This window comes from Geitlerinema sp. CS-897, assembly GCF_028368005.1.
Taxonomy (GTDB): Bacteria; Cyanobacteriota; Cyanobacteriia; order Cyanobacteriales; family Geitlerinemataceae; genus Baaleninema; species Baaleninema simplex.
This window is the reverse complement of record NZ_JAQNCQ010000095.1, coordinates 1-55,948: the sequence shown is the minus strand read 5'-3', so window position 1 is coordinate 55,948 and position 55,948 is coordinate 1. Positions and strand designations below refer to the sequence as shown.

General features: G+C 53.0%; 57 protein-coding genes (1 of these 57 cut by a window edge). 27 read left to right on the top strand and 30 right to left on the bottom strand.

Annotated features, from left to right (window positions below; translation table 11 throughout):
• On the top strand, positions 1-283 hold the 3' portion of the coding sequence (locus POG22_RS05780) for a carbon-nitrogen hydrolase family protein (RefSeq protein WP_498904106.1). 530 nt of this gene lie to the left of the window's left edge; 283 of the gene's 813 nt are visible here — the last part of the coding sequence; its start codon lies beyond the left edge, outside the window; its stop codon occupies positions 281-283.
• A 124-nt stretch (positions 284-407) separates the two neighbouring features.
• Here POG22_RS05780 and POG22_RS05775 read toward each other — a convergent pair whose 3' ends face one another.
• The 8 genes from POG22_RS05775 to POG22_RS05740 form a co-directional block, all read right to left on the bottom strand.
• Complete coding sequence (locus POG22_RS05775) at positions 408-1,037, bottom strand: L,D-transpeptidase (protein ID WP_498904105.1); 630 nt, start codon at positions 1,035-1,037, stop codon at positions 408-410.
• Between the two features lie 94 nt (positions 1,038-1,131).
• A complete protein-coding gene (locus tag POG22_RS05770; RefSeq protein ID WP_498904104.1) occupies positions 1,132-1,470 on the bottom strand; it encodes a hypothetical protein in 339 nt (112 codons plus the stop codon).
• 222 nt (positions 1,471-1,692) lie between these two features.
• The gene (locus tag POG22_RS05765) at positions 1,693-2,979 is read right to left on the bottom strand and encodes an aminopeptidase P N-terminal domain-containing protein (protein ID WP_498904103.1); all 1,287 of its coding nucleotides are present in this window, start codon (positions 2,977-2,979) and stop codon (positions 1,693-1,695) included.
• Positions 2,927-3,781 carry an MBL fold metallo-hydrolase gene (locus POG22_RS05760; protein ID WP_498904101.1) on the bottom strand — a complete coding sequence of 285 codons (855 nt, stop codon included), beginning with the start codon at positions 3,779-3,781 and terminating at the stop codon, positions 2,927-2,929. Before POG22_RS05760 ends, POG22_RS05765 begins: the two co-directional genes overlap by 53 nt.
• A complete protein-coding gene (locus tag POG22_RS05755) occupies positions 3,781-4,395 on the bottom strand; it encodes an anthranilate synthase component II (RefSeq protein ID WP_017658865.1) in 615 nt (204 codons plus the stop codon). Before POG22_RS05755 ends, POG22_RS05760 begins: the two co-directional genes overlap by 1 nt.
• Positions 4,396-4,553: 158 nt before the next feature.
• On the bottom strand, positions 4,554-5,009 hold the full coding sequence (locus POG22_RS05750) for a diacylglycerol kinase family protein (RefSeq protein ID WP_017658864.1): 456 nt from the start codon (positions 5,007-5,009) through the stop codon (positions 4,554-4,556).
• A gap of 70 nt (positions 5,010-5,079) precedes the next feature.
• Positions 5,080-5,601 (bottom strand): rRNA maturation RNase YbeY, encoded by a 522-nt coding sequence (ybeY, locus tag POG22_RS05745; RefSeq protein ID WP_498904100.1) that lies wholly within the window; start codon positions 5,599-5,601, stop codon positions 5,080-5,082.
• Positions 5,602-5,608: 7 nt separating this feature from the next.
• Entirely contained in the window at positions 5,609-5,785 is a 177-nt protein-coding gene (locus POG22_RS05740; protein ID WP_017658862.1) for a DUF3285 domain-containing protein, read from the bottom strand.
• A gap of 14 nt (positions 5,786-5,799) precedes the next feature.
• Between POG22_RS05740 and POG22_RS05735 the strand changes: the two genes are divergently transcribed.
• Complete coding sequence (locus POG22_RS05735) at positions 5,800-5,925, top strand: hypothetical protein (RefSeq protein WP_498904098.1); 126 nt, start codon at positions 5,800-5,802, stop codon at positions 5,923-5,925.
• Positions 5,926-6,169: 244 nt separating this feature from the next.
• Here POG22_RS05735 and POG22_RS05730 read toward each other — a convergent pair whose 3' ends face one another.
• Positions 6,170-7,579 carry a carotenoid oxygenase family protein gene (locus POG22_RS05730; protein ID WP_498904096.1) on the bottom strand — a complete coding sequence of 470 codons (1,410 nt, stop codon included), beginning with the start codon at positions 7,577-7,579 and terminating at the stop codon, positions 6,170-6,172.
• A gap of 173 nt (positions 7,580-7,752) precedes the next feature.
• On the opposite strand from POG22_RS05730, the gene rppA reads away from it, so the two are divergent.
• The gene (gene rppA, locus POG22_RS05725) at positions 7,753-8,445 is read left to right on the top strand and encodes a two-component system response regulator RppA (RefSeq protein WP_063715849.1); all 693 of its coding nucleotides are present in this window, start codon (positions 7,753-7,755) and stop codon (positions 8,443-8,445) included.
• Positions 8,446-8,504: 59 nt separating this feature from the next.
• Here the strand turns inward: rppA and POG22_RS05720 are convergent, their stop codons facing one another.
• Positions 8,505-9,197, bottom strand: a complete 693-nt coding sequence (locus POG22_RS05720; protein WP_498904094.1) for a hypothetical protein — start codon at positions 9,195-9,197, stop codon at positions 8,505-8,507.
• Between the two features lie 209 nt (positions 9,198-9,406).
• Between POG22_RS05720 and rppB the strand changes: the two genes are divergently transcribed.
• Positions 9,407-10,744: a two-component system sensor histidine kinase RppB gene (gene rppB / locus POG22_RS05715; RefSeq protein WP_063715850.1), complete on the top strand. Its 1,338-nt coding sequence runs from the start codon at positions 9,407-9,409 to the stop codon at positions 10,742-10,744.
• Positions 10,745-10,811: 67 nt separating this feature from the next.
• Positions 10,812-12,809, top strand: a complete 1,998-nt coding sequence (locus POG22_RS05710) for a right-handed parallel beta-helix repeat-containing protein (RefSeq protein ID WP_498904092.1) — start codon at positions 10,812-10,814, stop codon at positions 12,807-12,809.
• Between the two features lie 676 nt (positions 12,810-13,485).
• Here the strand turns inward: POG22_RS05710 and trxB are convergent.
• The 5 genes from trxB to POG22_RS05685 form a co-directional block, all read right to left on the bottom strand.
• A complete protein-coding gene (trxB, locus tag POG22_RS05705; protein WP_063715852.1) occupies positions 13,486-14,871 on the bottom strand; it encodes a thioredoxin-disulfide reductase in 1,386 nt (461 codons plus the stop codon).
• Positions 14,872-15,027: 156 nt separating this feature from the next.
• Complete coding sequence (sigC, locus tag POG22_RS05700) at positions 15,028-16,284, bottom strand: RNA polymerase sigma factor SigC (protein WP_063715853.1); 1,257 nt, start codon at positions 16,282-16,284, stop codon at positions 15,028-15,030.
• Positions 16,285-16,623: 339 nt separating this feature from the next.
• A complete protein-coding gene (locus tag POG22_RS05695; protein ID WP_498904090.1) occupies positions 16,624-16,923 on the bottom strand; it encodes a hypothetical protein in 300 nt (99 codons plus the stop codon).
• Complete coding sequence (locus POG22_RS05690) at positions 16,920-19,646, bottom strand: alkaline phosphatase D family protein (RefSeq protein WP_498904088.1); 2,727 nt, start codon at positions 19,644-19,646, stop codon at positions 16,920-16,922. The genes POG22_RS05695 and POG22_RS05690 overlap by 4 nt, the downstream gene beginning before the upstream one ends.
• Positions 19,647-19,931: 285 nt before the next feature.
• Positions 19,932-21,170: a glycosyltransferase 87 family protein gene (locus tag POG22_RS05685; RefSeq protein ID WP_498904114.1), complete on the bottom strand. Its 1,239-nt coding sequence runs from the start codon at positions 21,168-21,170 to the stop codon at positions 19,932-19,934.
• Positions 21,171-21,237: 67 nt separating this feature from the next.
• On the opposite strand from POG22_RS05685, the gene POG22_RS05680 reads away from it, so the two are divergent.
• The 6 genes from POG22_RS05680 to rfbD all read left to right on the top strand — a co-directional run bounded on the left by POG22_RS05680 (position 21,238) and on the right by rfbD (position 27,289).
• Positions 21,238-22,476 carry a glycosyltransferase family 2 protein gene (locus POG22_RS05680; RefSeq protein ID WP_498904087.1) on the top strand — a complete coding sequence of 413 codons (1,239 nt, stop codon included), beginning with the start codon at positions 21,238-21,240 and terminating at the stop codon, positions 22,474-22,476.
• A gap of 86 nt (positions 22,477-22,562) precedes the next feature.
• Positions 22,563-23,144: a class I SAM-dependent methyltransferase gene (locus POG22_RS05675; protein ID WP_223307418.1), complete on the top strand. Its 582-nt coding sequence runs from the start codon at positions 22,563-22,565 to the stop codon at positions 23,142-23,144.
• A 409-nt stretch (positions 23,145-23,553) separates the two neighbouring features.
• Positions 23,554-25,134, top strand: coding sequence for a DUF2142 domain-containing protein (locus POG22_RS05670; protein WP_074170826.1), 1,581 nt, complete (start codon positions 23,554-23,556; stop codon positions 25,132-25,134).
• A gap of 29 nt (positions 25,135-25,163) precedes the next feature.
• Positions 25,164-25,862 carry a class I SAM-dependent methyltransferase gene (locus POG22_RS05665; RefSeq protein WP_498904084.1) on the top strand — a complete coding sequence of 233 codons (699 nt, stop codon included), beginning with the start codon at positions 25,164-25,166 and terminating at the stop codon, positions 25,860-25,862.
• Positions 25,863-26,411, top strand: coding sequence for a dTDP-4-dehydrorhamnose 3,5-epimerase (rfbC, locus tag POG22_RS05660; protein WP_498904082.1), 549 nt, complete (start codon positions 25,863-25,865; stop codon positions 26,409-26,411).
• Positions 26,411-27,289, top strand: a complete 879-nt coding sequence (gene rfbD / locus POG22_RS05655; protein WP_063715860.1) for a dTDP-4-dehydrorhamnose reductase — start codon at positions 26,411-26,413, stop codon at positions 27,287-27,289. The genes rfbC and rfbD overlap by 1 nt, the downstream gene beginning before the upstream one ends.
• 55 nt (positions 27,290-27,344) lie before the next feature.
• On the opposite strand, the gene POG22_RS05650 is transcribed toward rfbD, so the two are convergent.
• The 5 genes from POG22_RS05650 to POG22_RS05630 form a co-directional block, all read right to left on the bottom strand.
• Positions 27,345-27,923: a tetratricopeptide repeat protein gene (locus POG22_RS05650; protein ID WP_498904080.1), complete on the bottom strand. Its 579-nt coding sequence runs from the start codon at positions 27,921-27,923 to the stop codon at positions 27,345-27,347.
• 18 nt (positions 27,924-27,941) lie between these two features.
• Positions 27,942-28,562 (bottom strand): dephospho-CoA kinase, encoded by a 621-nt coding sequence (gene coaE / locus POG22_RS05645; RefSeq protein WP_498904078.1) that lies wholly within the window; start codon positions 28,560-28,562, stop codon positions 27,942-27,944.
• On the bottom strand, positions 28,562-29,350 hold the full coding sequence (locus tag POG22_RS05640) for an SAM hydrolase/SAM-dependent halogenase family protein (protein WP_063715863.1): 789 nt from the start codon (positions 29,348-29,350) through the stop codon (positions 28,562-28,564). The genes coaE and POG22_RS05640 overlap by 1 nt, the downstream gene beginning before the upstream one ends.
• 114 nt (positions 29,351-29,464) lie before the next feature.
• Positions 29,465-31,063, bottom strand: coding sequence for a serine/threonine-protein kinase (locus POG22_RS05635; RefSeq protein WP_498904075.1), 1,599 nt, complete (start codon positions 31,061-31,063; stop codon positions 29,465-29,467).
• Positions 31,064-31,199: 136 nt separating this feature from the next.
• Positions 31,200-31,967, bottom strand: a complete 768-nt coding sequence (locus POG22_RS05630; RefSeq protein WP_498904073.1) for a pentapeptide repeat-containing protein — start codon at positions 31,965-31,967, stop codon at positions 31,200-31,202.
• Positions 31,968-32,269: 302 nt separating this feature from the next.
• Between POG22_RS05630 and POG22_RS05625 the strand changes: the two genes are divergently transcribed.
• The 5 genes from POG22_RS05625 (at position 32,270) to POG22_RS05605 (ending at position 37,341) form a co-directional block, all read left to right on the top strand.
• Entirely contained in the window at positions 32,270-33,382 is a 1,113-nt protein-coding gene (locus POG22_RS05625; RefSeq protein ID WP_498904072.1) for a YdcF family protein, read from the top strand.
• 145 nt (positions 33,383-33,527) lie between these two features.
• Positions 33,528-34,514: an RNA-guided endonuclease InsQ/TnpB family protein gene (locus tag POG22_RS05620; RefSeq protein WP_498904071.1), complete on the top strand. Its 987-nt coding sequence runs from the start codon at positions 33,528-33,530 to the stop codon at positions 34,512-34,514.
• A 386-nt stretch (positions 34,515-34,900) separates the two neighbouring features.
• Positions 34,901-35,605 carry a peptidoglycan-binding domain-containing protein gene (locus POG22_RS05615; protein ID WP_498904069.1) on the top strand — a complete coding sequence of 235 codons (705 nt, stop codon included), beginning with the start codon at positions 34,901-34,903 and terminating at the stop codon, positions 35,603-35,605.
• A gap of 289 nt (positions 35,606-35,894) precedes the next feature.
• Entirely contained in the window at positions 35,895-36,116 is a 222-nt protein-coding gene (locus POG22_RS05610) for a hypothetical protein (protein WP_498904068.1), read from the top strand.
• An 802-nt stretch (positions 36,117-36,918) separates the two neighbouring features.
• Positions 36,919-37,341 carry a hypothetical protein gene (locus POG22_RS05605; protein ID WP_498904066.1) on the top strand — a complete coding sequence of 141 codons (423 nt, stop codon included), beginning with the start codon at positions 36,919-36,921 and terminating at the stop codon, positions 37,339-37,341.
• Between the two features lie 89 nt (positions 37,342-37,430).
• Here the strand turns inward: POG22_RS05605 and POG22_RS05600 are convergent, their stop codons facing one another.
• From POG22_RS05600 to POG22_RS05585, 4 genes are all read right to left on the bottom strand, one after another.
• On the bottom strand, positions 37,431-38,069 hold the full coding sequence (locus POG22_RS05600) for an ABC transporter ATP-binding protein (protein WP_063719219.1): 639 nt from the start codon (positions 38,067-38,069) through the stop codon (positions 37,431-37,433).
• Positions 38,070-38,587: 518 nt separating this feature from the next.
• Positions 38,588-39,037, bottom strand: coding sequence for an SRPBCC family protein (locus tag POG22_RS05595; protein WP_017660851.1), 450 nt, complete (start codon positions 39,035-39,037; stop codon positions 38,588-38,590).
• A gap of 279 nt (positions 39,038-39,316) precedes the next feature.
• Complete coding sequence (locus POG22_RS05590; RefSeq protein WP_063719218.1) at positions 39,317-40,234, bottom strand: NAD(+) kinase; 918 nt, start codon at positions 40,232-40,234, stop codon at positions 39,317-39,319.
• A gap of 64 nt (positions 40,235-40,298) precedes the next feature.
• Positions 40,299-41,285 carry an SDR family oxidoreductase gene (locus POG22_RS05585; RefSeq protein WP_017660105.1) on the bottom strand — a complete coding sequence of 329 codons (987 nt, stop codon included), beginning with the start codon at positions 41,283-41,285 and terminating at the stop codon, positions 40,299-40,301.
• A 331-nt stretch (positions 41,286-41,616) separates the two neighbouring features.
• On the opposite strand from POG22_RS05585, the gene POG22_RS05580 reads away from it, so the two are divergent.
• Positions 41,617-42,039, top strand: a complete 423-nt coding sequence (locus tag POG22_RS05580; protein ID WP_063719217.1) for an ArsR/SmtB family transcription factor — start codon at positions 41,617-41,619, stop codon at positions 42,037-42,039.
• 63 nt (positions 42,040-42,102) lie between these two features.
• On the opposite strand, the gene petM is transcribed toward POG22_RS05580, so the two are convergent.
• A complete protein-coding gene (gene petM, locus POG22_RS05575; RefSeq protein ID WP_017660103.1) occupies positions 42,103-42,213 on the bottom strand; it encodes a cytochrome b6-f complex subunit PetM in 111 nt (36 codons plus the stop codon).
• A gap of 222 nt (positions 42,214-42,435) precedes the next feature.
• Here petM and pdxA point away from each other — a divergent pair, with 222 nt between their 5' ends.
• The 9 genes from pdxA to sixA all read left to right on the top strand — a co-directional run bounded on the left by pdxA (position 42,436) and on the right by sixA (position 50,019).
• Positions 42,436-43,458 carry a 4-hydroxythreonine-4-phosphate dehydrogenase PdxA gene (pdxA, locus tag POG22_RS05570; RefSeq protein ID WP_498904062.1) on the top strand — a complete coding sequence of 341 codons (1,023 nt, stop codon included), beginning with the start codon at positions 42,436-42,438 and terminating at the stop codon, positions 43,456-43,458.
• A 24-nt stretch (positions 43,459-43,482) separates the two neighbouring features.
• Positions 43,483-43,989 carry a DUF4112 domain-containing protein gene (locus POG22_RS05565; protein ID WP_063719215.1) on the top strand — a complete coding sequence of 169 codons (507 nt, stop codon included), beginning with the start codon at positions 43,483-43,485 and terminating at the stop codon, positions 43,987-43,989.
• The gene (locus tag POG22_RS05560) at positions 43,986-44,111 is read left to right on the top strand and encodes a hypothetical protein (protein ID WP_498904061.1); all 126 of its coding nucleotides are present in this window, start codon (positions 43,986-43,988) and stop codon (positions 44,109-44,111) included. The genes POG22_RS05565 and POG22_RS05560 overlap by 4 nt, the downstream gene beginning before the upstream one ends.
• A 28-nt stretch (positions 44,112-44,139) precedes the next feature.
• Positions 44,140-44,961 (top strand): hypothetical protein, encoded by an 822-nt coding sequence (locus POG22_RS05555; protein WP_498904060.1) that lies wholly within the window; start codon positions 44,140-44,142, stop codon positions 44,959-44,961.
• 409 nt (positions 44,962-45,370) lie between these two features.
• Positions 45,371-46,810 carry an NAD(P)/FAD-dependent oxidoreductase gene (locus POG22_RS05550; protein WP_063719213.1) on the top strand — a complete coding sequence of 480 codons (1,440 nt, stop codon included), beginning with the start codon at positions 45,371-45,373 and terminating at the stop codon, positions 46,808-46,810.
• Positions 46,804-48,069, top strand: coding sequence for an NAD(P)/FAD-dependent oxidoreductase (locus POG22_RS05545; protein ID WP_063719212.1), 1,266 nt, complete (start codon positions 46,804-46,806; stop codon positions 48,067-48,069). The genes POG22_RS05550 and POG22_RS05545 overlap by 7 nt, the downstream gene beginning before the upstream one ends.
• 122 nt (positions 48,070-48,191) lie before the next feature.
• Positions 48,192-48,593: a DUF1667 domain-containing protein gene (locus POG22_RS05540; RefSeq protein WP_017660096.1), complete on the top strand. Its 402-nt coding sequence runs from the start codon at positions 48,192-48,194 to the stop codon at positions 48,591-48,593.
• A 424-nt stretch (positions 48,594-49,017) separates the two neighbouring features.
• The gene (locus POG22_RS05535; protein ID WP_498904059.1) at positions 49,018-49,404 is read left to right on the top strand and encodes a hypothetical protein; all 387 of its coding nucleotides are present in this window, start codon (positions 49,018-49,020) and stop codon (positions 49,402-49,404) included.
• A 114-nt stretch (positions 49,405-49,518) separates the two neighbouring features.
• Positions 49,519-50,019 (top strand): SixA phosphatase family protein, encoded by a 501-nt coding sequence (gene sixA, locus POG22_RS05530; protein WP_498904058.1) that lies wholly within the window; start codon positions 49,519-49,521, stop codon positions 50,017-50,019.
• A gap of 4 nt (positions 50,020-50,023) precedes the next feature.
• Here sixA and POG22_RS05525 read toward each other — a convergent pair whose 3' ends face one another.
• Complete coding sequence (locus tag POG22_RS05525) at positions 50,024-50,254, bottom strand: hypothetical protein (protein ID WP_498904057.1); 231 nt, start codon at positions 50,252-50,254, stop codon at positions 50,024-50,026.
• Between the two features lie 204 nt (positions 50,255-50,458).
• Between POG22_RS05525 and POG22_RS05520 the strand changes: the two genes are divergently transcribed.
• The gene (locus POG22_RS05520; protein WP_498904056.1) at positions 50,459-53,155 is read left to right on the top strand and encodes an efflux RND transporter permease subunit; all 2,697 of its coding nucleotides are present in this window, start codon (positions 50,459-50,461) and stop codon (positions 53,153-53,155) included.
• A 34-nt stretch (positions 53,156-53,189) separates the two neighbouring features.
• Here the strand turns inward: POG22_RS05520 and ahr are convergent, their stop codons facing one another.
• The 4 genes from ahr to POG22_RS05500 form a co-directional block, all read right to left on the bottom strand.
• Positions 53,190-54,200 (bottom strand): NAD(P)-dependent alcohol dehydrogenase, encoded by a 1,011-nt coding sequence (gene ahr / locus POG22_RS05515; protein WP_498904055.1) that lies wholly within the window; start codon positions 54,198-54,200, stop codon positions 53,190-53,192.
• 75 nt (positions 54,201-54,275) lie between these two features.
• Entirely contained in the window at positions 54,276-55,064 is a 789-nt protein-coding gene (locus POG22_RS05510) for an SDR family NAD(P)-dependent oxidoreductase (RefSeq protein ID WP_498904054.1), read from the bottom strand.
• A gap of 31 nt (positions 55,065-55,095) precedes the next feature.
• Positions 55,096-55,521, bottom strand: a complete 426-nt coding sequence (locus POG22_RS05505; protein WP_498904053.1) for a tetratricopeptide repeat protein — start codon at positions 55,519-55,521, stop codon at positions 55,096-55,098.
• 39 nt (positions 55,522-55,560) lie between these two features.
• A complete protein-coding gene (locus POG22_RS05500; RefSeq protein WP_063717178.1) occupies positions 55,561-55,776 on the bottom strand; it encodes a hypothetical protein in 216 nt (71 codons plus the stop codon).
• Positions 55,777-55,948: the final 172 nt, after the last annotated feature.

The window sequence follows — 55,948 nt, the reverse complement described above, 5'->3', positions numbered from 1 at the left end:
CGTTCCGGCAGCCTTTACCGCCTACACGGGGAAAGATCACTGGCAAGTGTTATTACAGGCGCGGGCGATCGAAAACACCTGTTACGTCCTAGCACCCGCTCAAACCGGCCGTCATTACGGATTGCGCCATTCCCACGGTCACGCAGCCATTATCGACCCTTGGGGAACCGTTCTCTCCGATGCGGGAACGAAAATCGGCGTGGCGATCGCAGAAATCAACCCCCAACGCCTCGAACAAGTCCGCAGTCAAATGCCCTCGTTGAAACATCGGGTGTTTGCCTAATTTTGGAGCAGGGGAGCTTCTTCAGGGAAGAGGAAAGAGGGAAGAGACTGCTACCTGTTCACTGTTGTTACGGGTAACTGGTGACTGTTAACTGGTAACTGTTCTCTCACCTCCTCACCTGCAATTACGGAACGACCACGACGGGCGTACCGGGATTGACTTTTTCGTACATCGCCAAAATGTCTTCGTTCCGCATCCGAACGCAGCCGTGAGAGACGGCCTGGCCGATCAGTTCTTCGTTGGGGGTTCCGTGGAACGCCACCCAATCATCGCCGAGTTCGTGGAATACGATGACCGCACGTCCGATCGGACTGCTCGGGCCGGGGGGAATGAGTTCTCCCGTCCAGGGATTTTCCCACGTCGGATCGACGGCCATGTGCATCACCTGGAATTCGCCGACCGGCGTTTCCCAACCTGGCTTACCTATAGCAACCGGATAGCTGGTTTCGACTTTGTCGTCGAGATAAACATAGACTCGGCGTTCGCTGAGATTCAATTCGATACGAGCGACGGGTTTGTTTTGAGGTGCAGTCGGCTGCTCGAGTTCGCCTTCGGGAATGACCTCTTCAGGAGGTAAAAATTCTTCCGGCGTGCCAAGGGGAGGTAGCTGTAAGCTGGGGTCTTGCATTCGATATGCCATCGAGTCTTGAGACGCCATCGCTGCTCCCTGGCTGACGGCGAACAAAACGGCGACACTCGATCCGATCGTGCCTAGGCTGCGAGATAGCCAGGTGCGGTTACGCCCTACCGTCATATTTCCAAATCTCCTCACTGTGAACGAGCTTCGTCGAGATATCTACTTATTTTTCTACACATTTTATACGACGATTTCCGTAGCGTGGTTTTTATTACTGGCAGTAGCGCAGAGTTGAGAGGTCGGTGGCGGGGTCGAAAGCGAGGATATAGCCGCGATTTCCGATACTATCGACGATTTCGTGCCAGGTGCGATCGTCGCCGTCTACGCCGGGAACGTTCGCCCGAACGAGATGGATTTGCTCGGTGTCGAATACGGGGGCGATCGCGGTGTCGTTGTCGGCGTAAGAAATCGGACGTGGATAGAGGTACAGAGTACTCTCTGGTGTGAGGGCGATCGTCCGACAGGTTTCTCCGGCTCCGTCGCCGATGCGTTGCGCGAGTTCTGTGGTTGGGGAAATGGTGAGGCTTAAACTGGCTAAAATTGATAACATGAAAACTTATTTTTCATGAAAAAGAGTAGGTCTTAAGAAGATAGAACAACAAATAAGTTAATAGATTTTTGGGTTGAATTGAATTTACGAAACTCGACAGCAACAAAAATCAAAAATAAATTATTTTTTGTGTTAGATTTTCTCGAGATGAGCTTATAAATTCACCACAGAGACACAGAGGACACAGAGAAATAAGAAGGTGGGCGATGCCCACCCTACAAACTACTTGGAAACTCCTTCAGTTAAAATTTCACAGCCCTCTTCTGTCACTAATACGTCGTCTTCAATCCGAACCCCGATTCCGTGCCATTTCGCATCGACTTCGGGCTGTCCTTCAACGGGTTTAATGTAGGGAGAAATATAAATTCCCGGTTCCACTGTCAACACGTTCCCCGGTTGCAAAATCTGCCAGCTTTCTTCACCCTGTTTGTACGTTCCGACATCGTGAACGTCTAAGCCCAACCAATGCCCAGTTTTGTGCATATAAAAAGGCTTGTATTTTTCTTCTTCGATAATCTCGTCGATGTCTCCCGACAATAAGCCGAGATCGAGCAAGCCTTCGACGATAACCCGTACCGCTACATCGTGGTATTCGTTGTACGGAACGCCCGGTAACACGCAGGCGATCGCCTGTTTTTGGGCTTCTAAAACAATGTCGTAAATGGCTTGCTGTTCCGGTGTAAATTCGCCGCCGACGGAAAACGTCCGGGTAATATCCGAGTTGTAATAACTGTAAGAACAACCCGCATCGATCAGTAACAAATCGCCTTCTTCCATCTGGCGGCGGTTTTCCACGTAATGCAAAATACAGGCGTTTCCCCCCGAGGCGACAATGGACGGATACGCCGGAGAACCGCCGTGAAGGGCAAAAACTCGCTCCATTTCCGCCTGCACTTCGTACTCGTACCGCCCCGGTTTCGCCACGTCCATCGCTAGATTGTGGGCGTCAACGGCAATTTTCGCCGCTTTTCGCATCAAATCTAACTCTTCCGGGGTTTTCACTAACCGCATCGAATGAAGGAGTGGGCTAGGATCTTCCAACGCCACAGGGCCAGTTCCCCGTTTGGGATAAGTGGCTAACAGCTTACGCCAATGTTGGATGACGCAGTTGTTGAATTCTTCGTCTCGTCCGAGGCGATAGTAAATTCGGTCTGCGTTTTGCAGGTATTCCGGTAGTTTTTCGTCTAATTCATCGATGGAAAACGCTTCGTCTGCCCCGTATTTCTCCTTGGCTGCATCGACGCCAGTACGATAGCCCGTCCAGATTTCTTTTTCTAAATCCTTGGGTTCGACGAACAAGACGAATTGATGTTCTTCGTGGTGGGGGGCGAATACTGCGACGGCGTTCGGCTCGTTAAACCCCGTTAAATAAAAGAAATCGCTATCTTGTCGAAACGCATATTCAACGTCGTTGTGCATTACCGCCATCGGTGCGCTGCGGAAGATAGCCGTTCCGCTATTTAGTTTTTCGAGCAGGGCGTTGCGGCGTTGGACGTACAGGTGCTGCATCGGCTTGGGATTGTGAGAATGGCGTGTTAATGGGAGGAGTCAAGACGCGGATAACGGGGCGATCGCTGGGCAAATCCCTCGCACTCAAGGCGATACGGTTGCTCTCGGCGACGCGAATTTCCGTGCCTTCCATTAAGTTTAAGAAATTTTCTAACGGTGCGATGTCACAGGCGTTGTCGTCCGCCGCCGCCGTTCGGTAGTGGGTGGGAATCACCAATCGCGGGTTGAGAACGGACACGGCTTGCTTGGCTTCTTCGGCCGTGTAGGCTTTCTCGCTTCCGCCGACGGGAATTAAGGCGATGTCGGGGCGTCCGATGAGGATGCGCTGTTCGACATCGATGGGGGCGGCTGCACCGCCGAGGTGGGCGATTTTGAGTCCCCCTTGCTGCCAGGTCCAAATGACGTTGGTGCCGAAACGGTTTCCACCGATGCGATCGTGGGGAATGGGAATGCCTTCAAAGGTCATGCCCTGCACCTCGAAAATCCCCGACTCGAAGAGAAGTTTGGATTCGGGGACGGTATCGACGGCTCCTTCGTCGAGGAGAAAGCTGCTGACTAAGACTAAGTCGGCGTCGTCGATGTTGGGTTCTGGGTAGCCTGCGGTACAGCCGAGGGTACGGAAGGGATTGGCGAGGATTCGGCGATCGCTTCCGGTAAAGCGAAAGCAGGTATGACCGAGATATTCGATTTCTAAACTTGCCGCAGATTGCGCGACGCTGGAGGATTTCGATCCCCACCATCCCGTTGTCGCTGTTGCGATCGCTCCTAATTGTAGGTAGCGAATCAGTTCTCGCCGTTTCATTATGCGTGTACAGTCGCCTTTAAACTCGTTAGACTCGTTAAAAAGTTATGCAACAGCGCTTTCCCCGATCCGGTCAAAATGCTTTCCGGGTGGAACTGTACCCCTTGAATGTGGGGATAGTCGCGGTGTCGCACGCCCATGATCGTACCGTCGTCTACCCAGGCGGTGATTTCCAGTACGTCGGGGCAGGTGGCGCGATCGATAACCAGACTATGATACCGGGTTGCGGTAAAGGGATTCTCGAGTCCGGCAAAAACGCCCGCGTCGGTATGGTGGATTTCGGAGGTTTTCCCGTGCATGAGTTCGGGGGCGGACACCACTTCACCGCCAAAAACTTGTCCGATCGCTTGATGTCCGAGACAAACGCCCAAAATCGGCATCGTCGATCCCAATTCGCGAATAATGTCGATCGAAATTCCCGCGTCTTCGGGACGACCTGGCCCCGGCGAAATGACGATACCTTTGGGGTCGAGTCGGCGAATCTCTTCGAGGGTGATGCGATCGTTGCGGTACACCTGAATTTCGGACGCCACGGGAACGGTTTGACCCAGTTCGCCCAGGTATTGGACGAGGTTGTAGGTAAAGCTGTCGTAGTTATCGATGACGAGAATCATGTCTTTCTTTGAAAAAGGGAAAGGGAGAGGGGGAGAGGGGGAGAGGGGGAGAAAGGGAGAGGGGGAGCTTCTTCAGTGAAGAGGGAAGAGGGAAGAGTGAAAAGTGAGGACAGCGAACAGGTAACAGTTTCATCCCATCACCTCATCAACACTGTTCGCTACTGACTGTTGACGGCTAACTGTAAAAGTGGCGGAAGGATGAGGGAACCGGCGACGAGAACAGAGGCTAAGGCTCCCACGAGAACCGCCCCCGCCGCGCAGTCTTTGGCGATTTTGGCCAGTTCGTGATAGGTCTGCTTGACGGTTAAATCGACGATCGACTCGATCGCCGTGTTGAGGAGTTCTAGGGCGAGAACTAAGCCGATAGTGACGCCAATAACGGCTACCTTCACCGCTTCGAGGTTCAATCCCACGGCTAAGCCGATCGCGACGGTGCCAATGGCGACATGAATGCGAAAGTTGCGTTGTGTCGCGAAGGCGTAGCGAATTCCTGCCCAAGCGTAGCGAAAACTGGCCACGAGATTCACCGCCACCTGCCAAGATAAGGGGCGATAGGATTCCGTACTGCTCGATGATTTACCTTTTTGCTTGGGATTGGGCGCACCAGGGGGCATAGACGAGACATTCGCGTGGTGGGTGGGGTTAACCCTCGAAAGGTTCAGGTTCATACTACACAATCCTGGTTTAAGAGCCAGAGGAATGGGGAGAAAAATCGATCGCGATCGCCTCTCCCACGCGATAGAGCAGTTGGACTTGTCGCTCGAGCATCGCCTGCAAACTGGCATCGTCGGGATGATCCCACCCCAGCAAGTGCAGGAAGCCGTGGGCTGCCAACCAGGTTAACTCGGTTTTGAGGGAATGTCCCTGTTGCTGAGCCTGACGGCGAGCGGTATCGACGGAAACGACGATATCTCCGAGATACAGCGGCACTTCGGCAACGACTGGCGGAAGTTCGGCTTCTAATGCTGCAAAGGCTAACACATCGGTAGGCTGGTCTTTGTGTCGGTACTGACGGTTGAGAGATTGGATTTCTGCATCGTCGGTCAGTCGAAAGCTGAGTTCGTAGCCATTGGCTTCGGGTAAGGCGTCTGTATTTTCTGACGAGACATCTTCCAACCAGCGATGGAACCGAGTCTGCCAAATTTCTTCCGCCGCCACCGCTTCGGGGAAACTCACGCAGGTTTGAATACTTACTTCGAGCTGCATTGACAAACTACCGGGTTAAATAGGAAATTCCCACGAGAAACGCCAGCAATCCCACGGTGGTAATGGAAAAGTGGAACAGGGATTTTCCGCCTTTGCGAACCATGTTCCGCATCGCCAGTTTGACGAAACTCGGTTTCGGTTCGTGGGTTTTCGGTTCTTCGGGAGTCGTCGGGGTTTGTGTCATTTTGAATGCTTTGGATGTCTATAACAGCAAGAGTTGAGGGAATCGGGGAGCGGGGAACGGGGAACGGGGAACGGGGAACGGGAATCGGGGAACGGAGAGCCGGAGACGAGGGGGAGACAGACGTAGGGTGCGTGACTTGAAAAATAGGGTGTCGAAAGTGCTACGCACCGCTTTCGCGAACGTGAAACCGATCGATCTGTCACGCACCGCCAATGTTCACCGCCAACATACAGGGTGCGTGTTTATCAGTGTAGAGTGCAGAGGGCAGAGTGTAGAGTGGGAATTCCTCTTTAACTCTTCACTCTTAAACTCTTCCCTGAAAAAGGCGCACCGCCAATGTACACCGCCTCTTTTACAGTGGACTCTCCCCATCTCCCCCTCTTCTCATCTCCCCTTCCAGGTTCCGTGAAATCCGATGGGGATAATTTCGGGTAACGCCAGACGACAAACGGGTTCGCGTTCGAGATGGTTTCCGTCAAGAACCCAAACTTCGCTGCGATCGCGGTTTCCGTTGTAGACGACGGTGAGCAGCCAGTTTTGATTAGAGTTAGACGCGTCGGGGGCGATTATCGGTTCCATGGGGTAGCAACGATCGCCGCAATCGAATTCGTGGAGGGTTCCGGTTTGGGCGTCGTAACCGCCGATCGCACCGTAGAGTTCCCGAGCGGTGTCTGCGCCCTGGCGGTGCATGGAAACATAGGTAAACCGGGCGTTTCGTCCGACTTCTGCGGGGGGAACGGAGGGAAATTCGCAGGAGCGATCGAACGGGCGATCGCGTTCTAATATTTTTGCCGATTTGGGATCGAGTACGAGACGCCACAACTCTCCTTCGGCGGCGGTTTGAGTTTCTCCGGTGGAGATTTCTCGTAACCGCTGGTTGGTGGTGAAGTCGGGATATTTGACGACATCGACGACAACGTTACCGTTTTCGTCGGTGTAGCCGTTGGAGAAGTGCCATTGAAACCAAGGTTCGGCGTCGCTGCGACTGACGAAGTTGAGGTGGCGATCGAAAATCCATATTTGGGTCGATCCTTGGGGGTTCCACTGTGCGGCGTCGCTGAAGTTCGTTAAGCCGAAGAGGATGGGAAATAGGGGAATGTCGATCGGTGGCATGAAGAATACGAGGTAATCTCCAGCCAGGACGAAATCGTGAACTAACGACAGGCGATCGATTGAATGAGATTTTTGTCGGAGGAGTTTTCCAGTCTCGTCGCAAACGAACAGGTTTAACTGGGTTTTTCTCCCGAATTCGACGCCGAAATTGAAGATTTCTCCGGTATGGGCGTCTCGTTTGGGATGGGCTGAGTAGGTGGGAATTGGAACGTCTTCAATCCCTCGAGTTTCTAAGGTTTCTAAGTCTAAAACGTGGGGTTTTCCGGCTTCCCACAAGGCCAAAAGGCGATCGCTCAGGGCTAATACGGAGGTATTGGCGACGTTTTTAATCGATTTCGTCCAACGATGCCAAAACGCACCGGGGGCGGTGGTACCGTAGTTTCCGTACAGGAGAGTTTCGGCGGCTTCTTCTTCTTGGTAGCCTTCAGTTTGGACGAAGCGATATTGGGCGATCGCGCCACTTTCGTTAAACTGAACGGAGAGGATCGCGCCGTCTCCGTCGAACCAGTGGCCGACACGGCGGTTGCCTCGTTCGAGTCGGGCGGGGCCGTTACGATAGAGGGTTCCCCGCAGTCCTTCGGGAAGCGAACCGGAAAGGATTTCGAGATCGCTGCGATCGAATTCTCGTCCGACTTGCATTACAGCTTTCGACCAAGCAGGTTTTAGGGAAGTCGTCGTCATGTCAAGACTCTCTTTAATACTTTCTATTTACGATCGGCTTTAATAACTAAAACTACCATACATGATACGATGCAAATCAAAAAATGGAGATTGAAAAACTTAAATACAATCGATTTTTAAATTTCTGAAATCTGGTATATTAAATTATACTTAATTATAACAGCTTTAGATCGATGCGTTTACTGCTTGTTGAAGACGAACCCGATTTGGGAGCGGCGATCGAAAAAACGTTAACACGAGAAGCTTATATCGTCGATTGGGCGCTAACGGGAACCGATGCCTGGAATTATTTACAAAGTCCGAGTACGAAGTACGATCTTGCAATTTTAGATTGGTTGCTTCCCGGTATTTCAGGAATCGAAATTTGTCAGAAACTGAGAGAACAACATAACCCGCTGCCGATTTTAATTTTAACAGCAAAAGATACAGAAGCGGATAAGGTTCGAGGACTCGATGCGGGAGCGGACGATTATTTGGTGAAACCGTTTGGTATGGCTGAATTACTGGCGCGGTTGAGAGCGCTACAGCGTCGAATCCCGCAATTTCAACCTCAAAAATTGCAAGTTGGAACCCTCGTTCTCGACAGTGCGACGCATCGAGTTTCGATCGCATCGGGAAACAGTGTCGAACTCCTCAATAAAGAATTTCAAATTCTCGAATATTTGATGCGTCATCCCCATCAAATTATCCCAAAAGATCGCTTGCTCAGCCAACTTTGGGAATGGGGTGCAGAACCGAGCAGTAACGTTGTCGCCGCCCAAATTCGCCTGTTACGGCGCAAGCTCGCTACGCTCGGCGCAAACGAGGCGATCGAAACGGTTTACGGGGTTGGCTATCGCCTCAATCTCGACAAAATTCCGTCTTGAAAGAGGCGATCGCACCGCAATTTTATTTCTCACACTTCGCTCTCTTGGGCGCAAAATCATTAAAAAATGGACTGTCGCCGGTGGTGTTGTTGTCGGTTAAACTGCTTTTCAGTCTCAGACAAAACGGGAGAGTCGATAGGAGGGCGCATATCCCACTGCAACTCTGACAAGAGAAACAAACTTCCTCCGATTAAAATGCCCGTGAATAGGAACTGCCACGCCATGAGCTTCGGTAGGATCGCAATACCCAGTAAATGAACGATTCCCATCGCGACAAACGTTCGCGATCGCATTCCCAATCCAGTCGCGAAATATCCTAGGGCGCTAAGACCCAACCATAACGCACACAGGTTTAACAAGATAGTTCCCACTCCGAAGAATATCCCGAAATCGGTGAGAAGGAGACCTAACCCCATCAAACCCGCCCACACGTAAACAATCCAAGATAACTGTTCGACTCGTACCCAAAAGCGGGTTAACATTGCCATCGCCACCGTCCCCGCACAGGTCAAAATCGACCAAAGATACGCTTGTATCGTCCAGCTAATGGGGAAAAATTGAGCGGTGGCAAAAATGATGAGGGCGATCGATCCCCAAAGCCATAACGCTTGGTCGATGCGGGTGTAAAATGCTGAAAAAAGCGTAAACTTTCCAACTTTCCATTGAATTTGAAGCAAACCGCATAAATCTTGTATATCTAGTGCGTCTTGCTTCTCACGGAGAAGCGGTTCTTTCGATGTGAAAAGTGTCATTCGGCTCGAGAGGGCGATCGGTAAGTTTACAAAATTTGATATGACTTTAAAAAGTTTAACATTATTTGAGATTGTCTTGCGTTGGCGACAGTCCAGTTTGAAATGGGTTGAAATTGAGAGAAACGCCTGTTGAAGAGTCGTTCTCCAGATTCCCGGCATCTCCAAGAGGCTGGGGATTTGATGGATTCCGTTCGGGAAAAACACGAAAGATGGAGAAATCGATCGCCCCCCAATCGTCCAAACTCTTTTGGCAAACCCGTGCGAAACTCGCGATTTGGTATGCCAGCGTCATGGGCGTTATTTTGGCACTGTGCGGTGTCGGGGTTTACGAGGGAATCGCCCACGCCCACAAAATGACACTACACCGAGAAGTGGCGTCTGTCGCCGGAACCCTCCACGATAGCCTCGAACCCGTTCTCGACGAACCGGGAAGACTCACCGACGACGTGCGCCGTTTTTTGCCCGATTTATGTCGGTTTGGCGATTCTTGTATTACTAACACTTACCGTCACGCAGTTGGGGCGTTGCGTCAGGGGGAATACTACGCCTATTTACTCGATAACGGGAAAACGCCCATTGCTGTTGCGGGAACGCCACCGAGTGATTTACCGCTTCCGGCGAACGTTCCCATTTTTCTAACCGACGTGACGGAAACTCGCTATTACCAAGTCACCATCAAACTCCACACCCAAGACAACCGCGACTGGGGATATCTGCAAATGGGGCGCAGTTTGGAAGCCTGGGATAACTATCTCAACGCTGTGTTGTGGCTGTTGCTGTTGGGGTTTCCCCTGGCGTTGCTGGTGGTGGGAAGTGCCAGTTGGGTGTTGGCGGGGTTGGCGATGCAGCCGATTTACGAGTCTTACCAGCAAATTCAACGGTTTACGGGAGATGCCGCCCACGAGTTGCGAACCCCGCTGGCGGCGATTCGGGCGATGGTGGAATCGACGTTACGGTTGAAACGGATTGACGAGGCGGAGGCGAGAGAGACGTTGACGGCGGTGCGGCGACAGAACCAGCGATTGTCAGAGTTGGCAACGGATTTACTGTTGCTATCGCGGATGGAACGGGGAATCGAGATGCCACGCAGGGCGTGCTGCTTGAACGATATCGTGGCGGATGTGGAGGAGGAGTTGGCGGCGTTGGCGGTTCAGGAACGGGTGTCGTTGCGGGTTGAGATTCCCAAGATGCCGATTGAGGTTTGGGGCGATGAAGGGCAGTTATATCGAGCGATCGCGAATTTGGTGGCAAACGGGATTCAGTACACGCTAGAGGGAGGAACCGTGACGGTTCGTTTGGCAGAGGTTGCGCCGTTTGCGGTGGTGGAAGTCGAAGATACGGGAATCGGGATTGCAGAAGCCGATCGCGATCGCCTGTTCGATCGCTTTTATCGGGTACAGAGCGATCGCTCGCGTCATACCGGGGGTTCGGGGTTGGGCTTGTCGATCGTGCGGGCGATCGTGCGATCGCACCAGGGAAAAGTGACCCTCGACAGCGAACTCGGTAGGGGTAGCTGTTTTACCGTTCGGTTACCGTTGAAGGTTTGAATAGCGCGTAAGTAGGATATTCCCACAACCGATCTGTGACAGCTATGTTGAAACCCGAGACTTAATAATGAGACAGTTCAAACCCGTTCCGATTTTATTCCTCACTGCCCTCGTCGCCCTCTGTCTGTGGGGCGTTTCCGCCGTTTCTCTCCGCGCAGAATCCCCCCATCTGCTGGTTGTGGCACAACAACACCCCCAAGCCGCCGACGACAACCCCGGCACCGAAGCCAAACCGTTACAAACCATCGACGCAGCGGCGCAACGGGCGCAACCGGGGGATAAAATTCTCGTGCGTGAAGGGATTTATCGAGAGCGGGTGATGCCCGCCCGAGGCGGAACGCGCGATCGCCCCATCGTCTACGAAGCCGCAGCGGGGGAAACTGTGGTGTTGCGGGGGTCTGAAGTTTGGACGGCGCAACCGATGGCGGGTTTGCCAGATGCCCCGACGCCGTACTGGGAAGGAACGGTATCCGAAACGCTCTTCGAGGATGTCGATCCCTTTACCACGCAACTCGAACGAATGCCCCAAGGCTATCTGCGGGCGCAGGTGTTTTTTCAAAGTCGTCCGTTGCGTCAGGTGTTGGATAGAGAAAGTCTACAACAGCAATCGGGAACCTGGTTTTTCGAGAGCGATCGCCGTCGGTTGCGAGTACATCTGCCCCAATCCTACCCCGCCGAAGACCCGCCGTTTCTCGAAATTAGCACCCGTCGGGCGGTGTTTGCGCCGAAAATCCGAGGCTTGGGCTACATACACGTTCGCGGCTTCGTCATGGAACACGGCGCGAATCCCTTTCCTAGCGGGTTTTGGCGCAGTCGATCGCCTCAAGCGGGAATTTTAAGCACGCGATCGGGTCATCACTGGGCGATCGAACACAATACGATACGCTACGCCAAGAGTCTCGGTCTCGATTGCGGCAGCGAGGGACGCTACGATATCGACGGCTTGGAACAGCCGATGCCAGACGGAGCGGGATATCACGTCGTCCGTTACAACACCATCACTGATAACGGTTGTGGCGGGATTGCAGGATGGAAACAAACGGCGTCGCTGATTGCCTATAACGTCATCGATCGCAACAACCGCCTGGGATTCACCGCCCCGGAAACCGGAGGCATCAAAGTCCACGAATTCGTTGACGGACAGATTATCGGAAACGTCCTCCGCAACAACGAATGTTTCGGCATTTGGGTCGATAACATCTACCGAGGCGCGAGAGTCAGTCGCAATCTGGTTTTGAGCAATCGCGGCGCGGGCATTTTCATGGAAATGGGCGGCGGCCCGGCGTTGGTAGATAACAACGTCGTGGCGTTTACCAGTTTGGGAGAAGGCATCTACACCCACGACGCCAGCGGGGTGACGGTGGCACACAACTGGCTACAGGCGAACACCCATTTCGGGGTGTATATGCGAACGGTGAGCGATCGCCAGTTTCGCCGCGCAGACGACAGTTTGGAAACGGTGGCGACGCGGGGACAGCGGATTTTCGGCAATGTTTTTATCGACAACTATCGCGGTCATATCAGTTTGCCCTATGCCGCCGAACCGGATACGGACAATTTGTCGGATTACAACCTCTTTATTAACGGCACGGTTTGGCAGTGGGAGGGGCAGGAACCCCATCGTTTTGTGTGGAACCACCGCCGTACTGTAGAGCGCGATCGCCTGTTGATGGCGCTAAGAGAGGCGTTCGAGGACGGCCGGTTACCGGAAACGGAGAAACCTAATTTCGAGGCGTGGCGAGAGACGTTGGTGTTACCGCTGTCTTGGTGGCGGGAGTTGACGGGGAGCGATCGCCACAGTGTTGCCCCAGTGTTAGAAGCGGGGGAAATCGCGAACGGGGCGATCGAAAAAGGTGCGATTTCTCTGGGGACGTTTACCCCAGATTTGGAGGTGGCGGAGGTGTCGGTGATGCCCCGGTTGGCGATTCCGCCGTTACCGTTGCCCAATCGGGACTTTTGGGGAAATGTTGTTGAGGAGGGGGAACGGTTTCCCGGGCCGTTTCAAAACTGGCCGGAGGGGGGTTCGGTGCGTTGGCATCTCTGGCCGGTGGAGGTGTCTGATTGAGAAACACCTCAGCGATGCGCTTGTTTCAGGAAAGAGTTAAGAGGAATCCCCACTCTATAACTCTTCCCTCTGCACTCTTCACTGTCAAAACCCTACCGCTCAAGCGACTTTCGATTTGGCTTACAGAAAATTGGCGGTCTAACGACCAAGCTCACTGGACACAAACAAGTCTGAACGCTCAGCAAACTAGCTTGCGGTGCTTGGTGGTGCAGCAAAGTCCTGAAACTCTTGGCAAACAAGATATCGCCGTATTAAAGGGTTGGCAGCAAAATCCCAGATCGGTAAATTGCTGTCGGAGATCCCCGGCATCTTGGAGATGAGTTGGAGATGCCGGGGATCTGGCTCGAGTCTTAATTCAGATTTTGTGTGTTTTGTCAATCCCCGATCTGGAAAAGTTTTCTGCACCACTAAGGCTTGCGGTGTTCCGGTGCAGCGACTTGTTCGCGGGTACATCTCAATTCAATTTTGCAATAGGACTTCCCTTGAGTTGGGGATGCCGCCGTACTTCTCCCTATCCTGGGGCTTCTCTGGCTTTCGACCCCCCCTCAGAAAAATCATAGCCTTGCTAGAAAGCAAGGGAGAGGGGAGGCAGCCGTAGGATGCGTGACGCGGCAGTCAGGTCGATCTGATATTACCGCGTCACGCATCGCCCCTAGGGGGGCGGTTGAAATTGGAGTTAAGAGACCGAAGCTGCTCGTTCCAAGCTGTCGGAAATGGCTTGACGGTATTCGCTCTTCTGTTTGACACCTTTGAGTTCGGTGACTTTGGCTTTGTCTTTAAAAATTTGTACCGTCGGCGTACCGATGACTCCAGCAGCTTCAGCAATTTCGGGATCGTCTTCGATGTCGATCTCGACGTAGTGAATGCGATTCTCGAATTCGTCGACAACGCGATCGAAAATGGTTTTGAGCATATGGCACGGGCCGCAAGTGGGCGCGACGTATTTCACCACCAACGGGCGATCGCTCTCGTGATACAGTTTCCGCAGGGCATAGCTGCCGCGATGTCGCGTTTGGCCCGGATCGAAAGTTTCTTCCGAATCCGCTTCGGCGTGGGTTTCCGTCTGTTCGGTAGTCGCTTCCTGGGCTTCTTGATGGAACTCCGTCACCAAGCCTTTTTCCGAGAGCCAACGCTCGGCTAACATCGCCCCCATACATCCACTTCCGGCGGCAGTCACCGCTTGGCGGAATTCGTGGTCTTGCACGTCTCCTACGGCGTACACCCCTTCAACGCTGGTTTCGACCGAACCGTTGTGGGTTTTAACGTATCCCACCTCGTCGAGTTCGATCTGGCCTTGGAAAATTTGTGTGTTCGGCGTGTGACCGATCGCGTAAAACAGACCCTGGACGGGAAGCTGACTCTCTTCGCCAGTTTGGGTGTTGACGACGTTCAACCCCTGGAGTTTGCCGTTTTCACCGTAAACGTCTGTGGCTTGGGTGTTCCAGTGGACGGTAATTTTCGGATGTTCGAGAACCCGATCCTGCATGGTTTTGCTGGCACGCATCGCGTCCCGACGAACCAGCATATGGACGTGAGTGCCGTACTTCGTCAGGAAGACGGCTTCTTCTGCTGCCGTGTCGCCGCCGCCGATGACCGCCAGTTCGACCTTTCTAAATTGGGGCGCCGCACCGTCGCAGATGGCACAGGCAGAAATTCCCGTGTTCCAGAAGTCTTGTTCGTGGGGAAGGTCGAGTCGTTTGGCTGTGGCACCGGTGGCGATGACGATGCTGTGGGTTTTGAATTCCCGTTCGTCGGAACGTACGGTAAAGGGACGTTGGCTGAGATCGACGTCAGTGACGTCTTCGGTGTAGAGTTCGGCACCCCAGCGCACGGCTTGGGCTTTCATGCGATCCATCAGTTGGGGGCCGGTGATGCCCTCGGGAAATCCGGGGAAGTTTTCGACTTCGGTGGTCGTCATCAACTGGCCGCCGGGAATCCCTCCCATTTGGTAGCCCTCGAAAACGATGGGTTTGAGGTTGGCACGGGCGGCGTAGATGGCAGCGGTATATCCGGCCGGCCCCGAACCAATAATGACTAAGTTTTCGACGACGGTGTTACTCATGGCAGTTATATAAAATCATAATGACTATGACTACGTGACGACATTATACCAATAATTTGCACAAAAAAGGAAGTCCGAACGCAACGGGGGCAACCGTCCGGCCGCCCCCTGAATGAGTCGATAGAATTACCCTAATTTATCGCGGGGTTAAAACGCTTAACTGAGGGACTCGAGGAAGTCCCGAACACGGTTTCGACGTTTGGGCTGACGCAGTTTTTGCAATGCTTTGGCTTCGATTTGACGAACCCGTTCGCGAGACAGTTCGAGGGCGCGGCCGATTTCGGCGAGGGAGTAGGGGGTTTCGCCGCCCAAACCGAAACGCAAGCGAATGACATCTCGTTCGCGGCTGCTGAGATCGGCGAGGAGGTGCTGGAGTTCCCGTTGTAGGGACTCGCGCATCAGCAGATCTTCGGGAGAGGCATCGTCGGTTTCGAGGAGTTCGCCGAGTTCGGTGTCTTTTTCTTTTCCGACTTTGGCATCGAGGGAGATCGATCGCGGGACGCGCAACATGACTTCGCGAATTTGGTCGGAGGTCATGTCGAGTTCTTTGGCGATGTCGTCGATGGTGGGGGTGCGTCCGTTGTCTTGGGCGAACTGACGCTGAGCTTTTTTAATTTTGTTGAGTTTTTCGGTGATGTGAACGGGAAGGCGAATCGTGCGGCTTTGAGTGGCGATCGCTCGGGTAATCCCTTGGCGAATCCACCAATAGGCATAGGTACTGAACCGATATCCTCGGGTGGGATCGAATTTTTCGACGGCTCGCTCTAAGCCGATCGTACCTTCTTGAATTAAATCGAGGAGTTCTAAGCCCCGTTTTTGGTATTTTTTGGCGACGGACACGACCAAGCGCAAGTTGGCTTTGATCATGTGAGCTTTAGCGCGAATCCCTTCGGCTTGAACCTGTTCGAGTTCTTCAAGGGACAAACCGGCCAGTTTCGCCCAGCGGCGTTTCCCTGCCGAGAGGGTCGGTTTGAGCTTCGAGACTTCGAGGTCAGCTTCGCCGGCCCATCGTTCGAGAGACGGACGGTGGCCGAGTTGAGAGGTCAGGCGATCGCGCGTGCAAACCAAGCGAACGCAACGCTGCATGAGTTCGTCGCCGCGATCGGCCGCTTGTTGACGTACTTCTAACAAACTGACGTAGCGTTGGACTTTTTGCGCTTCAGAGACTTCTTCGTCGCGGCCGAGAAGGTTCACCTTCCCGATTTCCTGTAAGTACAGACGGACTAAATCCGTCGTAGTGCGACTCGTGCGAACGAATTCGTCAGCATCGGCGTATTCGACTTCCATGCCCGAGGCACGATCGAGAGTATCCTCGTCCGCCTTGGCATCGGTATCGGCCGTCAGTACCTCTAATTCGTCTGTCACAAGACGATCGTCGTAATCAGATTGGGTGTAAGAAGTCGTTCCTGGCATAATACTCGTCTCAATCCCTCCAGGTAAACGGGGGTCTGTGGATGTGATTTCCGTTCTGTCTGTTGCACCTTATCAATGCCGAGTCGAAAATATCGATCGATTCGCGTGCAATGACAACCCCCAATGAACGAACTGACAATTGCCTGTAACAGCTTTGACGCCAACAGAGATTCAATTGTCGAAATCCATATGGTTTTACGGACTAAAATTAGTATAGGGAGTTCCTAAACTTGGCAAAGTGATTTGCGTCAAACCACCGTGTTAATCTTCATCACCCTCGACCCGAGTTCCCGATCGCTCGTCGAAATTTTAAAGTTTCTTTACTAAAGTTTAAATAGATTAAAGTTTTACAAAATTTGTGTCGTAGATAACAGACAGCTTGTCGAAGATAATGGCGAGACGGCGGTGAGAAACCTTCGAGAAATCCGTCGTCGAGGGGTTGGGTTCGATCGCCCGAGGTTCGCTGCGATCGAGTCGTGGTAGGAACGTCGCTGAAAACGTCCCTATCACGAGGAGTTTAAGGATGAATATCGCCGAGAGGGTTTTAGAAGCTGAACGGGTGTTCGATCGCCCTGGTTTCTTCAGAAAAGGCGGCGATCGCATCGGCCACAAACGGCGTCTCGAACGTGAAATCTTCATACAAAAAACTCAGTAGTGTTGCAGAACGAACCGATCTCGAGTTGAGGCATCGCCTGCAAAACCTCGCAGTTGAAGCTAAATTTCCCAGAGATCGCCGACGGTTCGTCGGCTGGGACACCATCAGGGACGGGGGGAAATTCCCAAGTTTCCACAACGGCGTGCGAGACTGTTGAGGTGGAGGTGCTGCGATCGCGCCGAGATCGAACGAACGCGTCGGTCAATTCCTCAACAACGGCATCGGCGACGATCTTGTTGACCGTTGCGGAGGGGTGGAAATCGTCCCAAAACAGATATACTTCGGGGTTGGGGACGACCGTTCCCGTCAGGGGGTCGAGGGCGAAATCCGTGGTATTGAGAATTCCGAAAGCGGCGGGATTTTCGAGAATCTCGTCGAAAACGCGGGCAAAATCTAACTCGACGATCTCAACGCTCAATTCGACTTCTAAGGTATCGAGAGCGGGATCGAGAAGTTCGTTAAAGCGATCGAGTGCTTGACTGATTTCCTGACTGCGTCCGAGCGATCGCACGAACGGCGAGCCGCTAAAATCCCCTAAATTCGGTACGATGAAGGTCGTCGCTCCCGCCTCGGCTAACGTGGTGATATGACCGGCGAGATCGCTGACGACACTTGCGGGATCGATCGGCGTCGGACTTTGAATGAAATTGTTGCTTCCGGCGTAGAGATAGACTAAATCTCCCGCGTCGGGACTGTCTTCAGACAAATATAGAGCAATTTGTTCGCCGACGTTGGGCGATCCGAGGACGGAGTTGCCAAATCCCGTAGCTGCACCGCCGATGGCGAAATTGTCGCCGCCGAGCAATGCAGGAACGGACGCCTCTAAAGCGATCGCGTCGGCTAAGCGTTCGATGACGAGTTCGCCGTTAGAGAAACGTCCCTCAAAATAGGGGGGAGAGGGCGGCATCGTTCCGTTGGTGGCGGCGAAGACGTTCCCGACATCGGAGAGACTGTCGCCGAAGACGACGAGGTTGTCGAAACCTGGGGAAGGTGAAGGGGCGATCGCGCCGTCGAGTTCTGGGGTCACGACGAATTCAGACAAGACCTCGGGGGTGCGATCGCGGATCGCTTGGGGGTTGGCATTGAGTTCTGCTTCCGTGTAAGGATCGATGCCGTAGGTGGTGACGCGAAGTTCCTGAGTTTCGGAGTCGATCTCGAACTCGGTCCAACCAAAGGTTTGGGTGGCGACGTAACCGCCTTGGAGCAGTCGAGCCGCAACCGGCGATCCTTGCAACCCGAGGGGATCGTAACCGAGAGTTTCTAACTGGGTATTCGTCAGTTCTTCGACAAACGCATCTTTGCCTTGACGGGGTAAGGCGTTAAACAGAGCGACTTGTTCGGCAGAAAGCAAGCCGAAATCTGCCGCCAGGTCGATAACCGTCGGACCGAAAGGCGCGTCGAAGGCAACGGAACCCGTGGTAATTTCAAAGGCGTTGGTGGGAATTTGCGGGCCGCCAGGGTTGAGTTGATAAGTGATGTTGTTAACGAGAGTTCCGTGGATGTCCGCCGCGACGAAGACCACGTTGTCGATGTCGTTGGTATCGATGAAGTTGAGGATTTCGGTGCGTTCGGCGGCGTAGCCTTCAAAGCGATCGCCGGCTGCAATTAACCCCAGGTTTTGCATGGGTTCGGGAACCATGACGAACTTCCAAGTCACGCCTGCATTGTCGGCGGCCAGTAAGTCCCGTTTGAGGTCTTCGACTTGCACCCGTCCTAACATGGTTCGGCTGGGGTCGAAGCTGTTCGAGAGAAAATCGAGGATTTCAGTGAAATTGTTAATGTCGGCTTGGGGAAGTGCGGGATCGCGGAACGATCGCGCGTCGAGAACGAACACCGCTGCATCGCTTCCGTAGGTTTGACTGCGGTAGAGTTTCCGTTCGCCTGCAGTGCGGGGGTCGCCAGTTTCGCTGTAAAATTCGTCGCCAATGGGGTTGTATTCTTGGAAGGCTTGCAACCCGTTCTCGTAAAGTGGCGTGTCGTTGATGAGTTCGCTTCCCGTTCCGAAACGTCCGAGAGGATCGGTTGACGCAGGTGCGCCGCCGGAAAAGTCGTTTGTGACTTCGTGGTCGTCGATGGTGGCGAAGACGCTGGTAGAGGCGCGAAGGTCTTCCCAGGTGTTGCGTCCGAAGCGATCGCCGTAGACTTCGGCGTGTTTGAGGCGAAATTCTTCGAGGGTTTCGGCTTGGGGTTTGTTGAGTGCGGGAGAGGGGAAGTCGGCGTAGATGGTGTCGCCGTGGAGAAGGAAAAAGTCGAGATCTTTATCGTCGGCGTTGGTAATGGCGGGATAGGGAGACAGTTCGCCTCGCCAGTCGCCAGAAACGCCAAATTTCAAGCCGTCGAAGGTTCCGAGTTCGGCGGCGGTGTCGAATTCGCCGGTTTGGGAACTTCCTTGGCTGTCGGTGACGCGGTAATAATAGGTGGTGTTGGGTTGCAGTCCGCTGAGTTCGAGTTTGACGGGTTGGTTCGGGTCGCTGACTTCGGTAGATAGGGTTCCGAGGATTTCGTTAAAGTTGGGGTCGGTGGAGTATTCGATCGCCACGAAATCGGGTTCGGTGCTGCGCGTCCACAGGACTGTACTGGTCTGGCCGGTGTCCCCGGAGGCGATACCGTTGGGGAGTGTGGGGGAACCGTTGGTCTCGCTTCGCAAGTCGGCGAGAAAGTCGTTGACGTTCAGTCCGTAGATTTGAATAAAGTCCAGTAAGCTCATGGCGTTGAAACTCCGTTTCGCTGACGCGATCGACTTAACTTTACGGCTTGGGAAGGCGTTCTTAGGTTAATGCTGGGTTAAAAAAATCTGCAAGTAAAAGTCAAAAAACGTCAAGTTTTAGCCCCTAACAATTCAAGTTTTGTAACGAATTTTTCAAGGATTGGCAGGGTAGTGTACCGCGCGATCGCGTTCGCTCGATAAAAATTGCCTGAAACTTTCTCAGTAAAATACAATATTTATTGAAGTAAACCTTGAAGGTGCGATCGCGAGCGATCGCCATTTTCTTCAATCTCGTTGAAACTTTTGTCGCCATTGAAACGGCGAGAAAGACACCAACAGCCACAGCAACACTCCCAATAACAGGAAATTCCGCAAATTCAACAACACCACAGACGGCGGATACATCAACCGCAACTGTCGGGTGATAAAACTAAATGTCATCGTCATGGCGAAACTTACCGCCGCCACCGCCACGAACCGCCAGCGCAACAAGGGTAAAAACGCCAACAACCAAATGAGATACTGCGGCGAAAATACCTTATTCGTCAACATAAACGCCAACAACGCCGCCGTCGAATACACCACTAAAGTTTCGACGGAAATCTCTGTAAACCGCTGCGACTCTTCCCGAAACCGCCACCACGCCAAGCCATACACCGCCGCCATCGCCACCACGAACAGCCAGGGTTGAAGCTGTAACAGAGGTTCGGAGAGGGGAGAAATCAGGTGTTGTGCGCCGTAGTTCATTTCTGAGGTGGCGTCGGTGAAGCCGAGAACGTCTCCCAAACTCACCAATCCGGCGTAAACGCTCTCGATTTGCAAACCGCGATCTTTGTGATATGTCAAAAACGAGGTAAAGTCATCGGGAGCCAGCCACCAAAAGGGAAGAAACGTTAAAAGCGTGGTGGCGATCGCACTGACGCCAAGTTTCACCCCCGTTCCCACCCGACGAGAGGCGACGAAATACAGGAAAAACACGGGAACGAGAACCACGGGATACAATTTCGCTGCGATTCCCAACCCCAACGCGATCCCCGAACCGACGGCGAATCCCGACATCGCCGCCAATACCGCCGCCACCGTTAACAGTGTTGGAAACAAGTCGTATCGCCAGGGAAGCAGCGGCGACAGCAACATCGCCAGCAACGTGTATTTCGTCAGGGTAGAAACGCCGCGACGGGGTGCGATTCCCAGCAATCCCAATGCGAGGAGAACTGCAAATACCAGATTTTCCGCCACGAAGCCGAACACATAATCGCCGGATGCGAGGGGTTCGTGACCGGAAAAGAGTTGGGGAAGGAGAATCGGAATCAGGGAAGCGGGGGGATACTCCAGCAGAAAATCTCGGTAGGGGACGAGTCCCTGGCGAATCGACACCGAAATGTTGTGGTAGTGTTGGAGATCGAAGGCGTGCCAGCGCTCGTAATGGGGGAAAATCCAATAGGTTACGCCGATCGTAAGTAAAAATTGGAGTGCAATCAGTGCGATCGCGCGTCGGGTTGAAGATTGAAAAAACACCGCCACAATTGACAAACTATCCTCGAGTCCTTATATATATTTGCATTGCTTTACTGTTTTTGGGCTTTCTCCCATGCATTCAACGACACGAGAGGACGCGGCACAAGAGAACTCCGTTCCGCGATCGCGATCGCAAACTGAAGCGATCGCAGTGTCTTTTGTGCTTCCTTGTTTGAACGAAGTTCGCACGTTAGAAATCTGTATTGAGAAGGCGAAAACGGCGCTCGATCGCTTGGGATTGCGTGGAGAAATTGTCGTAGCGGACAACGGTTCGACTGATGGCTCTCAGGAGTTAGCAAAATCCCTCGGCGCGAGAGTCGTAGAGGTTCCCGTTCGCGGCTACGGTGCAGCCTTAACCTGGGGAGTTCGCGCGGCGCAAGGAAACTATATCGTCATTGGAGATGCAGACGATTCTTACGATTTTCGCGAAGCGGTTCCGATGGTTCAAAAGTTAATGACGGGATACGATCTCGTCATCGGAACGCGGCTAAACGGAAAAATTATACCGGGAGCAATGCCTTGGAAAAACCGCCACATTGGAACGCCCGCTTTAACGGCAATTGTTAACCTATTATATCACTCGAAATTCTCTGATGTAAACTCGGGAATGCGAGCCTTTTCTAAAGCAGCCTTCCAACAGTTGGAAATGGAATCGCCAGGGATGGAATTTGCTTCCGAAATGCTGGTCAAATCGGCAATTTTGGGCTTTAAAATGAGTGAAGTTCCGATTACACTCCATCCCGACGGGCGCGATCGCGCACCTCATTTGCGTCCTTGGTCGGACGGCTGGCGGCATTTAAAATATATCTTGCTATTTGCACCGAAGTATGTTTATTGGATTCCGGGGATTTTATTGATTTCTCTGGGATTAATTTTATCGGGAATTTTAAACCTCGCTCCCGGTGGAGAATCGGTCTATATTGGAGAGTTTCGGTTTAACGACCACTGGATCGTGGTGTCTGCACTCTCCTGTTTGTTGGGTTACGAATTGCTGTTAACTGGACTCTTGGCACATTTATACACCTTAACCCATCGCATTCGACGGCGATCGAAACGGATGGATTGGGTGGTAAAATCCATTAGTATCGAGAAAATCATTCTGTTTTCTCTAGCGATGTTTGGAATTGGCTTGGGGATCGAATTATCGATCGTCCGAACTTGGGTCGATGCAGATTTCGGGCCGCTTTACGCCATTCGTCCGGCGGTCACGGGAATGGTGTTTATACTAATCGGCGCACAAACGCTGTTTAGTGGCTTGTTTTACGCCGTTCTGTCCGAACGATATCAAAGCGATCGCCGTCAGAATTCCTAAACTCCCGTTCGTAAAATTTATAGGTAGTGCGATCGCGCTTCTCTTCTCCTTTCCTCACAATGCAAACCCTTCATCGTTCCCTCGTCATGAATCGCCGAGTTCGCGTTTTAGCGAAGCATCTGGCGAACCTATTACCCGAAAACCAACCTCTCACCGGACTCGATGTCGGCTGTGGAAGCGGCGAAGTGGCTGTCGCAGTGAAAACCTTACGTCCGACAGTAAAATTAGAAGGGGTAGACGTATTTGTCCGTCCGAAAACTGCAATTCCCGTCCGTGAATTTGACGGAAGAACGCTTCCATATCCCGATAACAGTTTCGATTTCGTGATGGTGGTCGATGTCTTACACCACACCCACGATCCCAAACAGGTTTTAGGAGAATGTACCCGCGTCGCCAAACACGCAGTTTTAATTAAAGACCACTATTGTAATTCTAGGTTCGACGAAATTCGTTTGCGGTTCATGGATTGGGTAGGAAATCGCAGTTACGGCGTCGCACTTCCTTATCATTATCTCTCTTCGAGTCAGTGGAAGATCGTTTTCGGCGAACTCGGATGGTTTCCTGAAGTCACGAAACGAAAACTCGATTTATATCCCGTTCCCTTTCGCTATATTTTCGATGCAAATTTGCATTTTATCGCGCGGTTACAAAGAAACGATCGGCAATAAATTCTGTAGGGTACGTCAGTAAAAAACGTAGGGTGCGTCAGACTTGAAAACCGGAAAAGCGAACGAAAAATCTCCGCAACCTGACGCACCGCTGAGGAGTAAATTGACAAAAATAAAACGGGATACGGGTTGGGATAGAAACAACGTGGTGTGCGGTGCGTCAGACTGAAAGGGTGCATCTCACTTTTGCAAAAACATCAGTTTGGGGTGGCAAAATTCCCGATTAGCACTTCCGGTATAAGATCCCCGGCATCTCCAAGATGCCGGGGATCTGGAAATTGAGTGCGCCCAATTCGATGAATTTACATTTTTGAGATGCACCCGACTGAAACTTTTTAAATTCAAGAGTTTATACCTTAAATCTGACGCACCCTACCGCTTTCTAAATTGAAGCGTTGATATCTTAGAAATGACGCATCCTACCGCTAACATCCGAATTCTAAAATCCCCGCAGCAGGTTTTTACCACAATCGCTATCGTCTTCGGGGTGTTCGTTGTATTTCTCACCCCACCCTTTCAATCTCCCGACGAATATCTCCATTTTTACCGCGCCTTTCAAATTGCAGAAGGACATCTCGTCGCCGAACGTCAAACCGGAGATTGCTACGGATACAGCAAATATTTCGAGACAGAGGTTTGTTTGGGGGGAAACCTTCCCAACAGCGTGTTAACCACCGTTCGCAACGTCTCGAGTCGCGATTTGCGCTTCGACAAAACCCAGAAACAAAATCTTGACGAACTGTTCGCCGTTCTCGATTTACCGCTAAATCCCCAAGATCGCGTTTTTATAAATTTCAAAACCACGGCGTTACATTCACCAATTCCCTATCTTCCCCAAGCCTTGGGAATTGCGATCGCCAAAGCTGCAAACCTGTCACCACTGAAACTCATGTATTCGGGGAGGTTGGCGAACTTAGCCGCGTGGGTGGGGTTGGTATTTTTGGGGATTCGCTGGAGTCCAATTCATCAATGGTTTTTGGTGATGTTGGCGTTGACGCCGATGTCACTGTTTTTGGCGTCGTCGCTATCGTTAGATGCGTTAACCAACGGTGTCGCCTTCGCGTTTTTGGGGTTGGTGTTGCGGGTGGCGATCGGCGATGAAACAGAAGAAAAAACAACAGAAAAAATCCATGAAACTCAACTGCAACAAGATTTGAATGTTGAGTGTCGTTCCTCAATCCAACCGACGAGAGTTCGAGAAATTGCAAAACGAGGTCAGTCCTTCCAAGACGTCACAAAAACTGAAGAAAACCGAAATCCCTCGATCGATCTGGCGATTTTAGCAGTGTTGGCGATCGCCTTGTCGTTGTCGAAACTGGCGTATTTCCCGCTAGTGTTGCTGTTTCTGGCGATTCCGAGGCGAAAAGTAGGAAGTTGGCGACGCTATTGGGGAAGTTTCAGCGCGATCGCACTGGCCTCTGGTGTCGCAGTGGTACTGTGGTCGCAGGTCGTCTCTCGAATTTACGTTTCCCTTCACCCGCAACTGTCCCCCTCCGACCAAATTCAGTTTGTTTTAACCCATCCGCTGGCGTTTGCGGCGACGGTAATGCGGACGCTGACGACGTTTGGCGGCGATTACGCACATCAGTTTATCGGAGTTTTGGGGTGGTTGGACGCGCCGCTACCGAGATGGTTGGTGGCGTTGTATTGGGGAATGTTGGCGATCGCAGCCTGGCTTCCGAATCCCGCAGACAAGGGGTTTAAGCTTTGGCAACGGGGAGTTTTCGCCCTCAGCGCGTTATCCAGTATGGTAATGTTGTGCGGTTTGGCGTATTTGTGGAACTTCGTCGGCGCCGAGACGATCGGCGGGTTACAGGGTCGCTATTGGATTCCCATCGCGCCAGCGATCGGACTGTTATTCTACAATCGCCGTTTGAGAAGGATCTCGAAGAGTTTACCTCGGTTTTGGGTCGGGTTCGTGTTATTTTCGAGTACGATTACGCTGGCGGTGTTGTGCGATCGCTATTATGGGTCGATCGTGGGTCGTTAGAGGTTTTGACGCGAGGCGAGCGTTCGGATATGGCTGAAGTTCGAGAATACGATTATTTTGGCGATCGCATATCGTGGCTGGACAAACTTCGCATGAAATCTTCGTTGCGAATTCGCCGCCAAATTTACGATTGGTTTTCACAACAAATCGGTGGCGTTTCGGGTAAAGTTTTTCTCGACCACGGCGCGACTCCCGACACCGATCGCATCGATAGTAACTGCTGGATTCGCTGGCTTCTCGAAGACGGCGCCACCGTTTACGCCACCTCTCCCGAAGAAATTCGACATCTCGAACAGCAATTTCCAGGCTTAACAGTCGTCCCTTTTCCACCTCAACTCGAGCAGTTTTCTAAACTCGACTTTGTCACCTCTTCAGCCGTCATCGAACACGTAGGGTCTCAACCCGAACAACTTCAATATCTTCGCGATTTGCTATCTCTCGGATCGGGAATTCTCGTCGCAACTCCCAATCGCTACCACTGGTTAGATTTCCACACTAAACTTCCCATCGTTCACTGGTTGCCTCGCCGACACCACCGTACTATATTAAATATTTTAGGCTTAACCTTTTGGGCGCAAGAAAAAAATTTAAGATTGCTTTCTCAAAGAGATTTAGCTCGATTAATTTGGAACGTCTTGCTCGAAAAAAATACACGATATCGTGTAAGCTGGTTTCAGCCTAAATTTCTCGGTGCTGTGTCCAACCTCGTTGTTCTCGCTCGTCAATAAATGAACGTCATCCAAACCGATATCCCAGAAGTTTTACTCCTCGAACCTCGTGTTTTTGGAGACGATCGCGGCTTTTTCTTTGAAAGTTTTAACCAACGTATTTTTGAAGAAAAAACAGGCGTCGAAACGAACTTCGTTCAAGACAATCATTCGCGATCGACCTACGGCGTGTTGCGAGGACTGCACTATCAAATCCAACAAGCACAAGGGAAGTTAATTCGCGTCTGCATGGGAGAAATTTTCGACGTGGCGGTCGATATTCGCAAAAAATCGCCGACGTTCGGACAGTGGGTCGGATATCGACTGAGTGCGGACAACAAGCGACAGTTGTGGATTCCAGCGGGATTCGCACACGGATTTTCGGTACTCTCGGAGGTCGCAGAAGTGCTGTACAAAACGACCGATTATTACGCCAAAGACCACGAACGCAGTATTGCTTGGAACGATTCCGATTTGGCGATCGACTGGCAACTTGGCGCAACCGAGCCGATTTTATCTCAAAAAGATAAAGCAGGTGTTTCCTTCAAAACAGCGGAGGTCTACGAATAATGCGAGTTCTGATCGCTGGTGTTAGCGGACAGTTGGGGTGGGAGTTGCAACGCGTCCTCGACCCCGTGGCTGAGGTGGTTGGAGTCGGACGCGATCGCCTGGATTTGTCCCAACCCCGCAGCATTCCCCCAGTCGTCGCCGAAATTCGACCGGACGTTATCGTCAACTGCGCGGCGTACACCGCCGTAGACAAAGCCGAACACGAACCGGAACTCGCACAAACCGTCAACGGAATCGCACCGGGGGTTTTCGCGAAAGCGGCGCAGCGACAAGGCGCGACACTCCTGCACGTTTCGACAGATTACGTCTTCGACGGGAACCACAGCCGTCCTTACACCGAGACTGACCCCACGAATCCCGTCGGCGAATACGGGAAATCGAAACTCGCCGGAGAAGTGGAAGTCTTGCAAAGCGACGCGTCTCACATTGTTTTGCGAACGGCTTGGGTGTACGGGGTCGGCGGTCGGGGAAACTTCGTGAAAACGATGTTGCGGTTGGGGAAAGACCGCGAAGAAGTGCGCGTGGTCGCCGACCAAGTGGGGACTCCCTCGTGGACGGGAGACATCGCCAACGCGATCGCGCAAATCGTGACGAACCACTACGATATTGAGGGAACCTACCACTTCACCAACAGCGGCGTCGCCAGTTGGTACGATTTCGCCGTAGCGATTTTCGAGGAAGCCGAAGCGTTAGGATTTCCGTTGAAATTAAAGCGAGTCGTTCCCATTACCACGGCGGAATATCCGACTCTAGCTCGACGTCCGGCGTATTCGGTCTTGTCGGGAAAGAAACTCGAAGGAGTGTTGGGAACCTTTGCACCCCATTGGCGAGTGGGACTGCGTCAGATGTTAGCGGCGTTGAAGCCGACGATAGAATAGGTAAACCCTTACAGTTTTTGCAGTCGTACTCGAACTCAATTGAATCAGGAAAGAGTCAATCGATAAACAACATTCGCAAAACGTCCGGCGTAAACGGATTTTCCCCAGCTTGCAACATCTCGATCCAATTTTGCCGTTGAAAACGTCGAGGTTCGTTCTCGCTAGCGTCCACAAAGGCTTGAAAATCCTCGATCGCTCCGTCCGTATCCCCAACTAACGCCCGCGCCAAACCGCGACTGTCGCGAATTTCGACGTTGTCCGGGTCGAGTTTGACGGCTTGCTCGCAAGCCTCGAGAACCTCTTCCGCGTGTCCCCACAAACTCCCGTACCAACACAGTATGTTCCACGACTGCGCCCCGACGCTGAAAAAAGTATGGAGCGCTTGAGCTTCTTCGTAGAGAGAGATAGCCTCGATGACTTCACCGCGCATCACCAAGCGTTCCCCTTCTGTCACCAGCGCTTCGGGCGATCGCCGTCGGGCGATCGCGTCAGTTTCCCCAGCCGTCGAACCCCTCTCGTTTCCATCGCTTCCAGTCGGCCGCGTTCCGAACCGCGCCAGGGCGACCTTAGCCTCGATTCCCATCCCAGCAGCGATCGCAGCCACGATCGCCAACACTCCTATCCGTCTCATCATGTCGTTACAGCGTTGAACTCACACACGGGGGGCGATCGCTTCTAAACCCCTCAGATCGTCTCGAAGCCAGCGATCGATCTGTTGTTGCCAGACTCGGCGATCGCCAGAATTATCCAAAACGAGATCGGCCTGCTGGCATTTGTACGCCAACGGCAGTTGTGCCTCGATGCGCGATCGCGCCTCCTCTTCACTGTAGCCGTTCCGCTGTCTCAATCGTGCCAGTTGCTCTTCCGGCGAACAGGCCACGACCCAAATTTCCGTCGCTAAATCCGTCATGTTCGCTTCAAATAACAACGGCACTACCAGCACCACCGTCTCCTCGCGCCGCTCGATCTCCGCCACGAAACGCTGGCGCACGAACGGGTGAATTCGACCTTCGAGCCATTGCCGTTCCCGAGGATTTCCGAATACGATCGCCCCCAATCGAGCGCGATCGAGGGTTCCGTCCGCCTGCAACACCTCAGAGCCGTAACGACGGGCGATCGCCTGCAACACCTCAGACCCCGGCATGACTGCCTCCCGCGCGTAAACGTCCGCATCGAGAACGGCAAACCCATAAGTCTCCTGTAAAAACACCGCGACCGTACTTTTACCCGTCGCGATGCCGCCCGTCAAACCAATAACGCGCCGTCGAACCATCAACGATAGACGATGCGAACCGCGTCGCCAAACCCAGCGTTCAAGCGATCGCCAGCACTGGCGCGATCGGCCCCGATTTCGACCCAACCGTGACTGCCCACCAACGCCACCGTTCCTTCCGCTTTCGCATCGCTGTAGGTTTCGCCGTAGGGAACCTGCTGCGTTCCGACGACTGCGTGCCAAGTTTTGCCCTCGACCCATTCACCCGGAACGGTCGTAATGAGATTCCCGAAGCGATCGCAATACTGCACGCACGCCTCGATTTCACCGCCCGTATCCCGCGCCTCCCCGACGGACAACCGCACCAAACTCTCGGGATCGACAGCTTTTCCCAGGCGATCGACCCGAACTCCCGTCGCGATGTGAGCCCCGACCGGTGCGAAAATATCGCGGGCGTGAAAGGTGCGACTCGGGCGATCGGTGCGCCAGTACTTCGGTTCGGTGAGTTCGACGACCGACACGACGCGATGTTGACTCAACACGCCATCGAAAATACCGTTGTCCGGCCCGACGAGATAGCCGTCCTCGAGTTGTACGGCAATGCCCCGCCTCGGCGTTCCCACCCCCGGATCGACCACGGCCACGTGAACCGTATCCTTGGGAAAATAGGGATAGGCGTTCGCCAGACAAAAGCGGGCAGCGGCCACGTCTTGAGGCGTAATATCGTGAGAAATATCGATCGCCGAAACTGTCGGATCGACCTTGGCGATAACCCCTTTGAGAATGCCGACGTAGCCATCGCGCAACCCGAAATCCGTCAGTAAAGTTAAATGTCGTCTAGAAAACATAAGACTCCTTCGATCGATCTTTGAAATGCTGTCGTGTTCGTTGAATTCCTAACGTTGTGGCGAGCGTGTACCGTCGAACTGCCCCAACCCAATTCAAACAGTAGAAAAAACCCCTCAAGAAAACAAGCCTCGTTTCCCATCGGGGAGGATCGTGCGCCAGTTGGTTTTGGCCGACGCCAGTTGTTCCTGAGTGACTTTCGCGTTCGCGAGGTTCGCCCCGCAGAGGTTGGCTCCTGTAATGTTGGCGTAGGTCAGATAAGCGTTCGTCAGGTCGGCACCTCGCAAATCCGCCCCGGCGAGGTTGCAGTAACTCATAAACGCATCGCTGAGATCGGCATCCCGCAGAATGGCGTGGTTCATCCCCGCCTGACTGAGATCGGCTTTGTGGAGGTTCGCCCCGCGCAAGTTCGTTTTGACCAGTTTACTTTCGTTGAAATTGACGCCTTCTAAATTGAACCGTTGCAAATCCGCCCCGCTTAAATTGCGGTTGGCGAAGTCGCGACGTCCTTTAAAGTAATTAGTCTTGAGTTCTTCGGCGGTGAGTTTTTCCCCCTGAGCGCGGCGGTTGCTCTGAGAGCGGTTCCACGAAGAGGCGGTCGTGCGATCGCGCAGGCGACTGCGAAACGAAGTTCGTGGGGATCGGTGCAGGCGAGTATCGGTAAGGTTTGTCGCGTCAAGGGGTTCGGTAGACGTAAAGTTCGTCGCCTCCTGCGTGGGCTGGGGGGGCTGCGTCGTCTCCTCGAGCGGTTCGACGTCGGGTTCGACAGCGGGTTGAGGCTGGGGGGGCGCGACCTCGATCGCTTCTTCTGGCGTGGGTTGGTAGTGTAAGTCGGCGAGAACTTCCTCAGCGGCTTGGTAACGTTGCGCCAACACGGGTTGGAGCATTTTATCGAGGACGTAAACCAAGTTGTCGCTGACCCGAACGCGATCGCGCCAGCAAATACTGCCCGTGAGCGGATCGTACCCCAAGCGACGGGGAGATTTCCCCGTGAGCAGGTACAAACAGGTCGCGCCGAGGGCGTAGATATCGCTGGCGTAGACCGGATGCATGGCCATCTGTTCCGGGGGCGCAAATCCCGGCGTTCCGATCGCGAAGGAGGTGTTAGGAGTCGGGTCGTCGGGATCGAGGATAGCCGTATGGCTGACTTCGTCTTTCACCGCCCCAAAGTCGATCGTTACGAGTCGGTTATCGAGGCTGCGGCGGATGATGTTTGCGGGTTTGATGTCGCGGTGAATGACAGTTTGAGACTGGAAATATTTCAGAAGTTCGAGGATTTCGTCGAGAACGGCTCGGACTTGAAATTCATCGAAGCAGCCCGACCGTTTGACTTCCTGTTTGAGGGTCAAGCCCTTAACGTACTCTTGAACCAGATAAAACTGTCCGTCGAGTTCGAAGTAGTCGAGGAGCGTGGGGACTTGCGGATGGTTGCCGATTTTCCCGAGGGTAGTCGCCTCCCGCTCGAACAGAAGGCGGGCGCGTTCGATGGCGTTGGCATTGTTCGAGGCGACCCGTAGCTGTTTGATCGCGCAGATGGGTTCGCCGGGAAGCGCGACGTTACGGGCGGCGAACGTCGCGCCAAACCCACCTTGTCCGAGGACTTTAACCGCACAATAGCGTCTGTTGAGCAGTAAGTTCGCACCGCAACTGAGGCACTGCTCGTTAGAGTCGGAATTTTCGGGACTCGGACAGGCGGGATTGACGCAATAACGCATGAACGATGTCGGAAGTCGAGGGGTTCGGAACGCGATCGTCTCAGACGGGGGGAGTCGGCCGACCTTTCAACCCCGCCTCTCTTAATCATTATGTACGATATGTACGATCGCGCTCTCCGTATTCGATAAAACCTACTCACCGGACTCGAGAGGTGTGCAGGAACTCTTGGGACTCGAACGCGGTCGCCGGCCATAAATCGGAGCGATCGAACCGGGTTCCCGTGAGGTTCGCCCCGTGCAGGTTCGCACCGAGAAGTTTTACGCCTTGCAAAATGGCATCGCTGAGTTTGGCTGCACTGAGATCTGCACCGTTGAGATTCGCACCGCTGAGTTTGGCTGCACTGAGATCGACACCAGAGAGTTCGACTCCCTCCCAGTTTACGCCGTTGAGGTACGCCCCGCATAACTTCGCCCCGGCAAACCGCGCCTCGTTTAACACGGCTCCGCTCAGTCGCGCGCCACTCAGGTTCGCCCAGCGAAAATCCGCCCCTTTGAGATTGGCACCGCGCAGGTTCGCCCCTTTGAGATCGGCACCGCGCAGGTTCGCCCCTTCGAGATCGGCACCACGCAGGTTCGCCCCTTCGAGATCGGCACCGCTCAGCCGCGCCCGAGCGAGGGTCGCTTTGACCGCAAAGACCCCCTTCAGGCTGGCTTTCGTGAGATCGGCTTTGACGAGTTGGCTGTCGCTGAGTTTGGCGTAGCTCAGATCTGCCCAGTTCAAACGAGCGCCGTTGAAGACGGTTTTCGTCAGGAACGCTCGCCCCAAGTCGGCACCGATGAGGTTGGCGTCTGTAAAATCCACCGCGATGAACGTGGCGTGTTGTAAATTCGCGCCTTGTAGGTCGACACCGCTAAAGTGGGTGGTTCCTGCTTCGTAGCTTCTGAGGAGGTGACTGACTTTCATCGACTAGATCCCATGCATGGGAAAAATATTCGATCCCAAGTTGGAAATTTTAGCGAATTTTTATGCCAGTTCTAAAGAATTTATTAAAATTGAAACAATAAGTCAAAAGACGCAATTTAAATTCACAATTCTTCGGGCGTTAACGCGTGCGACCCAATGGGATTGTTTTAGCGCGATCGCCTCGTCTCTATCTGTTATTCTAGGGAAGTTTGGATGCGATGGCCGAATCCGCCTTGCGCGTCCGTGTTTTCTCGGTTGTCGGTCGTCGTCGAAACCGTTCTTATGGGAGATCCGAGAGCGAGATGTTTTTAGTTCTCACGCGAGTCCTGCTCTGGCTGCTCGTTCTCATTATAGCCTTTTACGTTTTTCTGAAAATCGTTCCTAAAACGTACTTTACGTTTTTAGGTTCGTTGGCGATCGTGATTTTTATCATATTGGTGTGGTTCGATCCTAGCGATCGCACGGCGACCCTAGCCTGGTCGATTCTCTCTCTCCCGTTTCAACCGGTCGGTTTGATTTGGATTTTACTCGCTCAGTCTCTCAAAGGTATTCGAGGGGTGGCGATCTCGAGGACCTCTCGCAATCAGATTTACGCGGCGTTCGTGTTGCTGTGGGTATTCAGTACCCCACTTTTTTCAGAATTTTTCTATCAAAGATCGATCGAACGAAACGCCATCCAACTCCTCGAAACGACCGCCACAGACACGGCAGAGACCATCGTTCTCGTTGCCCAGCAAACCGTCGAACCTCAAGTTCTCGATCGCCGACACATTCAACTGAGCGATAACGGCAACCTCATTTCGTATACCGCTCAGCTCTATAACAACAGTACCGCCACCCGCATCATTATTAGTGCCGGACAGCGCTACGACTTCCCCGAAGAAGTGCGGGAACAAGAAATCAGCGAAGCGGAAATCGTGCGCGATCTGTTAGTCGAACAGTTCGGCATTCCCCAAGACCGTGCGATCCTCGAAGACACCGCTCTAAACCTGCGTCAGAGCGTCTTAGCCGTCTCGGAAATTATTGAGGAAAACGACTTCGAGCCGCGCGTCTTCGTCGTGACTTCCGCCTTATCCCTCTATCGAGCGGTCACGGCCTTTGCTCGAGAAAACATCGAAGTCGTTCCCCGACCGGGAGATTTCGTCACCTTCGAACCGTCGAATCCCGAACGGCTCGACGTGACCCTAGCCTCCGTCGTGCCGAGTGCCAGAGGATTGACCCTCTCGACGCGACTGATCGACGAATACCTCACGACGCTCTATTACTTCTTGCGAGGTTGGTTGGCACCGGCCGAGTTTGTTTGCTTGCAATGCCGCGACGCGACGCTACAGTCGGGGGGCGAACGGCAGAGCCTATCGAACTCGACTTCCGACAATTCAAAAAAATTAACAGAAATTTTTGGCGATCTTCGGTGAGATTACGGAGATTCGAGGGTAAACTAGGGGTCAACAACCGTAAATCTGGATAAAGTCGCCGAGCGTTCGGCCGAAACCACCTCGATCGAGCGATCGCCGTCTCGGCCGTCGTATCACACCCTCGAGTGCAACACCATCGTAGATCGTGTTGCTGGGTTTTATGGCGAAAGCTCTGTGTCTGACAACTGTAACGCTCGAATCTCGAGCGAGATCGATCCCACCGCAACCCAGGCTAAGCGGTGTTTTTACATCCTGTCGCAAGACCCAACTCGATAACGGTGAAGCTAGAGAAGACATTCTTCGCAGCAAAATTAATCGAGTGCGAGTCGTTCGTCGAGCCGATGGCTACTACGCGCAGTTTGGTCTCGATCTCGAGCGAAAAGAACCCGGAACCTATACGGGAAACGCGATCGGAATTGACTTAGGACTTAAGTTTTTCATCAAAGACCAAAACGACAATGCTGTCATCTACCCTCAATATCTCAGGAAATCGGAGAAGCGATTAAAGCGGCTACAATGCCGTCTTAGTCGCCAACACCAAAAGGGCAAAAAACAGTCGTCTAACTATCACAAAATCCGCCGACAACTCGGCAGACAGCACCTAACCGTCTACCGCCAGCGTAAAGACTGGGCGATAAAACTCGCTCGGGCGCTCGTGTCATCTAACGATGTCGTGGTGTATGAGGACTTAAAAGTGCGAAACCTCGTCAAAAACCATCATCTAGCAAAATCTATTTCCGATGCAGCCTGGAGTCAGTTCACTGATTTTCTAGACTACTACGGGCAAGTTTGGGGCAAAGCCGTGGTAGCCGTCAATCCGGCTTTCACCAGCCAAGACTGCCACAATTGCGGGCATCGAGCCAAAAAGTCGCTTAGCACCCGGACTCATGAATGCCCGAACTGCGGAATCAAGATGTGTCGCGACAAAAACGCCGCACTAAATATCCTCAAGCGAGGGATGGAAATTCTAGGTATGGAACGATCGAACAGTATCGGAGGGCATCCGAAAACTGCTTCGAAAGAGGGAACGACTGGGGAGACTTCCATCTCTGCTGATAAAGGGAAACCTGAGTCAGTAAGTGGTGTCGCTGAACCAGTAACTGCTCTAGAGCAGGAATCATCGCCCTTCTAGGGCGGTGAGTATGTCAATGAAGACGAAACTCAATGCGACCGACCCGCGATCCCCTAAATTGCAACCCAGAATAGGGGGGTCTCCTGAGATTACGGTGTAATTTGTTATGAATAATACGAAATCGAACCGGGGCGCATTGCCATGACGCCCCTACAGCAAGGGTTTTGACCGGGCATAAAATCCGCTTATCACCTCAAACTCCGAAGACTCAATAGGGGAAAGTTTATCGTGTGAATTTCAGCCCAAAAATTTGATGAGATGGCGAAGAAACTCGCTATTAAAGCAAAAACACCAACAAAATCCCAATAAACTACCCACGAGCGATTTTTTTGGGTTATGGTGAGAAAAAATATACGACACTCAGCAAACTGATTGAAGGTGAGTTTATGGATAGCTTAGCCTACACTCAACTGTACTTAGCTTACGAATCGGAAACGACGCCCAACGTTGTTTTCAAACCCAGTATCATGGCGGCTGCCCCCGTCGCACTAGCGTTAGCACTCGTGGCAGCTCCACAGCCGAAAGCCGAAGCCTCTTACGGCTGTTACACCGAAACGTACTACCACTACGAAGAGTACGAGTACGAATACTGCGATTACTATTACGATTACGATCCCTGTTACTCCGAACCCGTCGAACACGTCTCGGGCTATGACTACTACTACGTCGTCGCCATCCAAGACCGTTTGAAAGCCTTGGGTTACTTCCCCCACGGCGTTAACTCGACGGGGTATTACGGGCCGATCACCATTCAAGCGGTGAAGGATTTCCAATACGATTACGGCTTGGCGGTTGACGGCGTCGTCGGTCCGAACACCGATTCGGCGTTGTTCGGCTACGCTCAATATCCCGACACCAGCACGCAGCCGGTCACCTACCCCGATACCGGTCTGACCTACGACGAAACAGTTCGCCTGCAAGAGTACTTAGCTCAAGAGCCGTACTACTACACTGGCCCCATCGATGGGATTTATGGTGTGGGAACCATGGCAGGCGTGGTGGAAGCTCAAAAACAACTGGGTTTAGAAGTCGAACCCTGGAATCCGACTCCGGTTCTCAACAAACTCAGTGAAATGTGGGCGAACGTCTAGTTCGATCGAGGCTCGATCGTCGAATCGTCTAGCACGAAGGCCCGCTCGACTCAATCCCGTCAGAACGTAGGAGGCCACGCCTACAAAGTTCCGGCGGGGTTTTTGGCTGTCACCAGCGGGGGAAGTGCGATCGCGATCGCATCCTCCGATGAATTGCGATCGATCGATCGATGGCGATGGTGTCACGAGAAAAGGCGATGAATCTCTACAAGTGGCGGGGACAGCGATCGCGGAAGCCTGGAGCGTTTCTACTTATCCTTAAAGTAGAGACGAGTTCAGAAGTTTCCGAATGGCAACCTGCCCCAACCCCCCCAACCCCAGCCAACCGATGCCTCTTCCACCGAGAGATGGCAACTCGATCGCCCAGTTTCAAGGACAGATCTATCGCGTCACCAATCCCACCCAAATTAGCTCGCAACCCTCGAATATCGATGTCTATCGCAGCCTTCGATCGCTCGTGGTTTCTCGCGATGACAGTAGCGGCTATCCCGTTATCCGCAAACTCAGCTAGATTGAGTTTCGTCAACCTCCGTTCGAGCATTTATGGTGAGTGCAGCTCTACAGACTCCTAACAATTTTCCCAGAGCGATCGCTCGATTCGGCGTCTCTCTCTCAACTTAAGAGGTTTGAGTTTTGGTTCTCATACGGAATCCGTATCCGATAAGCTCGGTTTCAAGAAGTCTTCACCACATCCCCCCTTAGCCCCCCTTTCAAAGGGGGGTTGGGGGGATAGAGAGGGACTTGTCGGGTTGGGCAAAACCAGTATTTGAGTCCTCAACTCCGCTCGGACTCAACGCTGAGCGGAGTCGAAGCGAGCGAAATCGAAGCGTTGAAATTCGGATTCCGTATCAGTTAGCGACGGGCAGTGAATTCGTCGAACATATGTTGACAGTCGTAGCGACTCTACGTTGTCAAAGACGTAAGATTCTTGATTTCTTGATTTAGGTTCTGCGTTCTGAGTCGGGTGCATCTCAAAAATGTAAATCGATCGGAAGCAAGCTTGAATCCTCGATTTAGCTGCTGTTGGGTTTCGACTTCGCTCAATCCAACCTACCCCAGAGTCGTATTTTTACAAAAGCTGAGATGGGCTCTTCCGACCCTGGTATGTAGGGTAAATGCCTGTAGCCGACCTCTGAAAAGGGATTTCGCAATTTCAGCTCTCTTTTTATAAGTTTAAGCGAAAAGTTAGACTCTGTAAGGGTTTTAGCAATTTCTTGCATAGTAAGTTCGGAAGAGCCCTGAGATGCACCCTTCTGAGTCTCCTTCTCTGCGGCCTCTACTACTCCCTGAATAGTAATGATTTTTTGAATTTAATGACAATCTTAAAAAGACAGTGTGATTCTTGTAAGAATACTATCGATATTCGAGTCGGACAATCAGTTTTTAATGGAGAACTTTTATGGTTTGCATCTTATAGTTGTCCTGTATGTAATATTGAAATTGAAGAAGATGGAAAAGGAGCTGCACCAGAAGAAATACGTCAAGTCCTTCTAAGAGAATATGGGATTTGGTATCTTGAAGTTCGAGAATCTGGAAAACGAGCTTTGATGGCTGCGAAATTTCTAGGTGCGATCGTCAATTTATCCAATCTTGAAATTTTGAAGTTAAGACATAAAATTCCCGGTAGAGTTATGATGGGAACCCAGTTTGAAATGATAAAACTAGATCGAATTCTAAAACAAAATGGATTTCGATCTTTAATTCAAAAAATCAATAAATTGGAGACTCACTCTTGATAAGTCTACCGAATCAAAAACGAATCATAACTCGACTCCAAATCTCTGTGAGCGATTAAATTTCCCTCCAAACATTTCGAGTTCGACTGTCAAGTATTAACGGTCAATTGTTGAAGTTTTCCGCGATCGATCGTCCAGCAGCGATCGGCAATTTCGAGGAGTTCTCCCGCGTCGTGCGTTACCACCAGCAAACTCCAATGTTGCTTGAGCTTACCCAACAACGCCACCAACTGGCGGCGCATCGACCAATCTAAACCCGCTGTGGGTTCGTCGAGAAGTAAAATTTGCGGTTGGCGGATGAGTTGCACCGCCAAGGCTAAACGGCGTTGCTGCCCGCCGCTGAGGGCGTAAGGAGACGCCTGAAGGGACAAATGGCTCAATCCGACCTCTTCTAAGGCCACTTTAATCTGCTCGGAACCGATTTCGGGATGTCCGAGGCGTAACTCTTCGAGAATCGTACTCCCGCAAAAGTGACGTTCGGGGAATTGAAACACTAACCCCGCCAGTTGTCGCAACTGTTCGGGAAGCAGTTCGCGATCGCGCCACAAAACTTGTCCCGACGTGGGTTCTGCCAATCCCGAAAGAATTTCGAGTAACGTGGTTTTCCCCGAACCGCTAGGACCGATGGCCAACCCTAACTGTTGCGGTAAAATCTCGAAGTTCACCGATCGCAGAATTTCGGCGTGGCTGGCGGGAGGATGGTATTTCAGATTTTTGATATGGAGCATGAAGAGAGCGATCGCACGTCACTGCAAGATGGCATCACAAACCAACGATGTGAAGTACCCGACGAGTAAAGCTTCGCATACAGCACGGGCTTCCAGTCTCACCGGCCAGTGCCGCCACGCCCGCGAACCCAGTTTGGGTCTTCGTTCTCTCGGATGCAAGCTCCGAGAGCTGCGAAGACTGCGTCTTACCTAGCCTCTGCTGGAGGTTTGACTTGCCACAAGTGACAGCCCTGACTCCCGTAACGCATCGCGTTACCCTGGCAGCAACCCGTCTTCCACAGGTCGATCTTTGTCGCTTGTCTCAGGCACGGGCTTACGGGTACCGTGAACGTTGAAGGAAACAGCTTCCCCGAGCTGCCGATCTATCTGCGGCAAGAGTCCAAGCTCTACTTTGAAGTTAGCCTGTCTGTTCGATACGGTCGGGCGGGTACGTTGACCATCTCGATTATACCTTGCCGCTCGGCTATCCCGGCCGCCGCTGACCTTCATCTGCAGCGCGGGGCTTCTCGCCGAGGGAGCTAAGATTGACTCGCCCGATGGTTAAGGGCGTATTCGCGAAAGCGATCCATATCCGCCTGAATCGTCGATTCGACGACCCGTCCCAAGAATAGATTATCCATAAGTTTACCGACGATGCCCGGAATCGCGTAAGCCACCGTCAACCGCACGATACTGTCGCCGTGGCGATCGTAAAACCGCACCGCTCCCCGGTTGGGCAACCCATCGACGGATTCCCATTGGATAATTTGATGGGGAATCACTCGCAACATTCGCGAGAGCCAACTAAACTCGAAACTGCGCGACGCTAACCGCCACCGCGACAGAGACGGATCGTCTTCTAAGATGTGAACCGAATCGATCCATTGCATCCAACGGGGCATTTGTTCCAAATCCGACCACAGCTTCCAGACTTCCTCAATGGGAACCGGAACCTCAACTTGGACGCTATGTTCTAACCACTCTGCCATTTTTGATAATTGATATGGGAAACGGGGAACGGGGAACAGGGAACAGCGGTAGAATATGTGACGCGGGTAGCGACGAAATTTGAATCTCAACGCTTCGGCTCCGCTCGGACTTGAGTCCTCGACTCCGCTCGGACTCAAATACTGGTTTTGCCCAACCCGACAAGCTTCTCTCTGTGTCCCCAACCCCCCTTTGAAAGGGTGGCTAAGGGGGGATGTGGTGAAGACTTCTTGAAACCTAGCTTATCGAAAAAGGATGGAGGATCGCCCCATCCCCCCATGCTACGGCAATTCTACAGAAGTTGGTTTGGCGATATGGGGCAAGCCCCAACCGAGCTTTTCGCGGAGAACGCGGAAAAATTCTGGCGCGCGTAACCGTATAAAACGAGCGTTGTAGGGTGATTTCTGCAACACGACGCGATCGTCGGGGAGAACGTAACATCCCGCGTTACCGTCAACCACCATCATCATACGCTCGCGGGTCGCGGGAAACACCTGCACCGTCTCCGTATCGGAGAAAATCAACGCCCGCGATGCCAGAGAATGGGGACAAATCGGCACCAGCTGCATCACCCGTACGTCCGGCGTAATCACCGGACCGCCAGCGGAAAGGGCGTAAGCGGTCGAACCGGTCGGCGTCGAAATAATGATACCATCAGCGGCAATATCGACCGGAGCGTGTCGTCCCACTGCCACCTCGAAATGACACATACTGGTCAGCGGTTCGCGATGCAATACCATTTCGTTGAGACAGAGGGCTTCCCAGATCGTCGTTTCGTCGCGAATCACGCGAACCGCGATAGTGGTCCGTTCTTCAATTTGGCACTTTCCTCCCATCACCATCTCGACGGCTGGGTAGAGTTGGCTGATATAGGTTTCCGTGAGGAATCCCATGTGACCGGTGTTGACCGTCAGTAACGGCAACTCGATCGGTGCCACTTGACGGAACGCCGAGAGAACCGTTCCATCGCCGCCGAGGACGACGCCAAAATCCAAGTCGCGATCGAATCCCGGCGGAACCAAGCCGTCAACGGGTGTATGACAGACGGGACTTTCGGGCTTTGAGTGACCCAAAATCCCCCCCATTCCCGTCGCCGTTCTCACTTCCGAATTCTGGGCTTCGAGTTTCTCTTTCAGCTCGTTCGAAATCCGACAGGCAGCGGGCTTGCAATCGTTGTAGATAATGCCAACTTTCGGCACGCTCTAAGTCCACCTATATGCTTTACACTCACCTTTAACTTTTAAGTTTCGCATTTTTCGCGACTTACTTGGAAGACTTAAAAGGCGATCGCTGACGTTTCTTGCGCGCTTTCTCCTGTTCTTGTTCGTATTCGATCTCTTTGAGCTTCTTGAGAATGCGGCTGTGATACTCCCGCATATACTCTTCTAACGTCGTCATCTCGTTAGGATCGATGCCGAAAACCGGATACACCGGGGTCATGTCCGCTGTCAGCGAGGTTCCCGAGGCCAACACCTCCGCGAAGGCGAGGCGATCGGCGACGTTCCATCCCCATTGGAAAAAGCGAGCGGCTTTACGAACGGCTCGCAGCAAACCGAGGGGAGTGCGGGTGATTTTCGCCGTACGTCCCGACAACCGCTCGCACAGTGCCACGATTTCTTCAGCACTCCAGGCGCGAGTTCCCACCACGGGAAAGGTTTGGTTTTCAGTTTCGGGGACGGACAAGGCGCGTACTGCAAATTTCGCCACGTCTTGGGTGTTGGCATAGGCAACGGGGGCGGTGTTGCCCGTAATCCAAACGGTCTGATTGTCTAAAATCGGGATGGCATACTGACCGATCAATCCCTGCATGAAACCGCACAGTTGCAAGACCGTATAGTTGAGTCCCGACTCAGCCAAAAACAGTTCCGTACACCGCTTGATCTCCATCAGCGGCACTTGAGGATAGTTGCGGTTGTCGAGAATCGAACAAAAGACAAACCGTTCGACCCCCGCTTCTTTGGCCGCTTGGATGAGTGCGACTTTACCGTCCCAATCCACTTGGCGAATGCTGAGAGAATCGGTTACGCGGGCGGTGGCGGCGTCGATAACGTGAGTGACCCCTTCTAGGGCGGGGGGAAGCGTACTCGGATCGCACAAATCGCCTCGGACGAGTTCGGCTCCCCATTTTCGGAGAAACGAAGCGCGGTTAAACCCTCTGACCAAGCATCGCACTTGATAGCCCTCATCTAGCGCTTGGCGGGCGATTTGTCTTCCTAACGTGCCTGTTGCACCGACGATTAATAAGCTCATGGAGTTCTCGGTAACGACGGTCGATCCTCTCAGTACCTTGAGAAATGGAATAATGAGAAATGGAACGGTTCAGCCCCGGCTCGCCCGGTTCGATAGACCAGGCTGTCCGAACACACGAGCCGACGTCTTGAGACAAGGCGACGAAACTCGTGACGGATGGCGATGGCAAAATCTGTAGCTTGGGTCAAATGTTAACATATATTAACGGGGTTTCCGTAAAATTCTCATTTTTCTCCCTGGGCGTTCCCTGTCGATCGCAAAAAACCTACGATCGCCCGACGGTTCGACAGCGACCTGCCCGCTTACAGCGCACGTTCTCTTCTCCGAAGTCATGACTCACATCAATTCACCCGAACCTCAATCCCAGTCTAAATCTCGATCTCAGCCTTCGGAGGTTCCCAACTGTAGCGTCCGACATCCCGTCGATCTCGACAACGTGCGCGCCCGCAAATCGGCGACGCTCGAGGTCGATAAAGCCCAGCGTATGGCAGAATTCTTTAGTTGTTTGGGAGATCCGAACCGCCTCCGTATTTTGTCGGTGTTAGCGTTGGGAGACCAATGCGTATGCGATCTCGCGGCTGTGGTGAATATGAGCGAGTCGGCAGTTTCTCACCAATTACGCACGTTACGGGCCCATCGCATTGTCGGATACCGCAGACAGGGGCGCAATGTTTTTTACTATCTCAAAGACCACCACGTTCTCAATTTGTATCGCGACGTGGCCGAACATCTCGACGAACCCGACGAGGGTTAGAGGCGATCGCCTTTGGCTGAGGGAAGTCGAACTCGAGCCGTGCTTCCCCCAACTCGTCAGCATTTAGGCTTCTTCTTCGCCACCTTCGATCTTAAGGAGCAAGAAGCCCAGAGCCAGCCCCAGCAGAATCAGGGTAGACGATAAAATCGCTGCGTTGAAAATCTCTCCGCTCATCTTTTTTTAACTCGCTGTAACAAATCTCATAGTTAGTATAAAGCGGCAGGGAGCGATCTTACAGTCACCAGTCGCCAGTCACCAGTCACCAGTCGTAGGGTGCGTGACCTAAAAACAAGAAAAGTATCCGGTCTTACCGGCCAACTCGTCACGCACCGACTCCATAGGGTATTCCTTGTCTCCCCTTCTCCCCTTCTCCCCCTCTCTTCCCTTCTCCCCAAAATGAATCTACCGCGTCTTGCCATCACCCTCGGCGATCCGGCTGGAATCGGCCCGGAAATCGTACTCAAAGCGATCGCTCGCGAATTCCCCTCCTGTGACATCACGGTTTTCGGGAATCGATCGCTCTTGCACAAAACTTACGCTCGATTGCGGGATGGGGACGACCCCCTCGCCGACCCCGAGACCTTCGAGATCGTCGATATCGAAACGGATGCCGTAACGCCCGGTGTGGGAACGCCAGCCACGGGAGACGCCAGTTTTGCTTATCTCAGCGAAGCGATCGCCGCCACAGTCGCCGGACACTTCGACGCGATCGTCACGGCTCCCATCGCCAAATCTCTCTGGCACGCCGCCGGTCACTGCTACCCCGGCCAAACGGAACGCCTCGCTGAAGGGGCAGGGAGCGATCGCTTCGGCATGATGTTTGCCGCCAAATCTCCCCACACGGGATGGATGCTGCGGACGCTCCTGGCGACGACTCACATTCCGCTGAAATCGGTACCGGAGGCACTCACCCCGGAACTCCTCACGCGCAAACTGGACTTGCTGGTGGAATCGTTACAACGAGATTTCGGGATCGACGCACCTCACATCGCCGTTTCCGGTCTCAACCCCCACAGCGGCGAAGCAGGAAAACTCGGTCTCGAAGAAGTCGAACGGTTGCAACCTTGGCTCGAAGCGGAACGCCGCCGCCGTCCGACCGTCAAGTTACGAGGGCTGGTGCCGCCAGATACCCTGTGGGTGAATCCCGGTCGCGCCTGGTTCGAGGATGCCAATGCTAACGCCGCCGATGGCTATTTAGCCTTATATCACGATCAGGGGTTGATTCCTGTCAAACTCATGGCGTTCGATTTGGCGGTCAACACCACGATCGGGTTACCGTTCGTCCGCACGTCCCCCGATCACGGAACGGCGTTCGATATTGCTGGACAAGGGATTGCCCGTGCCACGAGTACGGTGGCGGCGATCGAACTGGCGATCGAACTGGCGTCGCACCGAACCGACGGCATCTCAAGTCACTGAATCGATAGGAATCGAACGAATCCCATGCCAGCGAGTCACAAACCCCCCCAGCGTCACCGAGATAACACGCAAACGGTTCGACAACTGCGTCGCCTGAGTCACCTCCTCGACAACGCGATTGCCATTCCCGGAACGCCCTATCGTTTCGGTCTCGATCCGATAATTGGTATGGTTCCCGGCGGTGGCGACGTGGTGGGGGCGCTGCTGTCGGCATATATTATCCTGCAATCGGCGCGGTTGGGGCTGCCGAAAGCGAGTTTGGGACGAATGTTCGTCAACGTCCTGTTAGAAATGTTGTTGGGAGTGGTTCCCGTGTTGGGAGACCTGTTCGATTTTGCATGGAAAGCCAACGCCAAGAACGTCGAACTGTTGGAGTCTCACGTGCGCGCGCCTCGAGAGAGTTCGACGGCTGACGTGCGCTTTGCGGTATTTCTCGGCTTGGTGTTGGTGGTCGTGGCGGTGTTGTTAATTGTCGCCAGCGTGTCGGTGTTGTGGGGACTGTTGCAATTGCTGGGTCGGGGGTTCGGGTGAACGACGATCGCCTGGTTTCGCTCGAGTGGGGGGTTTGTGCGATCGCAGACCTCGAACCGTATAACATGGGAGCGATCGCACCCATCGAAACGGCATTTAAACTGTGTGTGAAATTGCGCTGACATAGTCGGTAACGGCTGCGATCGACGTTTGATATTTCCGAAAGACGATAAATTTCGAGAGCGCGACTGTGTCGTAAAAAATCGTTTTGAAGCTTGCGATCGCTTTTTTTATTGTTTTAAAGCCATGAAGAATTTCGACATTGTAACGTCTGTCTTGAGCTTTGTCTTTACAACGGCTTGGGGGATTTGGACGTGGAGACAACAATATAATCGGGAACAACAGCAAAAACGGGATAAAATTGCTGCCCTTTACATCAATCCATTTTTAGTGGCTTGCGACCAGTTACAAAGTCGGATTTATAACATTCTAGAACGACAAGGTATAGAATACTTACGAGAGCGCTATCCCGACGGTCAATATGCTGAAGAAACCCTTTATCTCATCGCGCATTTTTTCGGTTGGGAACATTACATTTTTCGCTACGGACCTTATACCCGAGATCCAAACGTCATTGCTTGTACCAACCGAATTCGATCGGCTTTTGCCCGCGATATGCGCGATACGACTCTCGATCCGTTCTGTTTTCGACGTCAAGAACAAATCGATTTAGGAAAATTGGTCGTTCGGAAAAGGCTCAGCGATGTTGAATTGGAAAATATTGCACTTGAAAGTATTTCACTTTACGATTTTATCGAAATCTTAAATCAGCCATTTTGTAAAGATATTTTGTCCGTTCAAACAACTTTAAAGGCTCTGCGAGATGCTCGAACATCTAGCGATTTAGGAAGTCATCAACGTCTTGTTGAAATTCAAGAAAACTTAGTAAATCTTCTCAATTATTTAGAAAAGAAAGAAGGATTTAGCCTGTTTGAAAAGGATCGAAAAATCGCAACATCGATCGTTAAATGACATGGCAATAGCCTCGTTGCAGTAAAGTAGCAAAAGGAAATAAGGGAGTTCGATGGTGTAATTTCTGTCGGTGAGAGGAATTGGCGCGATCGCTTGGGGTCCGATGGGCGGTTTTAGCGATCGCGCATCTTAAAAACACTTAACACGCAAGGCTTCGCTTTAGAAAGCGAGGATGACTATACTGAAAACAGAGACAAAGAACGGATCGATTCAAGTCGTTTCTTTCGGCATTTTTCGACCGAAATCCGAAAACTTACGGTGTTTGCTATCTTAAAAGAAAGTAAAATTTCCGTTTTTTTTGAGAGTCGTCCGTTACTTTGCCGCTCCAAACGAAACGACAATCGAGTATTCAACCTCCATCCAACACTCGTAAATCGTAACTCGTAGATCGTAAACACTATTTAGACCCATGTATTACGATGTCGTCGTCGTTGGTGGCGGCGTAATCGGTTGTGCGATCGCTCGCGAACTCAGCCGATATCGCATCGCCACCGCCCTTATCGACAAAGAAAGCGAAGTCGGATTCGGAACCAGTAAAGCCAACAGCGGCATTATCCACGGCGGACACCACAGTTCTCCAAACACCCTCAAGGGCAAACTGGAATGGGAGGGAAACCAACTGTGGGACGACCTCTGCGACGAACTGGGATTCGGCTTCAAACGCATCGGCGAACTGACCGTCGCCCTGAATTCCGACCAACTGCCAACTCTAGACAAACTGCAACGCCAAGGAGAAGCAAAAGGCGTTCCGGGGTTAGAACGCTGGGATCGCGATCGCATCCAAGCCGAAGAACCCCACATCACAGAAGAGGCGATCGCCGCCCTCTTCGCCCCCACCACTGGCGTCATCAACCCCTACGAAGCCTGTTTCGGTCTCGCCGAAAACGCAGTCGCCAACGGTGTCGCCCTCTATACCGACAGCCCCGTCACCGACTTGTCCTTCGACGGCGAAACCTGGACGATACAAACTCCCGACGCCACCCTACACAGCCGCTTCGTCCTCAACTGCGCCGGACTCTACGCCGACAAACTCGCAGAAATGGCCGGAGTTCGCAGCTTCAGCATCCGACCCCGCAAAGGCGAAGAATATCTTCTCGACAAACGCTTACAAGGCTTCGTCAAACGGGTCGTTTTCCCCTGTCCCACCCCCGTTTCCAAAGGAACCCTAGTCATTCCCACCTTCGACGGAACCTTGATGGTGGGGCCGACGGCGGAAATGATAGACGACAAAGAAGATTTGACCACCACCGCCGAGGGAGGACAGAAAGTCTTCGATTTCGTCACGCGCATGGTTCCCGGAATTAGCCCCCGCGACTGCATCGCCGAATTCGCCGGATTGCGGGCGGTCGCCGACGGCGAAGACTTTATCATCGGGCCGACGGCCAAAAAAGGCTTTATCAACGTCGCCGGAATTCAATCGCCGGGACTCACCGCCGCCCCCGCCATCGCCACGATGTTAGCGAACATTCTCAAAGACGAAGGGTTATCGATGGAGGAAAAAGAGGATTTCGTCCCCTCCGTTCCCAAACCAATCCACTTCGCCAGCTTGTCCACGGACGAACAAATCGCCCTAGCCGAAAAAGACCCCAGTTACGGCCGCATCGTCTGTCGTTGCGAGTTCGTCAGCGAAGGAGAAATTCTCGACGCCATTGGCCGAGGGGCTAAAACCCTAGACGGAATTAAGTTTAGAACTCGTGCCGGAATGGGTCGCTGTCAAGGAGGATTTTGCACCGGGCGCTGTATGGAACTGCTGTCGCGAGAACTCGAAATTCCCCTGACAGAGATTACCAAACGGGGCGGCGAGACTTGGGTGGTGCGATCGCGCAAAGAGGAGGTGGCCTCATGCTAACAGCCAACGTCGATCGCTTGCGATCGGATTACGATGTCGTCGTCGTCGGCGGCGGTCCGGCGGGAATGGGGGCGGCTTTGGCCGCCAAGGAAGCCGGGGCGGAAAAGGTGTTGATGGTCGATCGCGAAAAAGAAGCCGGAGGGATCTTGTTGCAGTGCATTCACCCCGGTTTCGGACTGCACCATTTCAAAGAAGAACTGACCGGCCCCGAATACGCCCAACGCTATCTCGAACAGGTTCTCGAAACCGATATCGACCTCGCCACCGACAGTTACGTTCTCGACATCGACAAAAACAACCGCGTCAAGCTGATGTCCGGTCGTCATGGCGTGCGGGCGATCGAGACCAAAGCGGCCGTATTGGCCATGGGGGCGCGAGAACGGACGCGAGGGGCGATTCGCACCCCCGGAAAACGAGTCTCGGGCGTTCTCACCGCCGGACTCGCCCAAAAATTCGTCAACCTCATGGGCGTTCTCCCTGGAAATCGCGCCGTCATTCTCGGATCGGGAGACATCGGTTTAATTATGGCGCGGCGGTTGACCCTCGAAGGCGTCGAAGTCGTGGGAGTTTACGAAATTATGCCCCACGCCAACGGCTTAAATCGAAATATCGTCCAATGTCTGCACGATTTCGAGATTCCCTTGCATTTGTCCACCACGGTCGTCGATATCCACGGACAAGATCGCCTCGAAGCTGTGACAGTCGCCCCCGTAGACGGCTTTACCCCCGATCTCAGCCGCAGCCAAACCATTCCCTGCGATACCTTGTTACTGTCGATCGGCTTAATTCCCGACAACGAACTCGCCCGTCAGTTGAACTTGCGCTTCGACCCGGTGACGCGCGGACCGCTGGTCAGCAGTACCATGGAAACCTCGAAAAACGGCGTCTTCGCCTGTGGAAACACTGTCCATATCCACGATTTAGTCGATTTCGTCAGTCAAGAATCGGAACTGGCCGGACACAACGCGGGATTGTACGTCACGGGTCAACAACCGCCGCCGGACAACGTGCGTTTAGTTCCGGGGGAAAACGTCGGATACTGCGTTCCGCAAACCATTTCGACCGATCGCGACCACACGATTTATATGCGCGTCCGAAAACCGATGGAAAACTGCGTGTTGCGTCTCGGCGACGTTTACGAGAAGAAAATCCGGTACGTCTTTCCAGCGGAAATGGTCAACGTCAAAGTCCGCCCGAAATTTTTGCAGAACTTCCACGGCGACAATTTGCGCCTGGATGTCGTTCCGCAAGAGGAATGAGGCTTTATCAGTGAAGAGGGAAGAGTGAAGAGTGAAGACAGTTAACAGAAAACAATTTCTCCCCTTCTCCCCCTCTCCCCCTCTCCCCTTCTCCCCTTCTCGGTCACAATTGAGGACGAACCATGAATGCAACTGTAGCAGAACACCAAGACCGCGAAATTAGTCGTTATCTCTGCATCGGCTGTCCGATGGGATGTCGGTTAGAAGTCGAAGAAGCCGACGGCGATATTGTCGAAGTGCGCGGGTTTAGCTGTCGGCGAGGAGAAGCCTACGCCAAGCAAGAACATATTGCGCCGCAGCGGATGGTGACGACGACCGTTCGGGTCGAAAACGGTCTTTGGGCGAGGCTTCCGGTGAAAACCACCGACGCGATTCCGAAAGAGTTAATGTGGGATTTGTGTGAGAAACTGCACGAGTTGACCCTGAAAGCTCCCGTCAAAATGGGTGAAGTGGTTTTACAAGATGCGTTGGGAACTGGCGTTGACGTGGTGTCCTCGCGAGATATGCCCTATCGTGAAAGTTAGGGGTCGTAGCTTTGTTCGATGTCTTGCGTTGACGCTCGCTTTACCGGAATTGCTACTATCAAACCCGACAAAACTTGCGCGTCGATCCCCTATGTTGGGTAGACATCGTTATCCCTTTTAAGGGGGTTTGCGTTTCGAGGCGATCGTGCGAGACACCAAAGAACGCCGCCCGGTGGGGAATTGTCCTCACTTTCAATCTTTCTCCTCAAGCGGGAGGAGGACTCTTTAGAAAAATGGGAAAACAGCGCGATCGCATTCTAATTTCATCAATTGGGGTTTAAAGATCGACGATCTGGGGTGCATTAGTTGCATCAAAAAGACCGTACGAACTTTCCTCGGCAACATCTATCTCGATTATTATCAATATTTCATCGCGTCAGTTAGATTCGTCAAACTGTCTCGTTTTAGCAGAGATTTACCGATAATGGAACAGTTTTTACTGCTGTTTGGTTTTTTGATTTTTCTCTGGTCGTTTTTATCTCCCCAAAAACCGAAAGGATTATCTGGAGATGACAAATCGATGTTAGAAGCGTTCCTAGAACGACCGGACGAGGTATTGAGTAATTACGAAAAATCTCAAAAACTCTTAAAGATAGCTCAAAGATGTTCGCGAAAAGAAATAACTGAATTCTACAATAAGTTACGATATAAAACAGGAAGCTGGAAAGATGAATTTGGCGAAGTTAAAATTGCACCGTTATTTGAAGATATCGCTTATCTATATTACCAAAAACAACACAAAGAAGCCGACAAAGCACAAATAACGCAGCGAATACGAGAAGATTTTAAGTTTTTATGTCGCTCTCGCTAAGCGTATAATAGCAACACAGAACTCGACGGCTTTGGCAAAGCGAGGGTTCTGTATCGCACCAAACTGCGATAGGCTCGTACATCAGATCGAAAATCTGACGGTAAACAAAATCTCATGACACAACTTTACCTAATCCGCCACGGTATCGCAGCCGATCGCGCCGAATACAGCAACGACGAAGAACGCCCTTTGACCGAGATCGGTAAGAAAAAAACGAAAAAAGTGGCAAGCCGCCTCAAAGCGTTCGATTTGAAATTCGATCTCTTGCTGTCGAGTCCCTTAGTGCGGGCCCGACAAACCGCCGACATCCTGAAAGACACGGGGTTGTGCGACGACGTGGAAATCTTCGATCCGCTGGTTCCCGAAGGTGCGATTCAAGAGTGGATGGCGTGGTGGGATACCTGGAAAGCAGAAAAGGGAAACCGAGGTGCGATCGCCCTGGTGGGACACCAACCAGATTTAGGAAATTGGGCAGAAATTCTCGTCTGGGGAGATGCGGGGGAAAGACTGATCGTCAAGAAGGCGGGCGTCATCGGTATCGAGTTACCCGAAAGCGGTTCTCCCGTCGGACGCAGTCTTCTATTTTGGCTTGCTCCCCCGCGCTTCTTACTGTAGGCTGTTATCTTTTTTGGATGTCGATCGCTTGCTTGGCGTAAGCCAAGGCGGCCTCGAGGGACGGTTGACCTTCAGCAGTGGCGAACCCGTTGGTTTTGAGTTCGTTACCGTAGGGATCGATGACCGTCACCCACCACCACGATCGACTGTACCGAGGTACGATGAGATGCCCTTTATACACTTGAGAGTGTATTTGGGATCGATCGCCTTGGTATTGAGAAGTCGTGCGTGTCATAGTCCTTGCGTATCTCCATTGAGAGGACAATGGACGATACACCCTCCTACTTTGTCATTATGTCGTGTTTGGGGGGCGATCGACTCGATCCATATTCGGACTTGCCACTCGGACATCCGGTCGAGACAATAGGAACGCTATTTTTTAAAGTTTTGGTAAAGCTCGGTTCGATCGTACAAATTGGCTAACAGTTCAGGAACAAAGATGTCACAGGTGTCGTGGAGAGAACGGTTAAACGTTTCTAAATGGGCGATTCGCCACGGATGGCTGACGATCGCCATTTGGGCGATCGTGGCGGTAGCGGGGTTGTTCGCCTATCGTTCGCTCAAATACGCCCTGTTTCCCGATATTACGTTCCCCGTCGTCGTCGTCAACGCCTCCGCCGATATCGACACCGCCCTCGAAACAGAATCCCGTCTCACCGAACCCATCGAAGCCCAGGTACAGTCGGTGACGGGACTCGACGATGTCAAATCCACCACCTATGCAGGGCGAACGGTGGTGAACTTGCTGTTCGACGTGGGAACGGATTTAGAGTCGTCCATCGCAGAAGTCGAGGACAGTCTCGCCACGTTACAACTTCCCGACTCCGCCGAATACGACGCGATCCCCTTCAACCTCAACGAATCGGCGGCGATAAGTTACGCCTTGCGTAGCGACAGTCTCGAGATTTCCGAGTTAGCCGAAACCGCACGATCGCAACTGCTTCTAGAACTCGAGGCGATCGAAGGGGTGTTGCGGGTCGACTTACTCGGCGATGCGGTGGTATCCCAACCCGACGACGCCGAAACCGCTGAAAATATCGAGAGTTTCGATCCCAATCCTCCCACATTAACGCGATTCAACGGAGAACCCGCCCTCGCCCTCCAAATTATCAAACGGGGCGACGCCAATACCTTAGATGTGGTGAGTCGCGTCGAGAACACCGTCGCCGACTGGGACAGCCAATTTCCCGAGATTCAATTCGACTTAGCCGCCACCCAAGCCGACTACATTCGCGAAGCCACCCAATCTACCATCGATGCGTTGTGGTTGGCGATCGCCTTGGCGGTGGTGGTGATTTTCGGCTTTCTCCGCAACGTCCCCGCCACCCTAATTACCGCCTTGGCGATTCCCATTTCCTTACTGGGAACCTTCATCGTCATGGCGATATACGACTTTAATTTAGAGACGATTACCCTGTTGGCGTTGGCGTTGACGATCGGGATTATCGTAGACGACGCGATCGTGGAAGTGGAAAATATCGCCCGTCACATCGAAGAAGGGAAAACCCCTCGCGAAGCAGCGATCGCCGCCACCAACGAAATCGGCTTGACCGTCTCGGCCTCTACCTTAACCATCGTGGCGGTATTTCTCCCGGTGGCGTTCATGGGAGGGACGATCGGACAGTTTTTCAAACCCTTCGGTTTGACGGTAGCATCGGCGGTTCTCACCTCGCTGTTGGTGGCGAGAACCCTTTCCCCCGTGTTGGCGGTGTATTGGTTGAAAGCCAAAAACCGAACGACGCCATCTCAAGCGGAAAAAGAGATTCCCCCTGGGGCGATCGAGATTTTGTACCGTCGTATTTTACAGTGGTCGTTGCGAAACCGCCTGTTGACGCTGGCGATCGCCGTTGTGACCTTCGCCGCTGGCGTGGCGTTAGTTCCCCTAATTCCCAAAGGCTTTATTCCCCAACTCGATCGCGGCGAGTTCAACATCCTCTACACTGCCCCGTTACCGGAAATTCCACAACCGCAAACAGACACCGAAGCAATTCCCGAAGATCTCGAGAGAGGGGGAGAAGGGGAGAGGGGGAGAGGGGGAGAAATCGATTTCGATCCTCGATCGTTCGTTCTCGAAAACGCCGCCGACGTGGCCGCCGAATTGGAACCCGTGGTGTTAGATCTGGCGGATGTCGAATCGGTATACTCGATCGTCGGCTATCGTGGCGAACCGAACCGAGGAAAACTCTACGTTCGACTCGCAGGCGATCGCACCACCGACACCGCCACTCTCCAAGCGCAACTGCGAGAAGACTTACCACAACTCGAGGGAGTGAAACTCAGTGTTGAAGACATCCAATTCGTGGAAATCGGCGACACCAAACCCTTACAAATTGCCCTGTTCGGGGAAAATGTAGAGAGTCTCGATCGAGCCGCCCGAGATATCGCCGAAGAAATGGAGGCGTTACCGGGGCTTGCAGATGTGGAGGTTATCGGCGGAAACGAAAACGGAGACATCGAGGTGATTACCCGTCAGGGAGGACAGCGGGTCGCCTATATCGAAGCCAACCTCGGCGGGGGTCAGGCGTTGGGAGACGCCACCGATCGAGTTGTCGCGATCGCCCAAACCGTCATTCCCGATGACGTGCGGTTAGATTTAGGCGGAGACGCCGAACGCAGTAACGAAGTCTTTCGTAGTTTCGGGGGAACTCTGGCGTTATCCGTCGTCTGTATGTTGGCGTTGCTGGTGTTACCCTTCGGACGCCTGTTAGAACCGCTGGTGGTGGGGTTATCGCTTCCCCTGGCGATGGTGGGGGCGTTGTTGGCGTTGCTGGTGACGCAAAGCGACTTCGGCATTATTTCCCTACTGGGGTTAATTTTCCTGCTGGGATTGTTGGATAAAAACGCCCTGTTGCTGTTGGATTACGCGAACCAGTTGCGGAAAGCCGGGAAAAACCGCATTCAAGCCATTTTAGAAACGGGCGTCGTGCGGTTGCGTCCGATTTTAATGACGACGGCGTCGACGATCTTGGGAATGATGCCCATCGCCATCGGTTTGGGGGCGGGGGCGGAGTTGCGACAACCGATGGCGGTGGCGATTATCGGCGGATTGCTGACCTCGACGCTGTTGAGTGCGATCGTGGTTCCGGTGTTGTACGTGGTGTTAGAAGACCTGTGGAAGTGGGTCAAACGAGGTTAGAGGTTTTTTTCGCCAACGCGATCGTGGCGACCCCCTACGACTGCTTTAACACGATGCGATAGCGAGGTTTGCCGTTGCGGAGATAGTCCATCGCTTCGTTCGCGCGATCGAACTCGAACACTTCCGTCATCGGTGCGATGCCGTGTTGTGCTGCAAAGTCCAACATCTGGGCGATCGTCACCGGACTCCCTACCGGACTCGACGACACCGACTTTTGACCCATCAGCAGAGGAAACAACTGTAAATCGAGGGGATTCGTCGCCACGCCGACTAAGTGCAATCGTCCCTTGGGTCGCAACGCCGCCACGTAAGCGTTCCAATCGAGATCGGCACTCACCGTCGAAATAATAAAATCAAAGGAATTTTCGACGGCTTGCAGGGCGTCGGGATCTTTAGAATTGACAAAATGGGTCGCCCCGAGTTCTTTAGCTTCGGCTTCTTTGTCCGCACTCGTCGAGAACGCCGTCACCTCGCATCCCCAAGCATTGAGGAATTGAATCGCCAGGTGTCCGAGACCGCCAATTCCTACCACACCCACGCGATCGGTGGGTTTGAGGTCGAACTCTACCATTGGATTGAATACGGTAATGCCACCGCAGAACAGCGGCCCGGCCTTGAGGGGATCGATGCCCTCGGGAATCGGGATGACCCAACTGTGATGGGCGCGAACGCGATCGGCAAATCCGCCGTGGCGTCCGACGATCGTGCCTTCGGCGTCGCTACAGAGATTGTGGTCGCCGGACATACACCACTGGCAACCCATACAGGAGTTGGCAAACCAGCCCAAACCGACCCGCTGTCCGATTTGGAGATCGGTGACGCGATCGCCGATCGCCGTTACGGTTCCGACGACTTCGTGACCGGGAACGAAGGGATATTGCGTCAACTCCCATTCGTTATCTAACATACTCAGGTCGCTGTGACAGATCCCGCAGGATTCGACAGCGAGTTCGACCTCTTCGGCCTCCAACGCACCGGGATCGTATTCAAACGGTTCGAGTTTTCCCGCCACGTCTCGGGCGGCATAAGCCTGAATCTTTGCCATGTTGCGAGTTCTACAGATATACGAACACGCTCTCGATGGTAGCGGGAATCGCGATCGCCGACCTCTATCTAACGGTTAATTTTCGCGAGATTTCGGTCGAAACTGCTGCTCGATCGCTCGAACCAAAACGTCGCGGGGGAACAATCGCGGTAACGTGGCGATCGCTTGGTTGACCAACCCACCGGCGATCGTACAGGCCGTATCTCGATCGAGGGCGGCGATCGCCTCTCGAACCACCGTTTCCGGCGATGCCAGTTGCGATGAGTTACCGTTGGACGGGGGCGACCCGGACACCTCGAAAAAGTTCGTATCCGTCGGACCGGGACAGATGGCGAGAATCTTGACGCCCGTTTTGTCGTTTTCTGCCCAGAGCGCTTCGCTAAAACTCAAGACGAAGGCTTTCGTCGCCGCGTACACGGCAAAATAGGGCAGAGCTTGGAAACTGGCGATCGATCCCACGTTAACGATACAGCCCGATCCCCGTTGGCGCATCGGTTGCAGAAAGCGATGGGTCAGATCGACCAACGCCATCACGTTCAACTGAACCATCGATAGTATTTTGGCGCGATCGCTCTCGGCGAACTCTCCGTAATCGCCAAATCCGGCATTGTTCACCAACAGGTCGATGGCCGTTCCTCGTCCTTCCGTCTCTTCGTACACCCGTTCGATGTCTTCGGCTTGCGTCAGATCGCCAGCGAGAACGGTGGCTCGAATCTCGTATCGTTCCTGGAGTTCTTCAGCAAGCTGCTGCAAGCGATCGCGCGATCGCGCCACGAGAACCACGTCTGTTCCCCGCGACGCCAGTTGTCGGGCAAATTCCGCCCCGATCCCCGACGATGCCCCCGTAATCAATGCAGTGGTCATAACCAGCCCAACGCGAACGTTCCCAAATATTCTAAGTGTTCTCGTCCTTCCGCGCCTTAATTGCTGCCAGAGCCTGTTTCACCGCCGCCAACTCTGCCGGACGGTCTTCTTTCCCATAGCGATCGCCGGCCAACAGCAAATCTTCGACGGCGTCGTCGTCCTGTCGCAAATTGGCAAATGCCAAGCCGCGATTGTGATAAGCTTCGGCTAAGTTGGGATTCGACGCCAAACATCCCGCGAAGGTGTTGGCTGCTTTGCGATAGTCCCCCGCCTGAAATTCCTCACAACCGCGATGGAACACTGGGGCGACGTCGTCGGCCAACGGGCGGTGTTCTACGGGAGACTCGAACAGTATCGCTTGACTGCCAGCCCCTTCGTAAGCCCACAGCATCACCGCCAACCCCACCCCGAGAACCGCCACCAGCACCGACAATCCAACCAGTTGAGACAGTTCCATGATTTCGTCCTCGCTCTGTTGTCGCGTTCCGTTCTACTTTCACTGTGCCATTGCTTCTGAGTTCGTGTCCCCCCCTTCGAGTAGACTTGGGGTCGCGGCGAGAACGGAAGGGATGGGTCGATAGAGAGAGAGGTCTTGCGGGGCGGGTTGCATTTCGCCGCGAAAGTCGAGAAACTGCACGAGAATTAGATAAGCGATCGCGAGGATCAGGGAAATGGTTCCGGTGGCGATCGCCACGAGTTTCGATCGATTCATAGTGATAGCAATTGGAGAATACGGATCGATCTTGACACTCCCCAGCCTGAAGGCGTGGGGATTCTTGGGTCTATGGGGAGCCTACACTTAACCCCTCGCCAAACATCTTGACCGTCTGCCCGACGGCTGCAAGTCCACGTTGTACGACCACCTGCGCGGCGGCTATATCTCT

What these genes read in the sequence shown, in the direction of transcription:
- POG22_RS05750 (WP_017658864.1), bottom strand. Translation starts at nt 5,009, where the DNA reads ATGCCCCCTGGTGCGCCCAATCCCAAGCAAAAAGGTAAATCATCGAGC.
- rfbD (WP_063715860.1), top strand. Translation starts at nt 26,411, where the DNA reads ATGCGAGTTCTGATCGCTGGTGTTAGCGGACAGTTGGGGTGGGAGTTG.
- trxB (WP_063715852.1), bottom strand. Translation starts at nt 14,871, where the DNA reads ATGAGTAACACCGTCGTCGAAAACTTAGTCATTATTGGTTCGGGGCCG.
- POG22_RS05730 (WP_498904096.1), bottom strand. Translation starts at nt 7,579, where the DNA reads ATGACGACGACTTCCCTAAAACCTGCTTGGTCGAAAGCTGTAATGCAA.
- POG22_RS05500 (WP_063717178.1), bottom strand. Translation starts at nt 55,776, where the DNA reads ATGAATCGATCGAAACTCGTGGCGATCGCCACCGGAACCATTTCCCTG.
- POG22_RS05600 (WP_063719219.1), bottom strand. Translation starts at nt 38,069, where the DNA reads ATGCTCCATATCAAAAATCTGAAATACCATCCTCCCGCCAGCCACGCC.
- POG22_RS05615 (WP_498904069.1), top strand. Translation starts at nt 34,901, where the DNA reads ATGGATAGCTTAGCCTACACTCAACTGTACTTAGCTTACGAATCGGAA.
- rppA (WP_063715849.1), top strand. Translation starts at nt 7,753, where the DNA reads ATGCGTTTACTGCTTGTTGAAGACGAACCCGATTTGGGAGCGGCGATC.
- POG22_RS05535 (WP_498904059.1), top strand. Translation starts at nt 49,018, where the DNA reads ATGGAACAGTTTTTACTGCTGTTTGGTTTTTTGATTTTTCTCTGGTCG.
- POG22_RS05520 (WP_498904056.1), top strand. Translation starts at nt 50,459, where the DNA reads ATGTCACAGGTGTCGTGGAGAGAACGGTTAAACGTTTCTAAATGGGCG.
- POG22_RS05545 (WP_063719212.1), top strand. Translation starts at nt 46,804, where the DNA reads ATGCTAACAGCCAACGTCGATCGCTTGCGATCGGATTACGATGTCGTC.
- POG22_RS05640 (WP_063715863.1), bottom strand. Translation starts at nt 29,350, where the DNA reads ATGTTTTCTAGACGACATTTAACTTTACTGACGGATTTCGGGTTGCGC.
- POG22_RS05695 (WP_498904090.1), bottom strand. Translation starts at nt 16,923, where the DNA reads ATGAAGATTTCACGTTCGAGACGCCGTTTGTGGCCGATGCGATCGCCG.
- POG22_RS05565 (WP_063719215.1), top strand. Translation starts at nt 43,483, where the DNA reads ATGCCAGCGAGTCACAAACCCCCCCAGCGTCACCGAGATAACACGCAA.
- POG22_RS05720 (WP_498904094.1), bottom strand. Translation starts at nt 9,197, where the DNA reads ATGACACTTTTCACATCGAAAGAACCGCTTCTCCGTGAGAAGCAAGAC.
- rppB (WP_063715850.1), top strand. Translation starts at nt 9,407, where the DNA reads ATGGAGAAATCGATCGCCCCCCAATCGTCCAAACTCTTTTGGCAAACC.
- POG22_RS05710 (WP_498904092.1), top strand. Translation starts at nt 10,812, where the DNA reads ATGAGACAGTTCAAACCCGTTCCGATTTTATTCCTCACTGCCCTCGTC.
- POG22_RS05740 (WP_017658862.1), bottom strand. Translation starts at nt 5,785, where the DNA reads ATGACACAAACCCCGACGACTCCCGAAGAACCGAAAACCCACGAACCG.
- ahr (WP_498904055.1), bottom strand. Translation starts at nt 54,200, where the DNA reads ATGGCAAAGATTCAGGCTTATGCCGCCCGAGACGTGGCGGGAAAACTC.
- POG22_RS05735 (WP_498904098.1), top strand. Translation starts at nt 5,800, where the DNA reads ATGTCTATAACAGCAAGAGTTGAGGGAATCGGGGAGCGGGGAACGGGG.
- POG22_RS05770 (WP_498904104.1), bottom strand. Translation starts at nt 1,470, where the DNA reads ATGTTATCAATTTTAGCCAGTTTAAGCCTCACCATTTCCCCAACCACA.
- POG22_RS05510 (WP_498904054.1), bottom strand. Translation starts at nt 55,064, where the DNA reads ATGACCACTGCATTGATTACGGGGGCATCGTCGGGGATCGGGGCGGAA.
- pdxA (WP_498904062.1), top strand. Translation starts at nt 42,436, where the DNA reads ATGAATCTACCGCGTCTTGCCATCACCCTCGGCGATCCGGCTGGAATC.
- POG22_RS05765 (WP_498904103.1), bottom strand. Translation starts at nt 2,979, where the DNA reads ATGCAGCACCTGTACGTCCAACGCCGCAACGCCCTGCTCGAAAAACTA.
- POG22_RS05525 (WP_498904057.1), bottom strand. Translation starts at nt 50,254, where the DNA reads ATGACACGCACGACTTCTCAATACCAAGGCGATCGATCCCAAATACAC.
- POG22_RS05605 (WP_498904066.1), top strand. Translation starts at nt 36,919, where the DNA reads ATGACAATCTTAAAAAGACAGTGTGATTCTTGTAAGAATACTATCGAT.
- petM (WP_017660103.1), bottom strand. Translation starts at nt 42,213, where the DNA reads ATGAGCGGAGAGATTTTCAACGCAGCGATTTTATCGTCTACCCTGATT.
- POG22_RS05675 (WP_223307418.1), top strand. Translation starts at nt 22,563, where the DNA reads ATGAATCGCCGAGTTCGCGTTTTAGCGAAGCATCTGGCGAACCTATTA.
- POG22_RS05680 (WP_498904087.1), top strand. Translation starts at nt 21,238, where the DNA reads ATGCATTCAACGACACGAGAGGACGCGGCACAAGAGAACTCCGTTCCG.
- sigC (WP_063715853.1), bottom strand. Translation starts at nt 16,284, where the DNA reads ATGCCAGGAACGACTTCTTACACCCAATCTGATTACGACGATCGTCTT.
- POG22_RS05635 (WP_498904075.1), bottom strand. Translation starts at nt 31,063, where the DNA reads ATGCGTTATTGCGTCAATCCCGCCTGTCCGAGTCCCGAAAATTCCGAC.
- POG22_RS05505 (WP_498904053.1), bottom strand. Translation starts at nt 55,521, where the DNA reads ATGGAACTGTCTCAACTGGTTGGATTGTCGGTGCTGGTGGCGGTTCTC.
- POG22_RS05540 (WP_017660096.1), top strand. Translation starts at nt 48,192, where the DNA reads ATGAATGCAACTGTAGCAGAACACCAAGACCGCGAAATTAGTCGTTAT.
- POG22_RS05755 (WP_017658865.1), bottom strand. Translation starts at nt 4,395, where the DNA reads ATGATTCTCGTCATCGATAACTACGACAGCTTTACCTACAACCTCGTC.
- sixA (WP_498904058.1), top strand. Translation starts at nt 49,519, where the DNA reads ATGACACAACTTTACCTAATCCGCCACGGTATCGCAGCCGATCGCGCC.
- POG22_RS05550 (WP_063719213.1), top strand. Translation starts at nt 45,371, where the DNA reads ATGTATTACGATGTCGTCGTCGTTGGTGGCGGCGTAATCGGTTGTGCG.
- POG22_RS05665 (WP_498904084.1), top strand. Translation starts at nt 25,164, where the DNA reads ATGGCTGAAGTTCGAGAATACGATTATTTTGGCGATCGCATATCGTGG.
- POG22_RS05760 (WP_498904101.1), bottom strand. Translation starts at nt 3,781, where the DNA reads ATGAAACGGCGAGAACTGATTCGCTACCTACAATTAGGAGCGATCGCA.
- rfbC (WP_498904082.1), top strand. Translation starts at nt 25,863, where the DNA reads ATGAACGTCATCCAAACCGATATCCCAGAAGTTTTACTCCTCGAACCT.
- POG22_RS05625 (WP_498904072.1), top strand. Translation starts at nt 32,270, where the DNA reads ATGTTTTTAGTTCTCACGCGAGTCCTGCTCTGGCTGCTCGTTCTCATT.
- POG22_RS05595 (WP_017660851.1), bottom strand. Translation starts at nt 39,037, where the DNA reads ATGGCAGAGTGGTTAGAACATAGCGTCCAAGTTGAGGTTCCGGTTCCC.
- POG22_RS05670 (WP_074170826.1), top strand. Translation starts at nt 23,554, where the DNA reads ATGACGCATCCTACCGCTAACATCCGAATTCTAAAATCCCCGCAGCAG.
- POG22_RS05580 (WP_063719217.1), top strand. Translation starts at nt 41,617, where the DNA reads ATGACTCACATCAATTCACCCGAACCTCAATCCCAGTCTAAATCTCGA.
- POG22_RS05690 (WP_498904088.1), bottom strand. Translation starts at nt 19,646, where the DNA reads ATGAGCTTACTGGACTTTATTCAAATCTACGGACTGAACGTCAACGAC.
- POG22_RS05650 (WP_498904080.1), bottom strand. Translation starts at nt 27,923, where the DNA reads ATGATGAGACGGATAGGAGTGTTGGCGATCGTGGCTGCGATCGCTGCT.
- POG22_RS05775 (WP_498904105.1), bottom strand. Translation starts at nt 1,037, where the DNA reads ATGACGGTAGGGCGTAACCGCACCTGGCTATCTCGCAGCCTAGGCACG.
- coaE (WP_498904078.1), bottom strand. Translation starts at nt 28,562, where the DNA reads ATGGTTCGACGGCGCGTTATTGGTTTGACGGGCGGCATCGCGACGGGT.
- ybeY (WP_498904100.1), bottom strand. Translation starts at nt 5,601, where the DNA reads ATGCAGCTCGAAGTAAGTATTCAAACCTGCGTGAGTTTCCCCGAAGCG.
- POG22_RS05585 (WP_017660105.1), bottom strand. Translation starts at nt 41,285, where the DNA reads ATGAGCTTATTAATCGTCGGTGCAACAGGCACGTTAGGAAGACAAATC.
- POG22_RS05630 (WP_498904073.1), bottom strand. Translation starts at nt 31,967, where the DNA reads ATGAAAGTCAGTCACCTCCTCAGAAGCTACGAAGCAGGAACCACCCAC.
- POG22_RS05610 (WP_498904068.1), top strand. Translation starts at nt 35,895, where the DNA reads ATGGCAACCTGCCCCAACCCCCCCAACCCCAGCCAACCGATGCCTCTT.